At 33.0% G+C, this 57671-nt stretch carries 63 protein-coding genes, 1 tRNA gene and 1 pseudogene (1 of these 65 running past the window's edge); 26 read left to right on the forward strand and 39 right to left on the reverse strand.

Features of this window, described 5'->3' with window-relative positions:
* Positions 1 to 239: 239 nt before the first annotated feature.
* From H3T96_RS12160 to yegQ, 5 genes are all read left to right on the forward strand, one after another.
* A complete protein-coding gene (locus tag H3T96_RS12160; RefSeq protein ID WP_144093037.1) occupies positions 240 to 1235 on the forward strand; it encodes a putative type VI secretion system effector in 996 nt (331 codons plus the stop codon).
* 271 nt (positions 1236 to 1506) lie between these two features.
* Positions 1507 to 2361 carry a putative type VI secretion system effector gene (locus H3T96_RS12165; protein ID WP_144093035.1) on the forward strand — a complete coding sequence of 285 codons (855 nt, stop codon included), beginning with the start codon at positions 1507 to 1509 and terminating at the stop codon, positions 2359 to 2361.
* 167 nt (positions 2362 to 2528) lie between these two features.
* A complete protein-coding gene (locus H3T96_RS12170; RefSeq protein ID WP_144093033.1) occupies positions 2529 to 3443 on the forward strand; it encodes a putative type VI secretion system effector in 915 nt (304 codons plus the stop codon).
* A 1243-nt stretch (positions 3444 to 4686) separates the two neighbouring features.
* On the forward strand, positions 4687 to 4884 hold the full coding sequence (locus tag H3T96_RS12175; RefSeq protein ID WP_144093031.1) for a thermostable hemolysin delta-VPH: 198 nt from the start codon (positions 4687 to 4689) through the stop codon (positions 4882 to 4884).
* A 346-nt stretch (positions 4885 to 5230) separates the two neighbouring features.
* Positions 5231 to 6574, forward strand: a complete 1344-nt coding sequence (gene yegQ, locus H3T96_RS12180; RefSeq protein ID WP_065736992.1) for a tRNA 5-hydroxyuridine modification protein YegQ — start codon at positions 5231 to 5233, stop codon at positions 6572 to 6574.
* Between the two features lie 54 nt (positions 6575 to 6628).
* Here the strand turns inward: yegQ and proA are convergent, their stop codons facing one another.
* From proA to gpt, 7 genes are all read right to left on the reverse strand, one after another.
* Positions 6629 to 7882 carry a glutamate-5-semialdehyde dehydrogenase gene (gene proA, locus H3T96_RS12185; protein WP_144093029.1) on the reverse strand — a complete coding sequence of 418 codons (1254 nt, stop codon included), beginning with the start codon at positions 7880 to 7882 and terminating at the stop codon, positions 6629 to 6631.
* Positions 7883 to 8122: 240 nt separating this feature from the next.
* Positions 8123 to 8551 carry a hypothetical protein gene (locus H3T96_RS12190; RefSeq protein ID WP_144093027.1) on the reverse strand — a complete coding sequence of 143 codons (429 nt, stop codon included), beginning with the start codon at positions 8549 to 8551 and terminating at the stop codon, positions 8123 to 8125.
* A 219-nt stretch (positions 8552 to 8770) separates the two neighbouring features.
* Entirely contained in the window at positions 8771 to 9193 is a 423-nt protein-coding gene (locus H3T96_RS12195) for a hypothetical protein (protein ID WP_039127450.1), read from the reverse strand.
* A 35-nt stretch (positions 9194 to 9228) separates the two neighbouring features.
* A complete protein-coding gene (locus H3T96_RS12200; protein ID WP_039127453.1) occupies positions 9229 to 9519 on the reverse strand; it encodes a hypothetical protein in 291 nt (96 codons plus the stop codon).
* A gap of 21 nt (positions 9520 to 9540) precedes the next feature.
* Positions 9541 to 10650 carry a glutamate 5-kinase gene (gene proB, locus H3T96_RS12205; RefSeq protein WP_216355746.1) on the reverse strand — a complete coding sequence of 370 codons (1110 nt, stop codon included), beginning with the start codon at positions 10648 to 10650 and terminating at the stop codon, positions 9541 to 9543.
* Positions 10651 to 10676: 26 nt separating this feature from the next.
* Positions 10677 to 11933, reverse strand: coding sequence for an esterase FrsA (gene frsA / locus H3T96_RS12210; protein ID WP_144093025.1), 1257 nt, complete (start codon positions 11931 to 11933; stop codon positions 10677 to 10679).
* 17 nt (positions 11934 to 11950) lie between these two features.
* Positions 11951 to 12484, reverse strand: a complete 534-nt coding sequence (gene gpt, locus H3T96_RS12215) for a xanthine phosphoribosyltransferase (RefSeq protein WP_081301606.1) — start codon at positions 12482 to 12484, stop codon at positions 11951 to 11953.
* Between the two features lie 150 nt (positions 12485 to 12634).
* Here gpt and H3T96_RS12220 point away from each other — a divergent pair, with 150 nt between their 5' ends.
* From H3T96_RS12220 to serC, 6 genes and pseudogenes are all read left to right on the forward strand, one after another.
* On the forward strand, positions 12635 to 14098 hold the full coding sequence (locus H3T96_RS12220) for an aminoacyl-histidine dipeptidase (RefSeq protein ID WP_144093023.1): 1464 nt from the start codon (positions 12635 to 12637) through the stop codon (positions 14096 to 14098).
* A gap of 215 nt (positions 14099 to 14313) precedes the next feature.
* On the forward strand, positions 14314 to 15324 hold the full coding sequence (gene argC, locus H3T96_RS12225) for an N-acetyl-gamma-glutamyl-phosphate reductase (RefSeq protein ID WP_144093021.1): 1011 nt from the start codon (positions 14314 to 14316) through the stop codon (positions 15322 to 15324).
* 94 nt (positions 15325 to 15418) lie between these two features.
* A complete protein-coding gene (gene argB, locus H3T96_RS12230; protein ID WP_086326520.1) occupies positions 15419 to 16198 on the forward strand; it encodes an acetylglutamate kinase in 780 nt (259 codons plus the stop codon).
* 107 nt (positions 16199 to 16305) lie between these two features.
* Positions 16306 to 17523 (forward strand): annotated as a pseudogene (locus tag H3T96_RS12235) (argininosuccinate synthase); the annotation flags it as partial.
* 269 nt (positions 17524 to 17792) lie between these two features.
* Positions 17793 to 19166, forward strand: a complete 1374-nt coding sequence (gene argH, locus H3T96_RS12240; protein WP_144093017.1) for an argininosuccinate lyase — start codon at positions 17793 to 17795, stop codon at positions 19164 to 19166.
* Between the two features lie 166 nt (positions 19167 to 19332).
* The gene (serC, locus tag H3T96_RS12245) at positions 19333 to 20418 is read left to right on the forward strand and encodes a 3-phosphoserine/phosphohydroxythreonine transaminase (RefSeq protein ID WP_144093015.1); all 1086 of its coding nucleotides are present in this window, start codon (positions 19333 to 19335) and stop codon (positions 20416 to 20418) included.
* Between the two features lie 57 nt (positions 20419 to 20475).
* On the opposite strand, the gene H3T96_RS12250 is transcribed toward serC, so the two are convergent.
* Complete coding sequence (locus tag H3T96_RS12250) at positions 20476 to 20835, reverse strand: DUF4156 domain-containing protein (protein WP_144093013.1); 360 nt, start codon at positions 20833 to 20835, stop codon at positions 20476 to 20478.
* 211 nt (positions 20836 to 21046) lie between these two features.
* Between H3T96_RS12250 and H3T96_RS12255 the strand changes: the two genes are divergently transcribed.
* Positions 21047 to 21123, forward strand: a tRNA-Ile gene (locus H3T96_RS12255).
* 235 nt (positions 21124 to 21358) lie between these two features.
* On the opposite strand, the gene H3T96_RS12260 is transcribed toward H3T96_RS12255, so the two are convergent.
* The 27 genes from H3T96_RS12260 to H3T96_RS12390 form a co-directional block, all read right to left on the reverse strand.
* Positions 21359 to 21577, reverse strand: a complete 219-nt coding sequence (locus tag H3T96_RS12260) for an ogr/Delta-like zinc finger family protein (RefSeq protein WP_080692454.1) — start codon at positions 21575 to 21577, stop codon at positions 21359 to 21361.
* Between the two features lie 242 nt (positions 21578 to 21819).
* Entirely contained in the window at positions 21820 to 22956 is a 1137-nt protein-coding gene (locus H3T96_RS12265) for a contractile injection system protein, VgrG/Pvc8 family (protein ID WP_144093011.1), read from the reverse strand.
* A gap of 7 nt (positions 22957 to 22963) precedes the next feature.
* Positions 22964 to 23392: a phage tail protein gene (locus H3T96_RS12270; RefSeq protein WP_144093009.1), complete on the reverse strand. Its 429-nt coding sequence runs from the start codon at positions 23390 to 23392 to the stop codon at positions 22964 to 22966.
* 1 nt (position 23393) lies between these two features.
* Positions 23394 to 25727, reverse strand: a complete 2334-nt coding sequence (locus tag H3T96_RS12275) for a phage tail tape measure protein (RefSeq protein ID WP_144093007.1) — start codon at positions 25725 to 25727, stop codon at positions 23394 to 23396.
* 143 nt (positions 25728 to 25870) lie between these two features.
* Entirely contained in the window at positions 25871 to 25993 is a 123-nt protein-coding gene (locus H3T96_RS12280; RefSeq protein WP_086326492.1) for a GpE family phage tail protein, read from the reverse strand.
* Positions 25994 to 26001: 8 nt separating this feature from the next.
* A complete protein-coding gene (locus H3T96_RS12285; protein WP_144093005.1) occupies positions 26002 to 26301 on the reverse strand; it encodes a phage tail assembly protein in 300 nt (99 codons plus the stop codon).
* A gap of 65 nt (positions 26302 to 26366) precedes the next feature.
* Positions 26367 to 26879 carry a phage major tail tube protein gene (locus H3T96_RS12290; protein ID WP_144093003.1) on the reverse strand — a complete coding sequence of 171 codons (513 nt, stop codon included), beginning with the start codon at positions 26877 to 26879 and terminating at the stop codon, positions 26367 to 26369.
* 13 nt (positions 26880 to 26892) lie between these two features.
* The gene (locus H3T96_RS12295; RefSeq protein ID WP_144093001.1) at positions 26893 to 28068 is read right to left on the reverse strand and encodes a phage tail sheath protein; all 1176 of its coding nucleotides are present in this window, start codon (positions 28066 to 28068) and stop codon (positions 26893 to 26895) included.
* A gap of 210 nt (positions 28069 to 28278) precedes the next feature.
* On the reverse strand, positions 28279 to 28887 hold the full coding sequence (locus H3T96_RS12300) for a tail fiber assembly protein (RefSeq protein WP_144092999.1): 609 nt from the start codon (positions 28885 to 28887) through the stop codon (positions 28279 to 28281).
* Between the two features lie 14 nt (positions 28888 to 28901).
* Positions 28902 to 30458 carry a phage tail protein gene (locus tag H3T96_RS12305; protein WP_144092998.1) on the reverse strand — a complete coding sequence of 519 codons (1557 nt, stop codon included), beginning with the start codon at positions 30456 to 30458 and terminating at the stop codon, positions 28902 to 28904.
* Positions 30455 to 31060, reverse strand: coding sequence for a phage tail protein I (locus tag H3T96_RS12310; RefSeq protein ID WP_144092996.1), 606 nt, complete (start codon positions 31058 to 31060; stop codon positions 30455 to 30457). The genes H3T96_RS12305 and H3T96_RS12310 overlap by 4 nt, the downstream gene beginning before the upstream one ends.
* Positions 31050 to 31961, reverse strand: coding sequence for a baseplate J/gp47 family protein (locus H3T96_RS12315; protein WP_144092994.1), 912 nt, complete (start codon positions 31959 to 31961; stop codon positions 31050 to 31052). The genes H3T96_RS12310 and H3T96_RS12315 overlap by 11 nt, the downstream gene beginning before the upstream one ends.
* Entirely contained in the window at positions 31949 to 32302 is a 354-nt protein-coding gene (locus H3T96_RS12320) for a GPW/gp25 family protein (protein WP_086359666.1), read from the reverse strand. Before H3T96_RS12320 ends, H3T96_RS12315 begins: the two co-directional genes overlap by 13 nt.
* A complete protein-coding gene (locus tag H3T96_RS12325; RefSeq protein ID WP_144092992.1) occupies positions 32299 to 32937 on the reverse strand; it encodes a phage baseplate assembly protein V in 639 nt (212 codons plus the stop codon). Before H3T96_RS12325 ends, H3T96_RS12320 begins: the two co-directional genes overlap by 4 nt.
* A 316-nt stretch (positions 32938 to 33253) precedes the next feature.
* On the reverse strand, positions 33254 to 33685 hold the full coding sequence (locus tag H3T96_RS12330) for a phage tail protein (RefSeq protein WP_144092990.1): 432 nt from the start codon (positions 33683 to 33685) through the stop codon (positions 33254 to 33256).
* 200 nt (positions 33686 to 33885) lie between these two features.
* Positions 33886 to 34173: a phage holin family protein gene (locus H3T96_RS12335; protein ID WP_144092988.1), complete on the reverse strand. Its 288-nt coding sequence runs from the start codon at positions 34171 to 34173 to the stop codon at positions 33886 to 33888.
* Positions 34170 to 34547 carry a putative holin gene (locus H3T96_RS12340; protein ID WP_144092986.1) on the reverse strand — a complete coding sequence of 126 codons (378 nt, stop codon included), beginning with the start codon at positions 34545 to 34547 and terminating at the stop codon, positions 34170 to 34172. The genes H3T96_RS12335 and H3T96_RS12340 overlap by 4 nt, the downstream gene beginning before the upstream one ends.
* 4 nt (positions 34548 to 34551) lie before the next feature.
* On the reverse strand, positions 34552 to 34755 hold the full coding sequence (locus tag H3T96_RS12345; RefSeq protein WP_144092984.1) for a tail protein X: 204 nt from the start codon (positions 34753 to 34755) through the stop codon (positions 34552 to 34554).
* A gap of 391 nt (positions 34756 to 35146) precedes the next feature.
* The gene (locus tag H3T96_RS12350; protein WP_186279283.1) at positions 35147 to 35494 is read right to left on the reverse strand and encodes a hypothetical protein; all 348 of its coding nucleotides are present in this window, start codon (positions 35492 to 35494) and stop codon (positions 35147 to 35149) included.
* The gene (locus H3T96_RS12355) at positions 35491 to 35931 is read right to left on the reverse strand and encodes a D-Ala-D-Ala carboxypeptidase family metallohydrolase (RefSeq protein ID WP_144092981.1); all 441 of its coding nucleotides are present in this window, start codon (positions 35929 to 35931) and stop codon (positions 35491 to 35493) included. The genes H3T96_RS12350 and H3T96_RS12355 overlap by 4 nt, the downstream gene beginning before the upstream one ends.
* A 714-nt stretch (positions 35932 to 36645) precedes the next feature.
* On the reverse strand, positions 36646 to 36825 hold the full coding sequence (locus H3T96_RS12360; RefSeq protein WP_144092979.1) for a hypothetical protein: 180 nt from the start codon (positions 36823 to 36825) through the stop codon (positions 36646 to 36648).
* A 185-nt stretch (positions 36826 to 37010) separates the two neighbouring features.
* Positions 37011 to 39164: a replication endonuclease gene (locus tag H3T96_RS12365; RefSeq protein ID WP_198248663.1), complete on the reverse strand. Its 2154-nt coding sequence runs from the start codon at positions 39162 to 39164 to the stop codon at positions 37011 to 37013.
* Between the two features lie 16 nt (positions 39165 to 39180).
* Positions 39181 to 39387 (reverse strand): TraR/DksA family transcriptional regulator, encoded by a 207-nt coding sequence (locus H3T96_RS12370; protein WP_086327301.1) that lies wholly within the window; start codon positions 39385 to 39387, stop codon positions 39181 to 39183.
* Complete coding sequence (locus H3T96_RS12375) at positions 39387 to 39602, reverse strand: DUF2732 family protein (protein WP_172398368.1); 216 nt, start codon at positions 39600 to 39602, stop codon at positions 39387 to 39389. The genes H3T96_RS12370 and H3T96_RS12375 overlap by 1 nt, the downstream gene beginning before the upstream one ends.
* Before the next feature lie 25 nt (positions 39603 to 39627).
* Positions 39628 to 39930: a hypothetical protein gene (locus H3T96_RS12380; protein ID WP_086327299.1), complete on the reverse strand. Its 303-nt coding sequence runs from the start codon at positions 39928 to 39930 to the stop codon at positions 39628 to 39630.
* 84 nt (positions 39931 to 40014) lie between these two features.
* Positions 40015 to 40164 (reverse strand): hypothetical protein, encoded by a 150-nt coding sequence (locus tag H3T96_RS12385; RefSeq protein WP_172398367.1) that lies wholly within the window; start codon positions 40162 to 40164, stop codon positions 40015 to 40017.
* 1 nt (position 40165) lies between these two features.
* Positions 40166 to 40405, reverse strand: coding sequence for a MerR family transcriptional regulator (locus tag H3T96_RS12390; RefSeq protein WP_025315541.1), 240 nt, complete (start codon positions 40403 to 40405; stop codon positions 40166 to 40168).
* 142 nt (positions 40406 to 40547) lie between these two features.
* Between H3T96_RS12390 and H3T96_RS12395 the strand changes: the two genes are divergently transcribed.
* The 9 genes from H3T96_RS12395 (at position 40548) to H3T96_RS12435 (ending at position 48983) form a co-directional block, all read left to right on the forward strand.
* A complete protein-coding gene (locus H3T96_RS12395) occupies positions 40548 to 40904 on the forward strand; it encodes a helix-turn-helix domain-containing protein (protein WP_086327590.1) in 357 nt (118 codons plus the stop codon).
* A gap of 24 nt (positions 40905 to 40928) precedes the next feature.
* A complete protein-coding gene (locus H3T96_RS12400) occupies positions 40929 to 41930 on the forward strand; it encodes a tyrosine-type recombinase/integrase (RefSeq protein ID WP_144092975.1) in 1002 nt (333 codons plus the stop codon).
* 1316 nt (positions 41931 to 43246) lie between these two features.
* The gene (locus tag H3T96_RS12405; protein WP_144092973.1) at positions 43247 to 44068 is read left to right on the forward strand and encodes a hypothetical protein; all 822 of its coding nucleotides are present in this window, start codon (positions 43247 to 43249) and stop codon (positions 44066 to 44068) included.
* 682 nt (positions 44069 to 44750) lie between these two features.
* Positions 44751 to 45269 carry a hypothetical protein gene (locus H3T96_RS12410; RefSeq protein WP_039129112.1) on the forward strand — a complete coding sequence of 173 codons (519 nt, stop codon included), beginning with the start codon at positions 44751 to 44753 and terminating at the stop codon, positions 45267 to 45269.
* A 28-nt stretch (positions 45270 to 45297) separates the two neighbouring features.
* Complete coding sequence (locus tag H3T96_RS12415) at positions 45298 to 45621, forward strand: hypothetical protein (RefSeq protein ID WP_144092971.1); 324 nt, start codon at positions 45298 to 45300, stop codon at positions 45619 to 45621.
* A gap of 1149 nt (positions 45622 to 46770) precedes the next feature.
* A complete protein-coding gene (locus tag H3T96_RS12420) occupies positions 46771 to 47292 on the forward strand; it encodes an SMI1/KNR4 family protein (protein WP_144092969.1) in 522 nt (173 codons plus the stop codon).
* A gap of 60 nt (positions 47293 to 47352) precedes the next feature.
* Positions 47353 to 47652 carry an HAD family hydrolase gene (locus H3T96_RS12425; protein ID WP_370545736.1) on the forward strand — a complete coding sequence of 100 codons (300 nt, stop codon included), beginning with the start codon at positions 47353 to 47355 and terminating at the stop codon, positions 47650 to 47652.
* A 174-nt stretch (positions 47653 to 47826) separates the two neighbouring features.
* Positions 47827 to 48033 (forward strand): hypothetical protein, encoded by a 207-nt coding sequence (locus H3T96_RS12430; protein WP_025315619.1) that lies wholly within the window; start codon positions 47827 to 47829, stop codon positions 48031 to 48033.
* Positions 48034 to 48557: 524 nt separating this feature from the next.
* Positions 48558 to 48983 carry a hypothetical protein gene (locus H3T96_RS12435; protein WP_144092965.1) on the forward strand — a complete coding sequence of 142 codons (426 nt, stop codon included), beginning with the start codon at positions 48558 to 48560 and terminating at the stop codon, positions 48981 to 48983.
* 390 nt (positions 48984 to 49373) lie between these two features.
* Here H3T96_RS12435 and cmoB read toward each other — a convergent pair whose 3' ends face one another.
* Positions 49374 to 50342, reverse strand: coding sequence for a tRNA 5-methoxyuridine(34)/uridine 5-oxyacetic acid(34) synthase CmoB (gene cmoB / locus H3T96_RS12440; RefSeq protein WP_144092963.1), 969 nt, complete (start codon positions 50340 to 50342; stop codon positions 49374 to 49376).
* 33 nt (positions 50343 to 50375) lie between these two features.
* Positions 50376 to 51107, reverse strand: coding sequence for a carboxy-S-adenosyl-L-methionine synthase CmoA (gene cmoA / locus H3T96_RS12445; protein ID WP_198248664.1), 732 nt, complete (start codon positions 51105 to 51107; stop codon positions 50376 to 50378).
* Between the two features lie 71 nt (positions 51108 to 51178).
* Between cmoA and H3T96_RS12450 the strand changes: the two genes are divergently transcribed.
* Together H3T96_RS12450 and rnd are read left to right on the forward strand one after the other, a co-directional pair.
* Positions 51179 to 52348, forward strand: coding sequence for a metallophosphoesterase (locus H3T96_RS12450; RefSeq protein WP_144092959.1), 1170 nt, complete (start codon positions 51179 to 51181; stop codon positions 52346 to 52348).
* Between the two features lie 11 nt (positions 52349 to 52359).
* Positions 52360 to 53442 (forward strand): ribonuclease D, encoded by a 1083-nt coding sequence (gene rnd / locus H3T96_RS12455; RefSeq protein WP_144092957.1) that lies wholly within the window; start codon positions 52360 to 52362, stop codon positions 53440 to 53442.
* A 27-nt stretch (positions 53443 to 53469) separates the two neighbouring features.
* On the opposite strand, the gene H3T96_RS12460 is transcribed toward rnd, so the two are convergent.
* Positions 53470 to 54162: a 5'-methylthioadenosine/adenosylhomocysteine nucleosidase gene (locus H3T96_RS12460; protein ID WP_144092955.1), complete on the reverse strand. Its 693-nt coding sequence runs from the start codon at positions 54160 to 54162 to the stop codon at positions 53470 to 53472.
* 101 nt (positions 54163 to 54263) lie between these two features.
* Between H3T96_RS12460 and H3T96_RS12465 the strand changes: the two genes are divergently transcribed.
* Both H3T96_RS12465 and H3T96_RS12470 read left to right on the forward strand, forming a co-directional pair.
* Entirely contained in the window at positions 54264 to 55034 is a 771-nt protein-coding gene (locus H3T96_RS12465; protein ID WP_144092953.1) for an SDR family oxidoreductase, read from the forward strand.
* Between the two features lie 27 nt (positions 55035 to 55061).
* Positions 55062 to 55931: a co-chaperone YbbN gene (locus H3T96_RS12470; protein ID WP_144092951.1), complete on the forward strand. Its 870-nt coding sequence runs from the start codon at positions 55062 to 55064 to the stop codon at positions 55929 to 55931.
* A 253-nt stretch (positions 55932 to 56184) separates the two neighbouring features.
* Here the strand turns inward: H3T96_RS12470 and map are convergent, their stop codons facing one another.
* Positions 56185 to 56973, reverse strand: a complete 789-nt coding sequence (map, locus tag H3T96_RS12475) for a type I methionyl aminopeptidase (RefSeq protein WP_065737055.1) — start codon at positions 56971 to 56973, stop codon at positions 56185 to 56187.
* A 216-nt stretch (positions 56974 to 57189) separates the two neighbouring features.
* Here map and rlmC point away from each other — a divergent pair, with 216 nt between their 5' ends.
* Positions 57190 to 57671 carry the beginning of a 23S rRNA (uracil(747)-C(5))-methyltransferase RlmC gene (rlmC, locus tag H3T96_RS12480; protein WP_144092949.1) on the forward strand. It continues 661 nt past the right edge of the window, so 482 of the gene's 1143 nt are visible here — the first part of the coding sequence; its start codon is at positions 57190 to 57192; its stop codon lies beyond the right edge, outside the window.

The following is a 57671-nucleotide window of genomic DNA, read 5'->3' on the forward strand; positions in this document are numbered from 1 at the left end:
GTTGGCCAAAGGTGATTAGGCAAGCAGGTAAAAAAGGCAAACCCATACCCAAAGAAACAACCTTATCAGACTATCCACCTGACGTGCAAAAAGGCATTTTAGAGAGCCGATTAGAGTGGTGCGTTTTGGATGAAAAAAACGGAAAATAGGTTGATTACGGAAACTGATCCTAAATGAATACTGATTATCGAATATGAAAGCGAAAAAATAAGTAATAATAAAAATTAAAAAGGTCTATTATGCCCTACGCAAAATATGATGGAACAGATATTCTTTATAATAATAAAGAAGAGTTATTAAAAAAAACGGGGGTCAGTATTACTGATCCCATTTTACCAGCTAAAAATTTAGTAAAAATAACGGGTACACTTTCGGAGTTTAAAGGAATATTTTGTTATGCACCTGTGGGTGATGATGCTTATATGAGCAAAGAAGAGCGGAAAAAACGGAGTGCTAAAATACGAAGTGGAGCGGCGCTAGCAACATTAGCTGGAAATAACAGTGCTGGTTTAGCAGCATTAGGGCATGATGATAGTATACATGTAAGTAATTATTTTCCAGCACAATATTTTACAGCTAAACTAAATAATACAATTAAATTAAAAGGTTGGCTGGGTTATTATAAATTTAATGAAGGTGATTTGGTTGAAGTTGTAGCCGAAAAGCATACTGACCATTATGAAGTGTATGCTATGCTTAAACCGAGTGAGCAAATTATTTCTATTATTCCTCCTTGTTATGCCGGACGTAAACACGCTTTAAAACGCGATCATATCCCAATATTGTTAATTTATTTATTATTTGTAGCAGGCTTAGTGTATCTATTTAGTGATTTTACTTTGGATAATCTAATTTCAGCTTATACTGGAAGTGCTGTACTTGTTATACCAACAATTCTAATTTTATATTATAAAATGATAAATACCAATATTAAATTGGTAGAACAAATTTTTTCGGTATTGGGTTGGCAAGATGTTACTAACATTGATTTAATTGATATAAGTAAGAAGCAGGTGAAAAAATTAATTGCGCAAGGTAAATATTCATTAGAGTGGAATAATAATGTTGATCGTTTTATAAGACCTCATAAAAGAGGATATGGTTTTGGGTTTTTCTATTATGATCCAGAAATTTTTTGTAAAAAAAATAATAAGAATTTATTAACTAAACCAGATAATATTACAGAGATTGATACCGAACTGGATGATAATCTTGATGATAAAGGCAAAGAATAACTATTATAGAAAATATTACCTTAAAAATTAGTATGTTGATGATAATTTAGCGCTTTTAGGTAAAGTCAGTTTTAACAGTTTGCCTTTACTTGGGCAATTGATATTCGGCAATATTGTAACGATATATTTTTTTGAAGATATTCTTAACGGCATGATAAATCATCAATTAGGGAACATATCCCATAATAAAACCTGATGAATATAACAATGTAAATGGTTATTCAATTGGAGATATTTTTTCTGGAAAAATGAACTAAAACGGGATTTAATTATGAGTGAGTATTTTCAAATTATCAAAGGTAAAATATCAGACCTAAAAGTGATTGATGCAAGTTTAGCCGTCTTTGGACGTGGAGCTTTAAATGGTCTACCCGTTATCAGTCACGCGTTAATGGGCGATAATCTTGCCGCAGCCAGCCAAGTAGCAACATCAAACCGCTATGAAGATGAAAGTGATTTTCTTAATAGTGTTCAGTACTTTACTTGTAAAATAGGTAACCTAGAAGTTCGAGGCATTTTTTGTCGAGCATTTTTTCGTAATGGTGATCAGGTAGAAGTTGTGGTTGAACCATGTCACGAAGACGGTTATTTAGCTTATGCGCTACGTCGTCCGATTGATCATCGACTTTGGCTTTACCCTTGGGCAATGAAAGGTTCAAAGGCTAATAGTCGAGCGGTATTAAAAAGTGAGTTAATTTTTATACTACCAGTTTATTTTTGTATTTTAGCTGAAGTTATTTTTGTATCTAAACAGTTAAGCGCTTTTATCGCTGGATTTTGTATTTCAACTGCATTATGTACCTTATTCTTTTTAATTACTTACTTTTGGTATAAAAAATTACTAGGAGGTGGCTCAAAAGAGGCCGATAAAATATTTGCTACACTAGGCTATCCCGACCCGAAAACGGTAGACATGGAAAAGGAAATATTAGAAGTTTTTATAAATAACAAATCCACATCCGATCCAGATTTTTATTTTGATACGACAACCGAAGAATATCTGCGAGAAGACCCGGATGGTGTTAAATGGGTCACCTTTTACCGTGAAGCGCCACCAATACCAGACTATATTACGGTGATTGATACCGAACTGGATGATAATCTTGATGATAAAGGCAAAGAATAGCTATCCATTTTCTGTGCAAAAAGGCATTTTAGAGAGCCGATTAGAGTGAGGTGTTTTGGATGAAAAAACCGAAAAATACGTTGATTCTGGTAACTGATCCTAAATGAATACTGATTATTAAATGCGAAAGCAAAAAAAGTAATAGTAAAAAAATAAGAAGGTTTATTATGCCCTACGCAAAATACGATGGAACAGATATTATTTATAATGATAAAGAAGAGTTATTAAAAAAAACAGGTATCAATATTACAGATCCCATTTTACCACCTAAAAAATTAATAAAATTAACGGGTACACTTTCAGAGTTTAAAGGGATCTTCTGTAATGCACCATTATTTGATGGCGCTTATATGAGTGAAGAAGAGAGAAAAAAACAGAAAGCTAAAGTAAGAAGTGGAGCAGCACTTGCCACTTTATCTGGTAATAGAACTGCAGGGTTAGCGGCATTAGGACATGGTGATAGCATTCATCGTAGTAATTATTTTCAGGCGCAATATATAACTGCCAAATTAAATAATGACGTTATATTAAAAGGTTGGTTGGGATTTTATAAATTTAATGATGGCGATCATGTTGAAGTAATAGCCGAAAAACATGCTGATCACTATGAAGTGTATGCTATGCTTAAACCCAGTGAACAAATTATCTCTATTATTCCTCCTTGTTATGCCGGACGTAAACACGCTTTAAAACGCTACCATATACCACTACTGCTGACATACATACTATTTACTATGGGGTTGGTGTATTTTTTTGGTGATTTTACTTTAGATAATTTAATTTCTGCTTATTTTGGTGTAGGGGTGCTATATTTACCTGCAATTTTAATTTTATACAAAAATTCAATAAACACACACGTAAAATTAGCCGAGCAAATTTTTAGCACACTAAATTGGCAAAATATTCGGAACATTGATTTAATTTCAATCAGTAAAATGCAAGTAAGAAAATTGATTGATGAGGATAAATATTCGCTTGACTATAAAGATAACACCAATTTATATATTAGACCGCAGAAATCAGGAGCGGGTTGGTATTTCTTCTATTATGACCCAGAAATGTTGTGTAAAAAAAATAGTTAGGATTTATTAGCTAAATAAACAATTTGTTTATAATCCTTGTATTTTTAATTCTATTATCTGTTAACACAGCAGGTTATTTTATATTGGAATGTTTATGCTGGTAGCCACGTTGGCCAAAGATGATTAGGCAAGCAAGCAAAAAAAGCAAACCTATACTCAAAGAGACGACCTTATCAGACTATCCCCTTGACGTGCAAAAAGGCATTTTAGAGAGCCGATTAGAGTGGTGCGTTTTGGATGAAAAAAACAGGAAAATACGTTGATTCTGGTAACTGATCCTAAATAAATACTGATTATTTAATCCAAAAGAAAATATGGATATTTTAAAAATCTTCAAAGATAAACTTTATGATTTTATTGATCAATGATAGCTTTTATTTATAGCGTTTTGATTATTATGAAACGTTATAGACTCCTGAATATTTTTTACAAAAATACTTGAAATTTTAGTTTAGTGTAGTTGTTAATATGCTAAATTTTGTCAAAATATTAACAAAATTCTACAAACAGAATTCATTGAGTGTTTTAATTCAACGAGCATAGATTTTATAAAATGTAAGATCTATATAGATTGCTTCTTGTTAATAGGTTAATGACTCTTATCGCACTTAATTTACAAACAAAAATGCAAATTTTGCTGATTACTATTTAATTAAATTGTGTGACTGCGATAATAGGTCATTTGTGGTGAGTTCAAAGATCTTATAGTGAATAAAATTATTTGATTATTTCATGCTTATTTAATGTAAGAAGAAAATGGAAAGTTATATTATCAATTAACTATTATATTGATAATCATCTAATTATTATGAACATCTCAATCTAGCCTTATGTAAACAACGATAAAACAGATTTTAAAATAAGATTTATTATTTAATTCATAATAAACATGATTTAATCAATATAAACTCTCTATGAGTGCGAACTTATAAGTTATATATTATAAATTATACAATTTTTTTAATAATCGATTTGAGTTTTAGAATGGACTTTATTATAGGTATTTATAAGTCTACAAACACCATGATGAAAAATTCTTCTATCAATGAAAGCTGGCTAGAGATTGATCTGTGTAATAAAGTTATTTTTTTTAATATGTTACCATTTTTATCCACAAGTTTATTCAAGGGTTTTGGGGATAATAATTGCTGAGTTTTTATAAGTGAGAACGAAAAATTCCGAGTATTGAGCTATTTATAAATACGTTTTATTTAATTGTTAAACTTTTCTATTAAGGCCTATTATGAGTTATTTTAATTATCATGCGAAAGCAAAAAGGTTAATTAAAGATGGTCATTTGGTTGGGTATGAGTTTGTAGATAATTGGAATGGTATAAGACCAGCATTAGTCCTTTATTTTGATGAGGCAAAGCCTATGCCGATCCGAGAATATCGTTGGCAAGAATATTTGCCATTACTAAATGGGGGTAAAGAAGAGTGATAATTGTAAAATTGTACAATGTTAATTAAGTAAACAATACAGTCAAGAATTTCAATTTATCTTGTTTTTATCATAACAATTAAATTCGTTTCTCAATGATTTTCGAGTGATTAGATTATATAAATTGGCAATTAAAAAAATTTTATAATCACGCATTACTTCAAACCGATAATAATTTAAATATATTATGTGACATTAACTTCTAATTATGCGATTAAGCTTTGTGTGACTCACCGTTGATACAATAAATTTGCCAATTGCTAGGCTTAAGCGTAAAATGCCAACCTATTTTTGCTTAACCTATTACAATACTGTAATACTGACTTGAAATCAGAGGCATTTTTTAATGACACTTTTATATGCAAAACCAGAGTTACTTTCTCCTGCTGGTTCCCTTAAAAATATGCGCTATGCGTTTGCTTATGGTGCGGATGCAGTTTATGCTGGACAACCTCGATATAGCTTACGTGTTCGTAATAACGAATTTAATCATGAAAATTTAGCTATTGGCATTAACGAAGCCCATGCGCAAGGTAAAAAGTTTTATGTTGTTGTTAATATTGCGCCACATAATTCTAAATTAAAGACCTTTATTCGAGATTTAGAGCCTATTGTCAACATGAAACCAGACGCCTTTATCATGTCCGATCCTGGTTTAATTATGTTAGTTCGTGAACATTTTCCAGAAATGGAAATTCACTTATCTGTTCAATCGAATGCCGTTAACTGGGCTACTGTAAAATTTTGGCACAAAATCGGATTAACTCGAGTGGTCTTGTCGCGTGAATTGTCATTGGATGAAATTGCTGAAATTCGAGAAAAAGTACCAGAAATGGAGCTAGAAGTCTTTATTCACGGTGCGCTTTGCATGGCATATTCTGGACGTTGTTTACTTTCAGGTTATATCAATAAACGTGATTCAAACCAAGGTACGTGTACTAATGCTTGCCGTTGGGAATATAAAATTGCGGAAGGCAAAGAAGACGAAGTAGGGCAAATTGTACACAAGTGTGAACCGATTCCCGTTCAGCAAGTGGAGCCAACTTTAGGCATAGGTTCCACTACGGATAAAGTGTTCATGTTGGAAGAATCAGGACGTCCGGGCGAATATATGCAGGCTTTTGAAGATGAACACGGCACTTATATAATGAACTCCAAAGATTTAAGAGCAGTTGAATTGGTCGGCGATTTAACTAAAATTGGGGTACATTCATTAAAAATAGAAGGTCGTACTAAATCTTTTTATTATTGTGCTCGAACTGCTCAAGTTTATCGTCAAGCAATCGATGCAGCAAGTGAGGGTAAGCCTTTTGATCCTCGTTTGTTAACTGAGCTTGAATCTTTAGCCCACCGTGGTTATACCGAAGGATTTTTACGTCGTCACAAACATGAAGATATGCAAAATTATGTGCATAGCCATTCAGTATCAGACAGACAGCAGTTTGTTGGGGAGTTTAGTGGAGCGCGTTTAAATGGTTTGGCTGAAATTATTGTTAAAAACAAGTTTTCAGTAGGTGACAGTGTAGAGATGATGACACCTAAAGGTAATACGACTTTTATTATTGAACGTATGGAAAATAAGAAAGGACAACCTGTGCCAGCTGGACTCGGGGATGGGCATATTGTTTATATTCCAATTCCTGAAGAGATTGATTTGAATTATGCCTTATTGATGAGGAACTTCGATTAGTCTAGAAATTAATTAAAACTGTTCGGCTTCACCGAACAGTTACTTTAATTGTTATTATTGACGAATCAAATCATCACCATAACCAATCCATTTATATGTTGTTAACGCTTCAAGTCCCATCGGTCCACGTGCGTGTAGTTTTTGAGTGCTAACAGCGACTTCAGCACCTAAACCAAATTGTCCACCATCGGTAAAGCGAGTAGATGCATTGACATAGACAGCCGCTGCATCGACTAAATTGACAAACTTTTCAGCATTGGTTAAATCACGTGTTAATATTGCTTCTGAATGACCACTGCCGTATTCGCGAATATGTTCAACCGCCAATTCAAGTGAATCAACAATAACTATATTTAAATCTTTGGATAGCCACTCTTGACGTAATTCTTCATCTTCAACAGGAAACACGTTGGCAACACCTGTTTCTAAAATTTTGAATGCCTCTGCATCGGCATGTAATATAACCTGATGATCCGCCATAATTTGACTCAGTTTAGGTAAAAATGTTCTAGCGATTTTTGTATGTACAAGCAATGTTTCTAGAGTATTACATGTACTTGGTCTTTGAGTTTTAGCATTTAAAATTATAGGGTACACTTTATCAAAATCGGCACTTTCATCGACAAAAGTATGGCAAACACCAATTCCACCTGTAATAACTGGTATGGTTGAATGTTCACGACAAAGTTTGTGCAACGAGGCACCCCCGCGAGGAATAATCATATCAACATATTTATCAAGTTTAAGTAGTTCATTGATGTATTTTCGATCGGGATTATCAATAAATTGTATTGCTGTTTTAGGCAAACCCACTTGCTCCAGTGCTTGTTGAATAATGGCTACGGTTGCACGATTGGTATGGATGGTTTCTTTACCTCCTCTTAATATAGCTGCATTACCCGTTTTAAGGCAAAGTGCAGCAATATCAATCGTCACATTAGGACGAGCTTCATATATTACGCCTATCACACCTAATGGTACTCTGTGACGCTGTAACTTTAAAGTGTTTTCTAAAGTGGCTCCATCCATAATTTGTCCAACAGGATCGATTAATGAAATCACTTTTCGCACATCATTGGCAATTGATAATAATCGTTCAGGTGTTAATAATAAACGATCTAAAATCGCTTCATTTAATCCTTGTTCTTTGGCTGCTTGGATATCTTTTTCATTAGCAGCAAGAATTGTTGTGCTGTATTTTTCCAATAAATCAGCGATAACCGCTAAAACTTTATTTTTAGTTGTAGTAGGGCATTGCGCTAATTGATAAGAAGCAAATTTTGCCTCTTTTCCCATTTGAACTATCATTTTAGACCTTTATTAATTTGATTCACGAATATCTTAGAATAAATTGGACTTTCCTAAAAAGATTTCTTAATTGAATATTACAACATGTATTAAAGTAAATATCATTACTTTAATACAACGATATCCTATTTTTAGCTATAGTGATGACTTCATATTAAAAAAATATATCTGTGAAAATACTTTTTAATTATCAGACAAAACTAAAAGATGAATGCTTATGATTTTGCTTTTGCTTTAGTATTAATTGGTTAATGTTTCTTTATCTTTTAGACAAGTATGTAAATTATTTAAAAGTTCAGTTTTAGTATTATCATCCAAACGATTAAAAGGAATTTTCAAATTTTCTTCAGTCTTACTCGTTTCGTTGTAATAAGCAATAGATATATATTTTTTTTCATATTGTATGGATTTTATATTTTTAAAAAATACTTTGTTCTCCTCTTTCATTGGAGTTGGTCGCAAAGTTATAAAATCTTCACCAATAGTAATATAAACCGACATATATTGAAAAACAAACATTAATAGAGAGCATGTAATCATGATAATCATTGACACACTTTTAACGGGTAATGCTAACAGGAGAATGATTCCAATGACTCCTATCACTATTGTTGGTAATAAAAAACGGCGAGCATAATATTCTTTTACTGTTTGATTTTGTGATTCCATTATTTATCCTTATGTTAATAATTGATTATTTTATAATAATATTTTCTAAATTTACGGCGAGATCTGTATTCATAGCCGATAATTTTGCTTCTTTCTTGTGAATGATGTCTCGCAATTTGTACTAGAAAAGCATCACTCTTCTAATGTGGAGTTATCAATTTATTAAAAAGTTAAGAGCAAAGATGCCTTAATCTTTGCTCTAAATCATCATTTTTTATCTTATTGTTCCTTATCTTTTAATACAGTATGTAAAGTAGTTAGAAGTTTTTCTTTTGCCTCATCTTCCATGACTGATAAAGGTATTTTTACAGTTTCCTCTTTATTACTAATTTTGTTTTTGTAATTAATAATTACTTTATTTTTTTGATAATCAATTGATGAGATTTCTTCAAAAAGCATACTCACTGAACCTTTTAAAGGTGCAGTAGGTCTATAAGTAATATAATCATCTCCAATTGAGATATAAATCATATTAAATTGCCAAATAGCACGAAAAAGTAAGATTAAAGGTACTGCTAGACTTACATTTTTACCTATAGGAAGTATTAACAGCATGAAAAATACTATGATACATACTATCATCAAAAAAATTACGTTACGTCGGGCTTGAAATTGTTCTATATTTTGATTTTGAGATTCCATTTATTATCCTTAACAAAGTAATATCCATGATATTTCTATGAATTGCGTCTTTCTTCTAATGTTGCTTCATTAGCAAGACTAATTATTTTTTTAGCACCAAAAACCCCAATTAACCCCAAAGGAACAAATAATATGCTGCCAATAATAATTAAAGTACCTGCTAATTTTTTATTTTTTCCTGCAAATAATATTCCTACCGTACTTATTAAAGCAAATATGAATGCAATTGGTAACATGGTTCCATAAAGTTTATCTTGGAGTGAATTCATGTAAATGATTAATACACCAAACCAGTTGGCTATTACACCGCCTATAGCTAGTCCCATTTTTTATTTCCTTATTGTTTGTTATTTAATAATCATATCATTTCGATGTACGGCGACAGAGCCGTACTCATAGCCAATAATTTGGCTAATTTCTTGTGAGTGATGTCCGGCAATTTGTTTTAATGCATCACTATTATAACGGCTTACCCCACGAGCTATACTTTTACCTGTTTTATCACAAATATCTATGACCTCGCCACGAGAAAAATTTTGTTCAACCTGTAAAATACCTTTGGGTAAAAGTGAACTGCCATTATTTAAAATGGCATTTACTGCGCCATCATCTAATAAAACTTTGCCCGCTTTGGGCGCACCGAATAACCAATGTTTACGATGCTCTAAGGGGGTCTTAGGCGGGATAAAGCGTGTGCCAACTGATTGGTTATTTACAGTATCAATAATAACATTCGGTTTATTACCTGCTGCAATAATAACTTCAATCCCGGCACTTCCTGCTACTTCGGCCGCTTGTACTTTAGTACCCATTCCACCAGTACCAAGCCCAGAAACACTGTCTCCAGCTATACTACGTAAATTATCGTCAATATTGTCGATTTCATGAATTAATTTAGCATTTTTATTTGATCTTGGATCGGCGGTATATAAACCCGCAATATCTGTTAATAAAATTAATTTGTCGGCTTCAGCTAAAATAGCTGCTAGGGCGGATAAATTATCATTATCACCAACTTTAATTTCAGCGGTTGCTACTGCGTCGTTTTCGTTAATAATAGGAATAATGTGATTGTCCAACATGGCTTTTAAAGCATCTTGCGCATTTAAAAACCTTTCGCGATCTTCAAGATCGGCACGTGTTAACAACATTTGGCCAATATAAATTTTGTAGATTGAAAAGAGTTGTTCCCAAAGTTGTATTAGTTTACTTTGACCAACCGATGCAAGTAGTTGTTTTGATGCAACAGTATTGGGAAGAGTAGGGTAGTTAAGATATTCTCGACCAGCGGCAATCGCTCCAGATGTAACAATAATAATTTTATGTCCATCTTGATGTAAACTAGCACATTGCCTAATTAGTTCGACCATTTGTGCACGATCTAACTGTTTTGTGCCACCGGTCAATACACTGGTACCTAATTTAACAACGACAGTTTGTTGTTTTTTAATGGTCATAACATACTCTTATTTTAAATCAGATCTTACAAAACCGACTCCATCCATTTTACGGACTGAGTTAACGCATCATGCAAGCTTTTTTGTAATGGTGTTTTAGGTATGGTTACTAATTTACTTTGTTTAATTGAACGAATCAATTTTGCTTCATTTAAATTACTTAATACATCTTCTTCAAAAATAATATTCATGACTGGTACAGGGCAAGCATGAGTTAATAATCCTTGATTCTTAAGTGAAAAATAATTTAATTCTGCTGCTAATTGCAAATTAGATATAGAAGGTAAACCAAGGCGACTAGCCAACATGTCTTTGTAGCTATTTGGTAGGTTTTTTTGCAAATCTTTATCTACAAATATTTGATGAACAAAGGGCGTAAAATTGAATAAACCTTTAACCTTATTAGGCATCAAATAAGCTAACCGTGTTGCAAGATGAGATCCGAATCGAAATCCTGCTAAAATAACGCGACTATTATCAACCCATGGAACGGATGACAGTTGTTCCAATATTGCTTGATGAATCTGGCTACTATTTTGAGTTAAAGCAAAATTACGGCTGTATCCCACCGTTGGTAGATCAACTGTTAACATAGCGAATCCGCGAGGAGCTAAATATTCTTTAAAATAACGATAATAATCAATTTGTAAATTGCCCAATGCATTACATATTAATACAACAGGGCAAGTGTTGTCCGTTTTTGGTAAGTGCAAAAACGTTTTAACACTACGACTCTCGACTTTAAATTCCAGCTCTTTGACTATAAAGGGGGAATAATTGAGTGCTTTCATATAAGCTTGATAAGCACAAGTTTGTGCATACATAGCGAGTTCATCATTTTTGAAATGTGGATAACTAGCAATGCTTGAATATTCACTCGCGATAAGAAAATAATTGTGTAAATTAATTTTATCTTCTTCACTCAGGTTTTCTTGATCAATTGAATCAGCTTTGGCTTGCCACAATGCAGCTTGATTTAAAAATTCATAAACCCAATTACCTGATTGATAACCAATAACAGTATCTAACCATTTTTCATTAGTATGACGTTTTGTTGAAGCGGCAATTTTGGATAAAAGTTCTTCAATCTCTAACTTAGGTAATCCTCGCCAAATCCATAAAAAAGGGTTAATGATCCGATACCATCTTGAGTCAATTTCACCATCCAAGGGACTTATACTACTACCGTTGCTACTGTCTATACGATTAATAAGCGCTGATGTTTCAGGATAATCGTATTGTGGTTTAAATATCTGAGCAGATAAATTTTCGGTAGTAGTCATAATTGTGTTTAATATCCTTATTGATTATCGCTAATAGGTTTAACAAACATTACCCCTGTATCCCAAGGTTGCTCAATCCAAGTGTCTTGCGCAATGTCAACAATATAATCATCAACAAGCGGTTTACCTGCTGGTTTAGCAAAAATGGTAACAAATCGAGCTTTTGGATACATTTCACGAATAGTATGTGCGGTGTTGCCTGTGTCGACTAAATCATCAACAACAATAAAGCCTTCACCATCACCATTTGCTTGTTTTAAGATTAACTTTTCACGTTGATGATCATGATCATAACTTGAAATACAAACTGTATCTACGTAACGAATACTTAATTCACGAGCTAGGATAGCAGCGGGAACTAGACCTCCACGGCTAACAGCAATGATACCTTTCCATTGGTTTGCAGGTAACAAACGTTTGGATAGTTGGCGCCCGTAAGATTGTAACATTTCCCAAGTGACATTAAATTTTTCTTTTTCAGCGATAAGTTCTGCTTTATGCTGTTTTTGGGCTTTGATTTCTTCTTCTGTTAAAGTTTGTTCTATTGACATGAGTAACCTGCAATTTTAATCGAATATACAAATATAATAAATTAATATTAATGGACTAAAAATAGATGTAAAATTGCACCTTATTATAAAGCGATTACACGAAAAAAACTACTCATTAATTTATTACTGACACAATATTGAGGTTAAATTATGCTTTCTACTTTAAAGCCAAAATCTATTTGGCAGATTTTTAACGATATTTGTAAAATTCCACATCCATCTCATCATGAACAAATGATTACTAAATACATCGTCGATTTTGCAAATACCCATCACATTCATTGTGAACTTGATAAAGTTGGTAATATCTTATTAACGAAACCAGCCAGTAAAGGCATGGAGAATTGTCCATCTATTGCCCTACAAGCACATATGGATATGGTGCCACAAAAAAATGAAGGAACCGTTCACGATTTTACTACCGATCCAATTCAACCTTATGTTGATGGTGAATGGGTAAAAGCTAAAGGTACAACTTTAGGTGCGGATAATGGTATAGGATTAGCTTCAGCATTAGCGGTTTTAATTGATCCAACTATTGAACACGGTCCTATTGAAGTTTTAGTTACTACGTCAGAAGAAACAGGTATGCATGGCGCCTTTGGTCTTCAACCTAATTGGTTAAAAAGTCATTATCTAATCAATACCGATTCAGAGGATGAAGGGGAAATATTTACAGGTTGTGCGGGTGGTGTTGATTTTACTTCCACTTTTGCAGTTGCATACGCAGTCATTCCAGAAATGCATGATTGTTATATAAGTATTTCGCTTAAAGGTCTAAAAGGGGGACATTCTGGTTGCGATATTCATTTAGGTCGTGGTAATGCAATTAAATTAATGGCCCGTTTTTTAGCTGAATATGCGCAAGATGTTTCGTTTAGATTAGCTGATATAAAAGGTGGTTCGTTGCGTAATGCCATCCCTAGAGAAGCTTTTGTTGAAATGACATTAAATAAACAAGATTTACCTCAACTGGAATCTATTATTAAGCAATATCAAACAATTTTAAATGATGAATTAGGGCATGTTGAACCTTCTATACAGATAAGTTTAGCTGAAGTAACTTCTGATAAAGTTAAACGTGTATTAACTATTGAACATCAAAATAAAATAATTAACTATTTACATGCTGCGCCTAATGGGGTTGTTCGTATGAGCGATCAGTTGCATGGTGTTGTCGAAACGTCTCTTAACTTAGGTATTGTTAATATTATAGAGAATCAATTAAATACGCATTATCTAATTCGTTCACAAGTTGATAGCGCAAAAGATGCAGTTGTTTCAACTCTGATATCGCTTAGTCAATTAACCAACGCCAATTACGAAATCAGTGGAGGATATTCAGGTTGGGAGCCAAACTTGAATTCATGTCTTTTACAATTAGCTAAAGATAAATATTACGAAATATTCTCACAAAAAGCTAAGATTATGGTGATTCATGCAGGACTTGAATGTGGATTGTTTAAGCAAGCTTATCCAAATATGGATATGATATCAATCGGTCCAACAATTGTATCACCTCATTCTCCAGATGAAAGAGTGAATATTCAAAGTGTTATTCGATATTGGGAATTACTTATAGCGATATTAAAATCCGCGACTCAATTGAAATAAACTATTCATTTTATATGCCTGCTAATATTTAAGAGCAGGCATAGTTAACTTAGTTTTTTATTTTAATTTTTTACTTTGTATTTGTATTAGTATAAACAGCGTTTATTGAAAATAAATTCATAAAAAGTGAATAAAAATTCATTTTTTGCTTGTGTTAACTTTATAAATAACCTACTATATATAACATTGTTGCACTTAAATAAATTAGGATAGACATGTTAAAGGCAATTATTATTGGAGCGAGTGGTTATGCAGGTGCAAAATTAGCTTATTATTTAAGTAAGCATCCACATATTGAATTAATCGCTTTAACGGTATCGGAAAACAGTCAAGACGGCGGTAAACTTATTTCTGATAATAATCTACATCCTCAATTAAAAGGAGTAATTGACCTACCACTCATTGCCACATCTGATTATTCTTGTTATATCAATGATATTGATATTGTCTTTTTAGCTACAGAGCATTCTGTTAGTCATGAAATTGCCCCTTACTTTTTAGAAAAAGGTTGCAAAGTTTTTGATTTATCTGGTGCTTATCGTGTTAATTCTCCAGATTTTTATACCGATTATTACGGTTTTACCCATCGGCATCAAAAATGGCTAAATAAAGCTGTTTATGGTTTAGCTGAATGGAATGATGATAAGATAAAACAAGCGCAATTGATTGCTGTTCCCGGTTGTTACCCTACAGCTGCACAATTACCACTTAAACCTCTAATTGAAGAAGATTTATTAGATAATACTCAATGGCCAGTCATTAATGCGGTCAGTGGTGTAAGTGGTGCGGGTCGAAAATCAACGCATAATAATAGTTTTTGTGAGGTAAGTTTGCATGCATATGGGCTGTTTACTCATCGCCATCAACCCGAAATTGCAAAACATTTAGGGCAGCAGGTTATCTTTACACCACATTTAGGTTGTTTTAAACAGGGTATTCATGCAACCATTACTTGTCGCGTTAAAGAAGGGGTAACTTCTCAAGATATCCTTAATGCATTAAATAAATACTACAAAGATAAACCACTAGTTCGAGTTTATGAAAAAGATTGGCCTGCTTTAAAAGCAGTGGTAGGTCTGCCTTATTGTGATATTGGTTTTGCCTTAAAAGATCGTCATCTGATTCTGATTTCGGTTGAGGATAATTTATTAAAAGGTGCTGCCGCTCAGGCTGTGCAATGTATGAATATTCGTTTTGGTTATGAGCAAACCACTTCACTATTATAATAGACAAATGATTTTTAATTATTATTTTGAAGTCTAAGTAAATAAATCTGATTTTGGATAATTAACCAAAATTAAAACTACATAGGAAGCAGAAATGAAACCATTAATTATTAAACTTGGCGGTGTATTACTTGATAACAAAGATGCTTTAAGTAATCTATTTGTTATTATTCATGAATATAAAAAGAATTTCCGTCGACCATTAATTATTGTTCATGGAGGTGGTAGCCTTGTTGATTCATTAATGGATCGTTTATCCATGCCAGTAGTTCGTCGTAATGGTTTACGTGTTACACCAGCAGATCAAATTGATGTAATTGTTGGTAGTCTTGCTGGTAGTGCGAATACCCGATTATTGTCAGAAGCCAAGAAACTACAAATATCGGTTGTTGGACTCTGTTTAGCTGATGGTAATAGTGTTGAAGTGAAACAGATTTCCGAAGACTTAGGTTATGTAGGTGAAGCAAGAGCCGGCGATCCAACTCTAATCAATTTATTGATAAATTCAGGTTATTTGCCTATTGTCAGTTCAATTGGTATCACTGAAGATGGACAAATGATGAATGTTAATGCGGATCATGCTGCAGTAGCTTTAGCCAAAACTATAAATGCGGATTTGGTTTTGCTTTCTGATGTGGTGGGCGTTCTGGATGAAAACAAACAGCTCATTCAATCTTTAACGCGAGCGCAAGCCGATCAGCTTATTGCAAATGGCGTAATTACCGATGGTATGGTTGTCAAAGTTAATTCAGCCTTTGAAGCCGCAAAAGCATTAGGGCGGTCTATTGATATTGCAAGCTGGAAACAAGCAGATAAATTAATTGAATTATTCAATGGAAAATCAAATATAACTGGCACAAGAATTATTGCTTAAATAAAATACAAACAGTATATTAGACAAGTTACCAATATTTAAAATATTGAAAACATATAAATATTAGCTCATTTACTTATCGTAAGTTAATTTAGAAAGGGTATAGCATGAAAAAGAGTAAAACAAAAAAGGTTGTATTGGCTTATTCAGGTGGTTTGGATACGTCAGCGATTATTCCTTGGTTAAAAGAGAATTATGGCGGATGTGAAGTTTATGCTTTTGTGGCTAATGTTGGTCAAGATCCGAAAGAATTAAAAGATGTCGAAAAAAAGGCTAAAGCATCGGGTGCGGTAGCTTGTAAAGTTGTCGATTTACGAGAAGAATTTGTTAAAGATTATGTTTATCCAGTATTAAAAACAGGTGCTTTATATGAAGGCACTTATTATTTAGGGACCTCAATGGCTCGACCAATTATTGCTAAAGCTCAAGTGGAATATGCTTTAGAAGTTGGAGCAGATACACTTTGTCATGGAGCAACAGGTAAAGGTAATGACCAAGTTCGTTTTGAAACAACCTATACGGCGCTTGCTCCACAACTTAAAGTAATCGCTCCTTGGCGTGAATGGGATTTACGTTCGCGCGAAGCTCTAATTGATTATTTAAAAGTTCGTAAAATTCCTACCACAGCAACCGTTGAAAAAATTTACAGCCGTGATGAAAATGCATGGCATATTTCTACAGAAGGTGGCGTTCTTGAAAGCACATGGAATCAATCTAATGCTGATTGTTGGGCTTGGACTGTCTCACCAGAAGATGCACCAAATAAACCAGAACTTGTCACCATTGGTATTGAAAAAGGTGAAGTTGTTTCAGTTAATGGAAAAAAATTATCTCCATATAATTGCGTAGCAACATTAAATAAAATTGGTGCAAAACATGGTGTAGGTCGTGTCGATATCATTGAAAATCGTTTAGTAGGTATCAAGTCTCGAGGTTGTTATGAAACTCCGGGTGGAACCATCATGATGACCGCTTTAAGAGGTTTAGAGCAATTAATTTTAGATCGTGACAGTTTCAAATGGCGTGAACAATTAGGTTTAGAAATGGCTTATGTTGTTTATGATGGTCGCTGGTTTGCTCCATATCGTCGTTCAATCCAAGCGGCTGCAGATGTTCTAGCCGAAGATATGACGGGTGAAGTTGTGGTAAAACTTTATAAAGGCAGTGCAACTGCTGTACAAAAGAAATCTCCAAATAGCTTATACAATGAAGAGTTTGCTACATTTGGTGAAGATGAAGTTTATGATCATAGCCATGCCGGTGGATTTATTCGTCTATTCTCATTATCGTCACGCATTCGTGCTTTAAATGAAGAAAAGCAAAAACAACCAGCCAAAAAGGCTAAAAAAACTGCAACCAAAGCAGAAGATAAGGAAAAAGCGACAGCTAAAGCCAAAACTAAATCCAAAGCGAAAAAGTAATTTCTGATTTGCAGTTAAATTAAATAAAGTAACCGATATATACAGGCAATGTCCTGTATATATTGCTTTTACTGTTGATTAAATTTAAATTTATTATAAAAATATAACCAGTTAACAACGATAAATAAAAATCGTAGTACAAATAATTAAAGAAAGATAGTATTGAGGTAATTATGGCATTATGGGGTGGGCGTTTTAGCCAAGCGGCAGATCAACGATTTAAACAATTTAATGATTCATTGCGTTTTGATTATCGTCTTGCAGAGCAAGATATCATTGGATCAATTGCTTGGTCTAAGGCATTGGTTACTGTTAATGTCTTATCTTATGATGAACAGAAAAAATTAGAAAAAGCTTTAAATGAATTACTTAATTCGGTTCAACAAGACCCGCAGCAAATTTTACAAAGTGATGCGGAAGATATTCATAGTTGGGTGGAGCAAAAATTAATTGAAAAAATTGGTGATTTAGGTAAAAAACTACATACAGGTCGAAGCCGAAATGATCAATCAACCACCGATCTTAAATTATGGTGCAAGGTTGAAATATCACAATTAATTAATGCGATAAATCGTTTGCGCCAAGCGCTAGTAACAACGGCAGAACTACATCAAGATGCTGTGATGCCTGGTTACACTCATTTACAACGCGCTCAACCGATTACTTTTGCACACTGGTGCTTAGCCTATTTTGAAATGTTAACCCGAGATATTAGCCGATTACAAGATACATTAAAACGCTTAGATGTCAGCCCTTTAGGCTCTGGAGCATTAGCAGGCACAGCTTATCCAATGGATCGAGATGAATTGGCTCACTGGCTCGGTTTTGCAAAAGCAACTAATAATAGTTTAGATTCCGTATCCGATCGTGATCATATTCTAGAATTACTTAACAATGCTTCCATTGGTATGGTTCATTTATCGCGTTTTGCTGAAGACCTTATTATTTTCAATAGTGGCGAAGCAAATTTTGTTGAATTATCCGATAGAGTAACTTCTGGTTCATCACTTATGCCTCAAAAGAAAAATCCTGATGCATTAGAACTCATTCGCGGTAAAGTAGGGCGAGTGGCTGGAGCATTGGCTGGCGCTATGATGACACTTAAAGGTCTGCCTTTGGCTTACAACAAAGATCTTCAAGAAGATAAAGAACATTTATTTGATGCTATCGACACATGGCAAGAATGTTTAGATATGTCAGCTTTAGTTTTAGAAGATATCAAAATCAATTATAAAAATTGCCAAGAAGCAGCAAAACAAGGTTACTCAAATGCAACTGAACTTGCTGATTATTTAGTCTCAAAAGGTATCCCTTTCCGAGAAGCTCATCATATTGTTGGTGAAGCTGTCGTTGGTGCAATCGCAAAACAAAAAGCATTAGAAGAACTCTCATTAGAAGAATTAAAGGTGTTTAGTCCAGTTATAGATGAAGATGTTTACGAAGTACTATCGTTAGAATCTTGTTTAGCCAAACGTTCAGCTAAAGGTGGTGTATCGCCACGACAAGTTAAAATTGCTATTGAAAACGCTAAAAAGCAGTTACCCTAATCATCCGAATTATTTTTTTAATTATCTGATATCTTGCCGACAACCCGTCGGCATTTTTATGCAAATCTAGCGATTAAACAAATATTTTTACAAATAATATGATTGTATATCTTTTAAGAGAGTGTAAAAATAGAGCTCTTTTTTAAATGGATTGAAGTGAACTGTAATGAGTAAAAGTTATAACTTTAGTGCTGGCCCAGCCAAATTACCTGTTGATGTATTAAAACAAGTACAAAATGAACTGTTAAATTGGCATAATACTGATGCTTCTGTTATGGAATTAAGCCATAGAGGCAAAGATTTTGATGCATGTGCTATTGAAGCAACAGACGATCTGCGTGAGATATTAAACGTACCGAAAAATTATAAAATTTTGTTTTGCCAAGGTGGTGCTCGAGCACAATTTGCCGCTGTACCATTAAATATTTTAGGTAATAAAACTACTGCCGATTATATAAATAGCGGATATTGGAGCCAATGTGCTGCTAAAGAAGCCAGCAAATATTGTCAAATAAAGGAACAAAATGTTGTTGTAAAAGAAAACGGTCTAACCTCGGTTAAACCTATGTCCGAATGGAAATTAAGCGATGATTCGGCTTATGTACACTATTGTCCAAATGAAACTATTGACGGTATTGAAATTTTTGAAGAGCCTAGTTTTGGTGATAAAACAGTTGTTGCCGATTTTTCATCTTGTATATTATCGCAACCCATTGATGTAAGTAAATATGGCATAATCTATGCGGGCGCACAAAAAAATATTGGTCCATCAGGTATTACAATTGTTATTGTACGTGAGGATCTTATTGGTTATGCTCATAAAATCCTACCATCGGTATTAGATTATAAAACTTTGCAAGATCATGATTCAATGTTTAACACCCCTCCAACATTTGCTTGGTATATGTCTGGATTAGTCTTTAAATGGATTAAAAGTCTTGGGGGATTGAATGCAATGCAAAAGCGTAATCAAGCTAAAGCGCAATTACTTTATCAATTTATTGATCAATCTGATTTTTATCGCAATACTGTTGCTACAGCTAATAGGTCGATAATGAATGTTACTTTCTTATCACCAAATGAAGAACTCGACAAAAAATTTGTTAGCGAAGCAACTAAGGCGAACATCATTGGTATTAAAGGTCATCGAATTGCTGGCGGTATGCGGGCATCAATCTACAATGCAATGGATATTGATGGAGTAAATTACTTAATTGATTTTATGCAGCAATTTGAAAAACAGAATGGCTAAACCAAGTTTAAATTAAAAAAAGGGAGAATAAATCTCCCTTTTTATTAAATAATAATGTTATTTACAATTATAAACTTCACCGACCATGACTACATCTGTTGGTGCAATATCAGAAATATATTGTTGTGAGGCATCTTGCGCATTATAAATCATATTTCCACCCATCGCCGCGGCATTATTTCTAAGTTCCGAAGCTGCATCACGAATAAGCTCACTGTGAGTTTTTAAACCAGAAAAGAAAGTACTACGACGACCTTCTGCTTTACCTAAATATTGACAGTTAGCAGCAGGCTTAGTATCAATAAACTGAACTTGACTACCGCCAACCGTAGGTTGATAGTTAGAACCACTACAGGCATTTAAAAACAATGATGTTGAAATGGCTGCACTAATAAGTAATAATTTTTTTATAGACATAATATCCCCTCAACCAATAACGCACGAAAATAAACTAAATTATTGTATCAGGATAATTAAACAAATAATATCAGATCTTATAACAGACCAAAATCCAATAAAATAAAGTTTAATAAATAAGCAAATCAACTTTTTTATTAATTTAACTATAGCAAATTCCATTTAACTCTATTATAATCGCAACCCTACTAAGTCAGTAGCACATCTAAATGGCCCCTTAGCTCAGTTGGTCAGAGCAGTCGACTCATAATCGATTGGTCACTGGTTCAAGTCCAGTAGGGGCCACCATCAAAGATATTTAAATTCAATTAGTTGTCTCCTTTTATAATATTTAGTTAATCCTGTGATTTTTAGCTATGGCGATAAAATGGCGGTTGATATTTTTCGAATTTAATTTTTTTATCTTGCAAAAAAGTAGAAAGCAGAAAGTAGAAAGTAGAAAGTAGAAAGTAGAAAGTAAGCTGTAAATAGTTGTGCTAGAAATAGGGAACCAGATTGATTTATGATTCAACCTGGTAATGTTTTAGGCCTTTTTGGCGTGCCGACTGTATGGCGATATTGGAATGTTAACTTTTGGATCTGGAATTGCACTCGGTACAATAGTTTCAGATATGGATTGCATTGCAGTGAAAGTATGTCCGCAAAATATATTGGAACATTGGTAATACTGCTTACGGGTTAAGTTACTAATTTCTTCGCTCGATCTTATAAATGTTTTATTTCGGCAATGTGGACATTTCATGTGACAAACCTCTTTCATTAAGTTTAAATTAATTTTACATTAATTCAAACTTAAGTCTAGTGTTTTTTTATTTTACTTTTTATTTAATTTTACATTGCTTTTGATTAAATGGCCGTAAAGTTTAGATGAACTATAGCTTGATTAGCTATCATTTTTAATGAGTTTTTTGATTAAGTTGATGACTCTTTGTGATGAGCCATCATTTACATAGGTTTAAAATTATTCACCCAATCTTGTTAAGGTTATTTTACTCTGCCTTTAGGCTTTTTGGTTGGGAGTATATTTTCGTAACTTTGTTCTTGGGGTTTTATTTCCAATTCAACTTCAGTTGTAAATCCTGATTGTTTACTTAATGAATGTGTACATTTAGCAATGGTCCATTGGGTTGAGTTTATTTCTGGTTTGAAACCAGTAACTTCAACAGGCATTTCAGTAAATAAATCCGGACGACCTAAGGCAAGTTTAAGTTTAAAAAATGCTGTACCACGTTGAATTTTTTTCATTTCACTTTTAGCAGCTTCTATAGCGCTTTCTTTATTTGCAAAGATATTTCTTAAAACTTTGATTTTATCTTTAGAACCTTCATAATAAACAGAACTCTTATCTAATTGTTCTTTATAGATAATTTTTTGTGGTTCTTTAGTTGGGTTTTTGTAATTATACCAGAATGTTTGCACACCAGCATATTGATTACGATTACTAATTGTATAAGAGTGTGAGTTTCCTGATTCTCTTTTAATTTTCGCAGGAGGAATAGTCTTGCCATTTACGGTTATTCCTAGCCCTTTATTGAAGACGATCAAGATATCATTTTTAACGGTGATCCCACCACCATACTCATCAATTAACCGTGTAAGAAAAGAACTGTCTGATTCTCGGGTCTGGTCAATATGTGGAATATATTTTGAACCTATTTCTTTATCATAGCGATAAGTTAAATTATTGCGTTTAGCAATAGTAGCGATTAAATTACCTAAAGTAATACTATCATAAGATTCTTCACGATTAACACTTATTATTTCTCCCGATAGATTGGCACTAGTACCTTGAATAGTGATGATATCAGGTGTTCCAGAATGCGTGACTTGAGTAATGGTAAAAACATTTTTTATATTTGCTTCAAAGATTACCTCTTTTTGATTGTCCATCGTAGTTCTTTTGTTATCAGCACTCCATCCAAGCGTAATTTCTAATTTAACCCCTTTTTTGGGTAAATTAACTTTTTGATCGGAATCATCAATAACTAAAGTTATTGTATCTGCTTGAAATCCATTATTATCGACAAATGTCATTGATATTAGACGATTATCAAACTTTTTAGTAATGTCTTGTTTATTATTATCATCTAATAATAAAATTTTAAAGAAAGGGCTTGCCATGTTGTACCTATATAATAATATCAATAATATCTTTGATGGCGCCTTCACCAAAGAAGTCTGGAATATCAACTTTAGTTAGGTTTATTGTGAAATCGATTTTTCTTGGAGAACCGTGACGATCTAGTTCGGTGTAAGTTTTTTCTACACTATTTAAAACAAAGAAACCAAGTGGTACCCCATCCCCTTCAATTAGTGGCATTGGTACTGATAAATAAGCCATATGTTCTAGAACTTCAAGGCTGACTCTACCATGAGTTATTTCACTATATACTGAACCCGATAGGTTTATTGTTTCGTTATTAGGTCCTGTAAACTGTAATGCTGAGCGTTTGTTAACTCTATTATTACTAGCCCAGCTCCAACTTTTGTTTACTTTCATACTTTTGTAGGGTAATGTTTTTAAGCTGAAAACAAAAAATCCGTAACACATCATCATTTTAGTAGATATCCCTTAAGCTGCTTTTAATTTGAAATAGTTGTTGTTGCTCTCGACGATCGAGTTCTTGAGTGATAGCTCTAACTAACTCTTGTTCATTCATGCCAGGAGCTGCATTGATGGTGATATAGTATTGTGATGTTCCTCCTTGAATATTACTAATCCCCGAATTGGCAATAGGATCTGTTCTATTATTCATGGTATTTAATGGCATGTGTGGCGCATTTGTTGTGACTTTGTTAGCAAACTTACTCATTGAGTCTAGCGCAACGTCTTGTGTTCCATCGATCCCAAGTTGATAGCCTTCAATAGTGTTAATACCAAACTCTTTAAAGACTTTTGATGGTGAATTAATTCCTAGTTTTGATTTGAACCAACTACATATATTACTAGCAACATCTGATATGCTATCTTTTAACCCGTTCCATGCATTTTTGATACCGTTTGTTAGGCCGTCTATAATATCGCCGCCAATTTTTAAAAACTTATTGAATAATCCATTTTCACCAGTAAAAATTTGTCCTATTTTGTCAGGTAGTTCTTTTATTTTGTCAGGTAATGACATAATAAGATCCCAAACATTACTCACTACTTCAAAGAGTGTTTCAAATAGTTTGATTGGTGCCATAATGATGCTACCAACAATTGAACCAAAAGATACTCCTGCCGATTTACAACTTTCAAACTCTTCATTAGTTAATTTGATTGGCGTTAATAATTGACTAAACCAATTAATCACTCCGCCTATTGCATCACCTATAGCGCTAAATACCGGACCTAAGAATGAAAAAGTATCAATGATTGGCTTTATTTCATTAGTCAATCCTTCCCAAAAACCACTGAAAAAGGCACTCATTGGTTCCCAATATTTTCTTATTACAAGAGCAGCAGCGGCAATTGCCATAACGACAACCCCAATAGGATTGAGTAAAAATGCTCGACCAACTGTCGAGATAACAGTGCCTAAACCTTTAAATGCACTCGTTAAAGTTTTAATCGGAATTTCTCCTAATGCGCCTAATGCTGTGCTTGCCATAGAGGTGATTGAAATTATTTCCATAAAGGTCGCGACAAAAGTAGGGTGGTTATTTACCCATTGCTGAGTATTTGCCATGAGATCTGTTAACCATGGCATTGCTCCAACTATTACTCCTTGCATGGAACCGCCCATCGAACTTAAGAGGTTATTAAATGTGGCTTTTAATAATTGAAATTGTGACGCAAAACTTTTACTGTCAATATCTGCTTTTATTTGTAAAGAACCCATTGCATTTGGATCATTAATTACTGATTGTTGTTGAGTAAGTAAAGGCAAATTATTGGTAAGTTTGTCCGTATTTTGGGCTTGTTCACTACCAAATAACTTACTAAGAATTTCTGTTTGTTGGGTAGTATTCTGTTGTTTAATAGTTGTCAGTACTTTTTGTATTGTGTCAATGGCATCAATTGACATGTCTTGTTCTATTTTACTGGCATCGAATCCAATTGACTGTAATGTTTGTTGGAATTGCTCTGATTGCGTTGTGGCTTTTGATAAACTATTGACAATAGCATTGGTGGCAGCAATCGCACCATCTGGTTTTATATTCAGGTTTAAGAACGTTGAATTTAATGCCATAACTTGTTTGAAATCGAGTTTATCAGCAATATCATCCATACCTTTTAACGAACTAATGATATTAGCTGCATTAACATCGGTGTTGTCACTTAGATAATTAATTGTGTCGGCTAAGTTTTCAATATTTTCTATCGGAATATTAAATAGTTTGGCAATTTCACTCATATCTGTTGCTAATTCTTTAGCTGGTAAACCAAACGCGTTGGCTGACATTGCCGTGATTTTGGTAAAGTTTAGCAGTTTTTTTTGTTGTTCACTTATTGGATCGCTTTGTTTGGTTATACCTAATTTGGCATTAGATTCTACTTGTTCAGCAATATCTAATGCTCCTCTAGCTGTCGGTATTTGTTGACTTAGTGATTGAATTTGCTCTTTCATACTGCCAAATAATTCAGTCGGTTTGCCTTCTAGGTCATAAAGCCCTTTAAATTGCCTTGCAATTTTATTCATGGCTTGATCAAGTTCAATAAAGGACTCAACTTGATACAATATTGGTTTGCCAAGATTTGTGCCAATTTCTTTTAGCTTTTTACTTGGCGAGCTTTTTTTTTCTTTGTCATCTGAATTTTTGTCAGTAGTTTCCGTATTAGCCTGTGTATTAACTTTTTTTGACTGACTAGTTTCAGAAGACTTTGTATTTGATCTAGGCTTATTCGTATTGTTAGCTCCAGATATTTTATTTTTTTGATTTGGTTTTTTCTTGGATTTTTTGGACATAATTAATTAACTCTGTTTCTCTGATTTTGATTAATGATGTTTATGTTGAGTGCATTAATTGTGTATTGATTCGTTTTTTTAAATTATTCAAAAAATCAATGCTGTCAAACGGTACCTTTTATTTTTGATAATTTTCTTAATGATTATTCAGAATTATTGGTACCGTTTCTGACGCGAGCATGCTCTCGCCATTCCATAAGTTCAGATAAGTTTAATTCATCCATGGCAGATGGTTGCCAGTGAAAGATTAGCGCAATATCTGCCATTGCCTCCTCTACTCGGTTGGGGATTCCTTGTTGGCATCGTTCGAGTTCTGGGACAAAAAATTGATTACCTCTTTAGTGATCTCTGATAAGTCAATTAAATCTAAATTAAATACTTCATGTTCAGCAATTGATGGAGTGGTAATGCGTGGTAGTACTTTTGCTAAAGAGTCGATATCTAAATCAATAAATTCGATTAATTTAACGCCACGTAAATCACCGGTTAAAGGTTTGCGGACAGTAATTTCGTTTATGGTTGTTTTACCTGATTTTAGTCCAGTTTTTAACGTAATTTTTTTGCTGTTAGTCATTTGTTTTCTCTCTTAAGAAGCCCTCGCGGGCTTTTTAATTTAAATGATTAGTTTTAAATTAATGGTTATAGTCCAATGGCACTGCGTACTTTGGATAGACGATCTTCACCGTTTACTTTGTCGATCATGTTGATAAGGTCGATTTCAGTAATTTCTTCGTTGTTGATGATCTCTTTATAGTATGTACATTGTGTAGTGATTTTAGTCGAGTTGCTTTCACCTTGTTTTAGTTCACCACGATCTTGTTCTTTGTGGCGCCCATTAACGATGATTTCGACTTTAACAAAATCTTCACTATCATCTTTTTGGTAAGCACCAGCAAAACGTAATGTAACACCATTGAGTAAGCCTCCATGCTGTTTAAGCACTTCGTGAGCTAACCCACCGATTGTCCATTCAACATTTAATGCGTCATCTTCATATCCCATGTCGATTGGCACGCTACCAGGCATACCTGCACCACGATAGTTTTCAAATTTTCTGGTTAATTTGGGTGGTGTGAATGATTCGACTTCACCAGCAAAAGATGTCCCGTTGACATAGACATTGAAGTATTTGAGTTTTTTAGGTAGAGCCATTTAATTGTTCTCCTTAGTTAGTGGCGACAGAATTAGCCAGCTCAACCAAATATTTATCGGTAATGCGTTGGCGTAACATAAGATTTTCAAGTGGTGGGACTGGTGTATAATCATAATCAATATATAATTTGCCAGCTTTTAGAATGTCTGCAGTATTAGTTTCAGGATCAAACCATGCTTTACCATCAATAATGTAGCCGTTAGATTTTAGTTCACGGAATTTATTATTAATTGATTCAACTAAGTCTTTAATTAAAGAGGCATGCATTGGTGCGTCAACTAATTGGAATTGTGCTTCAGCAATAGTGTCAGCTAATACTTGTGCTGTACGAGTGTAGTTTTCAAACGCAAATAATGTATCAGCAGAACAAGTACGAGATCCCCAGAAGCGATAGCCTTGATTGCAAATTAGGGTAGTTACATCGTGTTCGTTTAAGTAATTTGAGTCAGAGCTTTCTTCTTGCAAATCCCAAAAGACATCGTTAGAAATACCTGTGACACCATTGACAGGAACATTTGATAATGTTTTATGCCAACCAACTTTTTGGTCAATTTGGGCACGTAGTCCTAAAGCTCTAGCCGTTGCAGCTAAAGTGACATTTTGTTTTTGTGTGGTGTCAAAGCCGACAAAATCTGGCCAAATTACCATAGCTTCACGAGCACCTAATTTATCACGATAAAGTACGGCTTGTTCTTTAGTTTTAGCACCATAAGCTGAAACATAACAAAAGGCACGTAATTTTTGTGCTAATGAGATTAGTGCGGTAGCAACTGGTAATGAGTCATAACCAGGCACACCTAATATACGTGGTTTTACTTTTAACTGAGTTTGTGCTGAAAGCAGTGCTTTCATACCGGTATATTTGCCATCTTCAGTCGTGGTACCAATGATATTTGCTTCAGTTTCTTCAATAGTTGCACCTTTTTCAACACGAACTGCAACAATAACAGGCGAACATTGATCTGCAATTGCTTCTAGTGTTGGTTTTAGTGTTCCTGTTGAGCCAGCTTTACCAATAGCGGTATTGACATTGGTAATCAAAACTGGGGTGTTAAGTGGAAAATGCGTCGCATCGGCATCATCGCCAGTACAAACAATACCAACAACAGCAGTTGATACTGTTCTGATAGAGCGTGAACCTTCATTGATTTCGATGACTCGGACGCCGTGATGATAGTCGTTAGCCATAAGTTCTCCGTTGTGGTTTACATATCGTAAAGTTAATGTACTTATTAATATTTACATATTTGATACAAATGAGTTAGTGATTGTATTTGTAGTGGAAATTGTTACAATTTATAGAGAAAATGTTTATCGGATAGTATGAATATAACGGACAAAAAACTGTCATTTACTACGCTAAATTGAAAAAGTAAATGACAGTAATTGATATTAAAATTAGATAGTTGGATCATTAGGCCAATCAATATTTGGTGCTTGTTCAACATCAATGCGATTGACTAGCACGCGATATTTTTTCCATTCGGCGAGTAATTGCATTTCTTGCTCACTGGCAATTTGTGAATCAACGGCATCTTGTAAATAACTGATTTGCGTAGTTGCTTCAGCGAGAAGTTGATTTTTCTTGGTTAAAGCTTGATTGATTTCATATTGAAGCTGTTTATTTTTATCAAATTGCCATTTTTCCCCATCCCAGCTATCAAATTCACTTGCTGGTTTTAAATCAGTATAACCATCAGGAATTTCACCTAACTTTTGATGGGTGGTTTCTGCACCTGTTTCAATTGAATAAATCTTAGTGCCACGTAAATCTGTAGGATAGGTCCATTGCTGACCATCGTGAATGATTGCTTGATTGTCTTTAACACTTTTTGGCGATTCTAAATAAGCATTAGCCGGTAAGCCAACACCAATTGGTAAATATTGATAGGTTGCTTGTAAAAATTCACCTTTAGCGTCAACATTATAAATAATTGCCCAGCCTGCTGATTGAGTTAAACCATTATTGTCCAATACTGCTGATTCTGGTTTTAATTGATATTTCATTATTTTTCTCCTATTTATTCTGCTTTAACGATATACATAAATGCGATATTTCTTGGGCGAGTTTCTCTACCACCAGCTAATTCTGTTGTGAATAAATAGTTTCCCTCTAATCTTTTACTATTGCCTGATCCCCATGGATTGCCGACACCATCTTCATGATAATATCCAATTTCTGTTGAATGGTTATGACTTTGTATCATACAATCTTGATAACTAAGTATTACTCGATTAGGATCTGCGCCACGCGCGTTATCCCAACCTCGAATAAATTCACCTCTTAAATCGGGTAATTTTCCAGATGGATACACTGCAGCCAATTTAGGAAATTGATTTTTATCGAAAGCCGAACCATTGCACTCCAGCCAGCCAGAAGGTAGATTGTTACTAGGCCATGGTTGAGGAATTCCAACGGGGATATAGTTGTTAATGTTGGATGTTGTGATAGTTTCATACCATTGTTGTTTACCATCTATTGTTGCGCAGCGGTTAAATATTTTAGGTGTTTTTGATGCAACAACGAATAATTGTTCAACGTAAAAGTTTTTATGTGAACTGCCGTAAACAGCTAATGTGGCTGAATCATTTCTGGACAAATCTGGAAAATCAGATGTTTGAGTTGCATACCAACCGCTTGGTAACCGATCATTTGGATTACTAGTTGGAGCGCCAGTTAATGAGCCGATTCCGTAATCTCCAGTTTTTAGCACTGACTTACCATTAATTACGACATCATCAATAGATTGAAAACTCCACGAGTTTTTTGTCGAGTTATATACTAATTTGCTCTTCCATTGTTTTTTATTTGCATCATAAAATACATGTGCGTAATCATCGCCGCTCGTTCTCGATACCATCACATTTTCACTGTCACTATATCTATGTTTTATTCCGAGTTCTGACAAAATTAATTGACCGCTCATTGTGTCGCCGGATTTTTTTAACGCCCCGTTTGCTAAATCATAGGCTTTTTTAACAGCTAATGGTGTTGCGGCTTGGTTTTCAATATTAGAATTAATTGCCGAATTTAATTGTACAAAACCTTTAGATTTAGTGGTGGCATTTGGGTGATTGATTGATTTTTCATGAATCGTCATCTTTGCGGTAATTAAATCATCAACGTATTCTCGGGTAGCTAATACCACTGCCGGATCGATTTTTAATTGAATAGATTGGGTATTGTCTACAATAATAACCATTCTAATCACTTGTGTTCGGCCACTGCCTTCAGCTAATTTAGGTTTATAGGTAGCAGGGCAGTTACCTACGGCGATTAGATTACCTTTATCATCAAACAAACCAATTTCATGAATAAACCAGCCGCCATCAGACTCGGGTATAACTTGCTCTGCAATAATTTGATTGGGGTTTTCTTTATCGACAAATAGTGTGTTGATAGCTGCACGTCTAACTTCGTGCACTAATTTGGTTTGGCTTTCATCCGGTTTTGGTATTTTACCGTTGCCATCTCCAACTGCCATTTGAGTTATTTTAAGTGGTACGCCCAGTGCGGTAGCATTGGCTAACAATGCCGCCCCTCGTTTAGTTAAGATTGTATAGTAGATTTGATTCATGGTATTATGCTCATTGTATCGATTAAATGAATAGTTGCACCAAAATGGCTTTCAGATTGCGTTATTACTTTTTCAGCGATATAAGGATAGATAGCTAATGTATTACCATCATAACCACTGACACCGATGGTTAGGGAGCCTTTAGAGACTAATTGAATCGCCAAATTTGATAATTGACGAGATACGGGTTTCACATCATCAATTATACGACTAAGTTCGTTATAATATTCTTCGGTTATGCCAGTATCTGATACGCCAATTTCCAGTGTAAAAGAACCTGGAGTTTGATTGTTTTGCCACCATTCACTAATTTTGATTAAAAAACCAAATGGCTCGACAGCACGGCGAATTGCTTCTTTAGTACCTTTGAGTTTATGAATTTCAAATGCTTCAGCAATGACTTTTCGTTTGATCTGCTCAGACCATTCTTCATCCCAACGATCTACACTATATTGCCATGCTAAATAAGGCAGTAATTCATATGGACAAGTTTGTGGATCCCAAAGTGAACGTAGTGGAATTGGTGGCTCACAAGCAATCGCTTGTGAAAGATTTTTTTCAAGTTTGGTAGCAGTAGGGGGGAGTAGCGTTTTATTCGCCATAACCTGCTACCTCAATCTGATAGTTTGAACAATAGCTAGCTTGCTCACGGCTGATGATAATATCTTGTACAGGCTCTTGAAGTTCAACACGCTGTACACCAACAACATGTAATGCTGAAATAATTGCACTGCGACTGATTCTTCGTCCAATTCGATGTTTTTCGCTAATATAAGCTTGTAAATTATTCATGGCCGTTTTTTTAATCGGCTCTGATTCTGGTCCTGGATATAAGTAAAGTTTAGCTTTGATTTGATAGTTAATTAGTTCTACCGATTTAACGGTTACCCTATCAGCAATAGGACGGCGATCGTCTTGATTAACTGCTTTTTTAACGATTTCAATCAGTTCATCTGAGGCAACACCATTATTATCGCGTGATAATATTGCTAATGTAACACAAGCTGGTGATGGACTTTCAGCTGCGGCATCTAATACTCGTCCATCAGCACTTCGAGCAAAAAATTCATAAGCAGCTCGAGGGCCAGCGACTGATAAGCCTTCAAATGCAGATTGAATTCGCACTCTAAAATCACTATCAGCTTCTTTGATCTTTTTAATAGCTGGAACGACACTATTATCTTCAGCTTGAATGGTTAAACGATGAACATTAAAATTTGCTCCTAAATTATCTAAATCCTGATCTTTAGCGTGAGCAATCATAAGAGCTTGTGATGCTTCGTTTATTCGTTGCCGTAAAAGCAGTTCGTAATAGCTGCTTTCTTGTAATAACTTTACAATCGGCTCACTTTCAAATTGTAATGTTTTAGCAACTTCTTCCTGATCTTGAGCGCTATAAAGTGAAAGAAATTTAGCTTTGCGACGATTAAAAATCTCCTCAAAATCTAACGATTCAATCACATTTGGGGAGGGTAATTTTGAAAGATCAGTTAATGTGGCCATGTTGCTACCTCGATTTCGCTAGTAAATGTTTGGTTTGGTTTGTCTATTCGGGAACCAGTTATTTGTAAGGTTAATTTTTCTTTATCAGGAAATACATCGACAGCATCAAGTTTTATTCTCGGTTCCCATTGAGCAAGTGCCAATACCGTTGCCGAAATCACTCGTAATTTTGTTGCTTCTGTATTTGGATTATCTAAAAGTAAAAACAGTAAAGAACCATAACTACGACGCTCAATTCTGGAACCAATCGGTGTCGTAAGAATGTCTTTAATCGATTGGTTGATATGATCCATATCGTTAATCGTTCGCCCTGTTTTGCTGTTCATACCTATGTAACTCATTGCGGTTTTCCTGTTGAATCACCACCAGCTTTAACGCCAACGTGGGTGTGAGAATCTAATACAATTCCATTCGATGAAAATTGACCTTGTTTATGAATGACGTGACCAGTTAATGTGCCTGTATTTCCTTTAGCTCCACCACCACTAGCACTAAATGATTTGAATGTTACATGATCACTGCACTCCACTAATGGAGTATCAAGTTGAATTTTGCTACCTGCTTTAGCGGTTATTTGTTCACTGGCCTCAATCACAGCGGTTTTGATACCTTTGATAGTTAGTTGACTAGTTTCAGGTTCATATTCAAATGATGCACCATCAGGAAATGTCACAATATAACCATCATCAGATTTAGCTGGAGCAGGATTTGTATCACAATATATACTAGGTAATACGCAACCTAACGAAAGATTACCATTGGGGCTTAAAATAAATACTTGTTCACCTACCGATGGGCGCCACCATGTGCGACTTTTTCCCGCACGATGACTAAACCAAGGTAACCATGTTGTAATTAATTCACCAGTACGGACTTTAACCCGATCGCCATTGGTTTGATAAATAACACCAGGGCGAATCAGGTTTTCAATTTTTCGTAGAATGTCGACTAAGTCGGCAGGATGATAATTTTTCATAACGACTATGATGAAATTTTATCAAATAAAAATAAAGCAAGCTTGGTTGTAGTGATAGGGGTTACAAATTTTCAGTGAGTTAACTAAGATTTATGGTTTATTTGAAATGATTTAATCAGTAACTTCTTGACTAATCATTTTTTGTTTTAAATAAAATAATAAAACACAATGTTAAATGAATATTAAAAAAGAGCCTTTAACATCAAAAAAGTCGGAGATAGGGGTTTTTAAAGCCCCTAAAAGCATCTATTTGTCATCAAATTTGAAATGTCTATACTAATGTCAGCATTTTATTTGCTACACAAAGTAACTATTATTAATAGCCATACTTTTCTAATGATTCTTGCAAAATTATTCGATCAGTTAATGAGTTAAATTCCAATTTATCTTGCTTTTGTAATGGTTTAATCCGTTCTGACAATGCTAATTCAATTGTTAAATCACACTGATTGCTAGAGATATTTGAAACATTAAACTTAATTGCTCGTTGACGTGATTGTGTGCTAATCAAGGCATCTGGCTGATTAGCTTGCATCCAGCTGACTATACTGGCGATTAAATCTTCAAAAGGGTAGCAATAGCCAGTTAAATATATAGTTAATGTAAAATGGTATTTAAATCCTGAATTATCCACAGAGAAAGGCTCAACAATACCCTCTTTGATGGTAAATTGATTTTTAGTTGTTGAATTATCGTTCAGCAGATTTTTCTCAAACAGATATTTTTTTAAATGATTAATTTTTTTCATACCGATCCTTCTAATAGTTATGAATAATCTTGTTTACTTTAAAACCGTTAATTTTTAATTAGTGGAAGATAGCTGAGGTTGAAATAAAATAACTGTCAATCCTCAATCCTCAATCCTAAATCCTAAATCCAGTCGCATCTGTCCAAATATTCAATTGCTTAAACGTCTATTTTTTAATTTATTGCAATTATTTTATTGCGTCATTGTGAATTAGTGTTGTTAGCCGATTTTACTGAACGACAGAAAATGTTAATGTTGCCTTTGCTTTTTAACAAACAGAGTAATAATGTTATATTCATCACTACTTGGGCTAGGTAAGCACGATGGGGTAGATTGAAAAATGAAAATAAGCTGATAGCAGCACTTGAAATTATCATCAACCAAGCTAACCAACTGTATTTAACTTTGTAGCGACAATTATTGCGATCGAAAGTAAATAATCGCACTGCAATCATTAAACAAAAAATACCATTAAGTGTCGTTATCATGATTTTTTGCCCCTAAAGTTATTGAAAAGGTCAGTTGGATCATCGAATTTTTTAATTAACCATAGTAATAATTTAACGCTAATAGCTGATGCAACTAATGCACCTAAGCCAGGTGGCATTTTAGTCTGAATGTTTATTGGAAAAAATGGAATGAGTAAATACAGTGTCATTTCAGCTAAGAGCAAACCCATAGCAAATGAAATAAAAAATAAGATGATACGACGCAAACGAGAAATACATTGTTCACTAATTACTAATAAAATCGAACCACAAAGAGCACCTAAAATAATACCATTTTCAATGTTAGGATAAATCATCGATAATGAAAAAGCACTGATAATTGCAGTAAAAGTTATACTGGTGGGCTCTGTCATTAAATTAGTCCCATAAATTAATAGAATTAGAGTTTTTTTCAGGTATTGATTCTGGTACGTTTACTTCTATACCCATAGGCAATATCGCTGGTAATTCACATAGCTTAGGGTTGTTTTGATAAATTATTTCTACAATACCTGTTGTTTTACCAAAAACACGATAAGCTAATGCATCAATAGTTTCATTTTGCATGGTATAAACTATCATTCTTCAATTACTCCATAGTTAATTTAGATTTTTTTAACAGCGACATTGATGGTGTTTCAATAAATAGGGCTCGGCGGAAAACAAGGGGGATTGCTCCATTAAAACCATTGCACCGCCGAGGTGTGAGGGTCACTCGTTATAAATAATTATTTAATAATATGGTCGTTGCTAAATCATTTTTAAGCAATTAATCAAAATTGTAATAAATTGACATACAATACGATAAAGTATTGTTGATCAGTTAATAAAAAATTAGTTACTGTCAGTTTCATTAATCTCACGAATAGCCTGTTTATCAGCATTACATTTTTCAATAATATGCAATAAATGTTCGTTGTATGTAAGGCTATCACCAAAAGTCATTGGATTAGGAGGTAAATTCGGTTGACAACTAATGAGTAAATTCGCGGGTATTGGTTGATTGACGAAGATTTTTCGCTCGGTTGTACAAGCTACCAGAAATAGGCATAGGCACCAGCTGGTTAGCACAATAATTCTCTTTGAGTTGACCATTTATTTGTTCCTGATTTTGTAACGATTGTTGTTCTAAATACTGCTTGCTTTTTTCATAGTCAACGATAATCTGATTATTTTTTATAATTGTTTGTTGCAATTGGACTACTTTTTGTGCCAATTGGCTGGCTTCATTGTTTGCTAATCGTTTAGCATGCAGTAAATCGCTAATAATAAAAAACAATATTATAAATGCAAAAGCAATAGTGACGTTGGTTTTGTTCATACTAATCCTTGTAAATAAATAGTTTTGCCGTTTTGTTTTACTGCTGTAAGAACACATCTGCGTTGGTTGCCGTGACTAAATTCAATATGAACCCATTGATTATATTCTTGGATGATTTTGTCAAATTCGACACCATTAGCGATTAAATGTTGGCAAATTTGTTTTGGATTGCCATAGGCACAATTGAAATCAACGGCTAAACCTTTAGTATGAGCACTGGTTTGCGACCCACCCACTTGGTTATTCAAAGCAGGGCAGCGGTATCCAGATGAGATAATGATTGGATAAGCTAAAGCTTTTCTAACTAATTCTAATTTGTTAGCTGTCAGATAAATATTTGCCATTAAGTCATCTGGGACACGATTATCTATTTTTAGTCGAGTTGCTGTTGTTGAACGAGTAAATTCTTCTAATGTGAAGTGCTCGGTTAATTTCATGACTCTTCATTTCCTTTGATATATTTAACTAAGTTTTATTTCGCGTTTAAATTAAGCTGGCTCCGTATCAACAATCTTGGTCATAGCTATACCGCAGATAAGTTCAAATTGCCAATTAAAACAATTAAACGCTAAAATGATTAATGCTCCAGCAAAAGCCGAAAATATACATTTAAGCAATTAATGTTGTAATGCGAAATTTGTTATCATTTTTTACTATCCTTTTTTAATAAGCATATTCCAATCCTGTTATCAGTTATCAAGAATCAAAGGATAATTTAAGTAACTTATCACACTGTTTAATTATACAGTTTTTTACTCTTCCCTCCTAATTTATAAGAGTTTTTAATTAAAAATAATTCCAATAAAGTTGTTATTAATCAAATAATTAATAATTATTGTAGACAGGATTTTGTAGTAAGTGTTTAGACAATTAAAATTCCTTATTTTGACTAAAATAAATTAGTATTTGGATGGTTGCCGATGTTAATTAAAAAACTAATTATTAAGATTTAATTCATATAAATAGTCATTGCTAATATGAATTATATTAATAATTATCCGCAACTATCGAATAAACTTGCGGTATCTGAGTATTAAAAATAAAGTTTTCTCAAATTGTAGTTTTTTATTATTAGTTTGTATGGTATGGGAGGATAGTTGATGATGGTTGTTAAGTGGCCTAAACTATTTTCAACTATCCTAAAGTGATTATTAATTATTTGGGTTATTAAGATGTTTAGTCGTCATTTGTTTTTTTAATGGCTCAAGTAAATCACGAAACCAAAACATTATTATGTCTTTATCATTTTCCTGTAAATGAATATGTTCAGTAATGATTCGTGAAAGTAATTCGACGCGCTCTATTGTTTTTATTTTTTCCAACTCATTCATTTCTAGTTACCCTTAAATGCTGTATCTACATACAGTATATAATAATTATCTTTTCGATCAAGTCATTTTTTAAAAACTTAGAATAAAGTAGTCAATAATATTTAGCATATTGATAATTATCTATTTTATTGTCTAAATGTTACACGATTCACTAAGTAAAAAATATTAATCATGTATTTTTTGCTTTAGTTAAAAATGTCATTGATATGGTTTTTAGGTGGTCTTTTTTTTGACTCAATATAATGATTGTTTACTAGTAAATGAAGTCCATTTAGGGCGTCAGTTAGTTTTAGACGCTGATGCGCATTTAACCTGATACTTCGCCTTAAATAGAGGTGATTCACATTTAAATCATTATCTGGTAAACCGATAATTTTCAGTTGTTGTTTAATGGCTTGTCGTTGTTGTTCAAAATTAACTGTGTGAGTACAGTTATTGACAGAACTCCAAGGCGTGCGTTCCGCCCGCAATAAAAATGTATCATTAGTTTTTACGCCACTACTACTATTTTTGGGAACTAGCTTCCATTTAATTAATCGGGTGCAAATAAAAGATGCAAAACCATGAATCGGTGCATAGACCCCTTTAATTTTTTTGATAATTTCTTCATATTGATTAACTTTATCCTCATAAGCAAGCCGGACTTTAATATCCTTGCGTTTGACCAATGGTCCACCTTGATGAGTAGTATAAGCTGCCCAATCACCAATATCGGCCGATGCTAATACTGGATCGATAATATTATTGTCTACTTTTTTATTTTTTAAACGGCGCAGTTCTCGCCATACACTGACAGGTGCCCCCCCTAATTGTTGAAATTGGCGAATCTTCCAGCGGCTGGCCCAAGCAGTAATCGCTTTAGATGATAGCTTTAAGTTTTCGCCTGTTTGCGTATCAATTTCGTTTTCTAGTGCATATCCATCAATATTTTTGGCAATATATTTGGCGATGTAGCCAGTTGCAGATCCTTTTTGTTTATCAATATTTTTAAATTCAAAACGATTGATGGCAGCACCTTTTTCATCCCCATCTTCATCCATCGCATATATCCACATACTATAAAAAGCTTTTTGGATATCTTCTGGACGCATAAAGATTAAAATATGCCAGTGAGGTGTACCGTCATGATGAGGTTCGGCAACCCGAAAACCAAAAAATTGAATATTTTCACGATTTAATTTAGCCCGAATTCGTGACCAAATTTTGCATAAGTAGGCTTGTGTTTCTCGTGGAGTGTTGCCTTGCCAGTTTTCAACAAAGCCACCTTTGGCATGCGCACTGTGATATTTAGCTGGAGCAGTCAAGGTTATAAAAGCACCTTGATAACCTAGTTGATCTGCTAAATCTTCAAAGCCCCGCATGCGTGTCATAAGCTCCACACGCCTTATTGCTGGGTTAGCTATTGATTTATAAACTTGTAAATCTAATGATATTTGTTCACCCGTTTCTGGATTTTCTATCGCCATCTTTTCCAGATATTTTTGATTGCGACGTTTTTGCTCTTGCCATTCCATTTGACAGCTACGACTAGCATAAGGGGATGCCTTTTTTTGTACTTGACCTACGGCAATTGCGAAATGCTCATGTTCAAAATCACGGCGAGTTTTTAATTTACGTTGCCACCATTCATGATTGGTTATTTTAGCTAATGCTTTAATACAATTATCATTGGTTAATTTGTGATTTTTAAAATCATTAAAATAGGGGGGTATAATGTTAATACCACTTAATTCTTTTAAGACTGTTCGATAAAGTTTTTGCTCTAAACTATTGCTTTCAATATGATTAGCTGTCAAACAAAAGGACTGATCTGCAAGACAGGTTTGGATGTGTTTATTCAGATAATTGACTATGTCAACACTTAATTTTGCTAACTTTTTTGTACTCAATGTGGCTAATCGGGCAAATTCCTCGGCAAAATTAATCGATAAGACACTGGGTTTGTCTACTTGATAACGTGCTTTGACTTGCGATAATCTTTCCTGAATATTGCCACCTAAAGTTTGTCGTAAAAAACTATTGGCTTTTTTTCTTCCTTCAACTTGAAAAAGATTAATATATTTATCAGCAAAATAACCAGCTAAAAAATCAGGTAAATCACTAAAGAATTGAGCACGGAATGGGTGGTCTTCTTGATCAACTTGCCACAATTTAATTTCATTATAGCTGATAGATTGTGGCATTTTTTTTTCATAATTAAGTTGAGCTATTGGCGTTCTTGCTAATTTTTTATTAGGTAAATATTGCCCGATATTTTCATAGTAATCACGCATAGCTAATAATAAAGAATGTTTATTTTTAGCAGGAATAAAAGGTAAAGAGAAAGATTGACTGGTCATAAATTCTCGGTAGCAGTTATCGTTTGGCACGCAGTTCTTTTAGATTTTGACAATCGATACAAAGTTGACAACCTTTTAACAATTGTCTACGTTTTTCAGGGATTGGCTCGCCACATTCGATACAATCTATTGCTGATTCGCCGGTAAAGGTTTGGCGATTAGCAAGTAGATTATCAAGTTCAAGCTGAGCCAAATCATTTGCTTGGTCTATAATATCTTTCATTAGGCATTAGTCTCATAGCTTTGATGGCGAAGTTTTTCTGCTTCTTGATAAAGCAATTCATTTACTTCGCTAGCGGTTAAATTCTGATCTAAGATATGACCGCTTATTTGCATTAAGCGATTTATATAAAGGTCACAAAGTCGTTGTTCTGTTTCTTGTTTAATTTTTCCCGATATATTCTGTAGTTTAGATTGAGTAATAGTGCTTGAGTTCATATATTTTTCCTCATCTTGATATTCATTATTGTTTGGTAAAATCTTGTGCTTCACAGTGTGCAAAGACATCCACTATGGCTTGTAAACGGCGAAGTCCTATTTCTAAATTATCTACTTCATTATCATTGAGCTGATCAAAGTTTAAATTGTGTTCTGAATACGACAATCTTGTGTTTAATGATGTTATGCCTGCGGCTGCTAATAACAGTCTTTTTTGTCCTGGCTTTAACCGATTAAAATTGCTGCGAACTAAGCTGCGATGTCCATGAATTAATTGATATAGATGTCTTATATGTTCAAGTTGACGAGATTGTTCAATATCATTCATCGCTCTTCCTTATATAAATATAGTTTGAATCAAAAAAGAGCCATGTCTTTCGAAAAAGGCAAAGGCTTTATCAAATGGTTCGAGTTAGTTTTGGCGATGCTTAACTTGCTTTAATTTAATGGTTTTACCATTACTTTTTTCAATCCAACCATTTGGATTATGTTTATTGGTTTGAATAAAAATAACTAACGGTTGGGTAGTCGATTTTTGACTTAAATAGATAGCCTGGCTCATATTATTGCTCCATCAAATTTAGTTCAGGATTGAATGCTTTCGCCCCTTCAAGCGTAAGGGCGGTCATATTAATTAACGTTGTTGAGCGGTCATGCTTGCCTGTGATTCTTTTTTTTCGCGTTGGGAGCAATCCTTCATGTACATATTTTTTAACAGTACGAGGATTCATGCCCGAAACTCGAGCAAATTCATCAACAGTGACGTAAGGAGCAGAAATAGTGATTGAAATTGTTGTCATCATAGTGCATTATTCCTAACATAAATATGCTTATATGTAATTATGTGTATTTATATGTAAAATTAAACTAAATATAATTTATCATTAAGCAAAGCTTAATGTCAATCATATTTTTATTTATAAATTAACTTAGGCTTAATTCAAGATGAGTATTAATTTTAATTCTGGTGGTGCCAAAGTATTGGATAGAATCATTGAGGCTTATGGGTTTAAATCCAAAGTCGAATATAGCAATTATTTAGGAACATCAGCAGCAAGTTTATCAATCCGCTATCGACGAGATCTCTTTCCTTCCGATCTTGTTGTCAAATGTATGGATGAAACAGGTGCATCATTACAATGGTTAGCGACTGGTGAAGGACAATTTAAACCAGCTGAACAATCTAAAGAAGCGGTTATTTCCGATGAAACTTTAGTTAAACTTGAGCGGTTGGCTAGCCTAAAAGATAAGGGAGCCATTACTGAACAAGAGTTTAGTGAATTAAAAGGACAATTGATTTAGATTAGCAAAGGATTAATTGTACTTATGTCAGTAAGAAAACAACCTAATGGAAAATGGTTATTTGAAAAATATCTCTCTGGTGGTCGTCGAATCCGTAAAAACTTCGCCACCAAAGGAGAAGCATTAGCATATGAAAATTATCTTGAAGAACAAGCAAATCAAAAACCATGGATTAATGAAAAAATTGATAAGCGTCGATTATCTGAATTAATCCAAAGCTGGTATTCGCTGCATGGTCAAACCTTAAAAGATGGTCAAACTCGATTAAAAGCAATGCTTTTTGCCAGTGATTGTATGGACAATCCATTAGCAACAAATTTCACTGCTAAACAATTTACTACTTATCGCCAAAAACGGATTGATGGTGAGATATATCGAACTGATCGCATTAAAACGGTTGCTCCTAGAACAATGAATCTTGAATTAACCTACTTTAAAGCGATGTTTAACGAGTTAATTCGGTTAGGGGAGTGGCAACATAACAATCCACTTGAACGAATACGCCCATTTAAAACAGATGAGCAAGAAATGGCTTATCTTACTAAAGAGCAAATTCACGAACTCCTATTATCTTGTGAGCAAAGTACTGCCATTGATTTAAGTATTATTGTTAAAATTTGCCTAGCAACAGGGGCAAGGTGGAGCGAAGCTGAAAGCCTAAAAGGTACTCAAGTAAAAGATGGTAAAATCACCTACATTAACACCAAAGGCAAACGTAATCGAACCATTCCAATTAGTGACAAACTCTTTAACGAAATTCCCAAAAAGAATGGTAGCTTATTTACCCCCTGTTATTCGGCGTTCCGCTCAGCAATCGATCGTGCAGGAATAGAATTACCAGATCGACAACTAACCCACGTATTACGCCACACTTTTGCCAGCCATTTTATGATGAATGGTGGTAATATTTTAGTTTTACAAAAAATACTCGGCCACACCGATATCAAAATGACCATGCGCTACGCACACTTTGCTCCTGATCACTTTGAAGATGCGGTAAGGTTGAATCCGTTAGAACATGATTAATTAAAGATAGATTGAGTCATTATTATTTCAATAATAATAAACCAAATTAAATAAAAAATGGCGGTAAATTGGCGATCGAAAATGATTTTATAGTGCTTAATATGTTTTTATATGCATAATTAACTAATTGATTAATAACTAAGTTATTGATTTAAAACCTCTATCCAAAAAACTCATAATCGATTGGTCACTGGTTCAAGTCCTATTCGTTTTTTTTGCTTTTTAGTACGATTTTTATTTATATTGTCAGCAATTAAAAATTGGAATGTCTAATATCATAAAAAATCAGAAAAGTATTTTTAAAAAAATAGGTACAATAAATATGAAATTTATTAACTGACATAATTTGTCATTTATGTTGAAGAAACATTCAAGAAGCGATCTCTTTAAGCGAATATAACAATAATCGTTAAATACTCTGAAAGAGTTATCCCCCATAAAACTCGATCAATTTACCATCAATTAAATCTTTTTTTATTATTATCAACTATGATAAGGCTAGTCTATATCCATCCTAATTTTAAAAAACGCAATGATAGACACCTTTATTTTAATGTAAATTAAAACAGTTTTGCTTAAAATATATCGGAACGGATTAATCGGAATAATTTAGTCAGTAAATTACAAAAAAATGTTATTAACTGAAAATAAATATAATAACAGCATTAAATTTAAACAACTTGTTAAAGTTTAATAAATAAAAGCTATATTATTCTCAATAAAAATATATTTTAATTTGGTTATTTTCTATAGGTATATTAATAGGTTAGCATCAAGTAGATAAGGGATAACAAATAGTTTTTTTAAAATAATCTCAACAATAGTCAATAAGCTTTCCAAATCAGGATTCTGTTGAAAATAGTTATATTGAAGTCATTAGGTTTTACAAACATTATTTTCGAAATTCTATATCATTATGTCTCGGCTAGACAATTATTAATCAACGGAACTTTGCCGTTTTATATGGGAAAGTTTTTGGTTTAATAAATTACCATTGTTGTAGCTTGGTGTCTGTGTTTAACACGGGTTAAAGGTGTGATAAGTTTATTGCTAATTGTACTTGAAGTTGAAATTTATCTACTAAATGATGGTAATCTTCAAACATACTTAAATGTTGTGCATTACATACAGATAAATATTTAATATAACATGATAGATTCCATATTTATCAGAAACTAGAACGACAAACACTAGTATTTAATAAGGATGTATTTAAAGGCATGTTTAATATTGAGTATAATCAACAAATGATGAATTTTATATTATTGAGTATTGAGAATTAATTAAACAAGATATGGATGATAGAGGGATTTTAAATGGCAAAATATAGTCTATTAAAAGGGACAGTTAGTCAATTACATGTATTAGACGATCCCAAAGAATTACGTTCGGATAATATTGGTTGGCTAGCTTTATTTGGGTTTATGATTATTGGGGCTTTTGAATTAATTGCTACTATTATTGGTTCATTAACCGCAGATAGTATTACTCTAAAAGGTAAAACTTTTTATTGTTATGTAGGTAAAAAAGAGGTATTAGGGAATATAGAGCATGTTAGTTTTAAAGAAGGGGATTATGTTGAAATGGTAGTTAAGCAAATTGACTCGAACCAATATCAATCCTACGCAGTGCGAATGCCTCAATACCATGCATTATATTTTCCTCGTTCAATCGGTGTACCAACGCTATTAAAATTAAAATTTAGTTCTATTCTTTCAGGTGTGTTGTGTTTATTAGGTTATTTAATAGTATCAATAATTATGTTATTTTTTGTAATTGACGAAGGTTTTTTTTCAATATTTATCGATTTTACAATTTCGGTTTTTATTTCATTTTTATTCCTTTCAATTATAATTTTTATATCAATGGATGGTCGATATTCATTTATTAGTAATAGAATTTTTGCTACTTTAGGTTATTCGAAACCTTGGTTGCATAATTGTGCAGAAGAACATGATCGTTTTAAAAAACTCAATCGCTCAGGCGATCCTGAACTCTATGATGATCCGCAAACTCCAGAATTTGAAAGAATAAAAAAACTAGATCCTAATGCCTGCTATTATTGCCGTACCCCTAACATACCTGATTGGGTAGAAGTAATTGATGAGCGAGAGTATACGCCTAATTTAAAAGACTAAAAAGAATTATCAGTTCAAGATTAGAATAATGGCTAAATATAGTTTATTAAAAGTTACTGTTAGCCAACTATATGTATCTAATGATCCTATAGAGTTACGTTTGGATAATATGGAGATATTAGATTTAATTGAAAGATGATTGTTGTAACTTTTGAAGTAATTGGTGGTATGATTGGTTCGTTAACTTCAGGTAGTTATTTTAAAAGGAAAGATTTCTTTCATTTTATTTCGGTTTATTTTTTAGAGTAGTAGTAATTTAAGCTGCCAATCGAACCAATGAAATCACCCTATTATTACTACTTCAAAAGGCATATTTTTTAATATCAAAATTTTAGTTCTGATATCTCAATTACAGTATTGCCAATAGAAACATTAGAATAATTTTTAAACCTAAATTATGATGTGATTTGCCAATAGTTTTTGAAAAAGTAATCTTGCATGAATATTATAGCCTTATTGATAACGTAGATTATTATTATAAACATTCTTTCTAACTTATTTTTAAAAATAACATTGTCAGTATAGTATTGAGTAAATTTACTTTTGTAACCTATGTTATTTATAAGAATATCTAATTTACTATTTTGATTATTCTAATAATGAATATCTCTACTTTTATATTGATAAAGTTCTTTGTTAATATTATCGTATAAGAGTAAGGCATATTTATTAGGAAATGATCATGATAGAACCACTATCCAATATTATTTTAAAGGCGTTACCTCGCAATAAAAAGGGCGTAATAGGTGCGCAGGTTGAAGTCGATGGTGTTTGTTTTCATGACAAACTGGAAGTTTGTGATTTAAAAGCAGCTTATCTTTATAATAATCGTTATCTTTTATTGTTTGTCATCGATATTGATATGGGACTTTATGACGAAGAGTTGTATATATATTTGCTTGATTCTCAAAGTAAAAAAATAGTTGATCATGTTATTATTGGTGGCCAGCATGGTTGGTTAACACCCAGTATTTTCAAAGTTGGCGATATTAAAATCCTAAATGACAATTCCATAAGTTTTAAATTTATGTTCCCAAATGGTAGCGATGGTTGGATAATTAAACTGTTTAGCAAGCCGATTAAAAGTTTACCTTGGGCTTTAAAATATTCCCCTTTGGTGACATGTCCAGTTTCGTTTAAGCGCTATTTTCAAATCTATCCCAATACATTAGTTAAAGAAAATAGAAAACAAGACAAATAGGATTATTCATAAATATTAAGGAGTAAAAATGCCTTTAATATCTATACAAGATGCCTTAATTAATATTGAAAACATGGCAAATGATTGGTTTTATCTGCCTACTGATTCAAAATCTCGGATACTTGATACAATAGGATTCTTTTGTGAAGATGAGGATATTGACAATAATTACCAGATTAATTTACCTAAGCAAGCTATTGAAGCAAATTGGATACCAACATTAGAAAAAGGCGATATTGAAAGTATTATTGATGTAGCTAACGATCAATTAGATAATCTAACATCAGATGATTTATTTAATTCTTTTGTTTTCTTTTTTGAAAATGATGTTTTTTTACAATATGATGATTAAATTCATCGAATTTTCAATAAATTATTCCTATTGCAAATCGCACTTAAATCCATTACTAAATAAAAATAGATGTTTGCATTTAATGATTCTATAGTCATTTGATTAATAATATCAACAATCAGAACATATTAGCCTAAAGTTTTCAACTTTAAATAAAATCTCCAATTATTTCAGTTTAATGTTAAATCATATTATATTATATGATTTGGTGAGCAAGTACCCAAGAGAGCGGTGTATGAATATAACTAGAATAATTTTAAGGATATATCACTGTGAGAATATATATCTAAATACGATAAGATTTAAACTAATCAATTATCCAAAATGATAGTTATAGTTAATATTAGATCTAAAGTTATTTTGTTATTTTATACTTAAACGTAGGTGTGACCTCAAACTTCTTGGCAAAGTTAGTTATTGGTTTTACGTTATTGTCTAATTAATAATGGAAAATCAAAAAATATTATTTAAAGAATCATCGAATGTTGAAATTGAGATGACTTAAAAAATTGCTAACATTTAAAATAATGACTTTTGTGAAATGGTTAAAATATTAAATAGGTTAAAATTCTTTAATTGTCACATACTATGTCATTTTATTGCAAATAAAAACAAAGAAAAATACATATATATCCAATTTTTATCTTCGATTGTGATAGCTTTCTTGATTATAGAAATGCCAAATCCGATATTGGAAAATCAGTAATTAACTGTTATAAGAAAAATAATACTTTTTATTTAAATGTTCCTTTGTGAACAAAATCCCAATTTTTATGTAAATTCTCAAATTTATGGAACTGCTTTATATTTATTTTCTTGAAAAAATCAAAAACGGACAACATTCACCAAATTTGTCCAAGTTTTCTGTTACAATCAATTCAGTTACAATCAGTTCTGTTAATCACATTGAACGGTGAAAACATTCTCCATCTGATCATTATTATGAAATAAGATCTAATAGACACTCACAATAATATTTTTTAATTATCATCATTAACACTGAAAATGGATTTAGTTATTTATCTGATTTATAATATTTTTTAGGAATGCAAAATAATGCATAATTGAACTATTAATATCAGAATTGAATATGTCATGGGGTGATTACCATAGGAAGTCAAATAGTTAATATTAAAAAGGACACACGAAATGGCATTGATACTTGAGAATAGTCAACAAAAATTAACCTACCAAGATATTATTGAATTCAATCGATTATTTGATGAGAAAATTCCTTCATATTTTCTCGATTTTTTTTATGAATTTAATGGCGGAGATTTTCCTAAAGTGAATGATCATAATTGTGAATATTTGAGTGGTTTTTATAGCATTAAATATGGCCATTCGACTATGACACGAATGTATAATGAATTATTGATTGAAAATCCACAATTGCAATTCATGTTACCTTTTGCTTACGATCACAACCTTGATAGTTATTTAATTTCACTAAAAGAGGACGATTATGGGACTATTTATCGATGGTCAAATGAAGAGCAGGGGATAGCTCATGTTTCTAACTCATTTGATGATTTTATTCAATCATTTGGTCAATTCATTGATGCAGTTGAGATGAAAAAGATGAGTAATAATATAAAAAATCGTTTAGTAAAAACTTTTATCATGGTCGGAGCAATTTTTATTGTTTGGTATCTTTTTTCGAAAAGATAAACAATTAAAACTTATTTAAATTACATAAGATTTTTTATAAATTATCAATGTATTTCAGTAATTGTAGAACGTGACGATGTCACTAAAGGTAAACCTTATCCAGATCCTTATCTTTTGGCAATCAAGCGATTAAATATTCCAGCCAATCATACAATTGTATTTGAAGATTCCTCAAGTGGCGTAAAATCTGCTGTAGCAGCAGGTACATATTGTGTTGGCATTGGGGGAGAGAACTTATTAAGTGTTGGTGCACAATTCACAATTACTGATTTTTCGGCTGTAAAAATTGTAACTCATCCTAATGGACAAATTATGATTAGCTTTGATGACCAGCATCAATTAACTTATATAAATCCATGATAAGCTGCTCAAATTAATTTTTTTGTAAATTAACTATTTTAATAATGCTTAAATAATGAAAATGGTCAAAATTAAACCGTTTCTTAGCTTGATTTATTGCTAGATCAGCGTTTATATATAAAAGTGATAAGTATTGTACTTATCATTCATATTAATTTACTGGAGGAGCTTAGAATGGTACAAAAATTTGCTGCATACGGTAGTGATGCTTCAGCTGGCACTTTTAAATGTGCTGATTGTGGCTATGTATATTCAAACCAGAGTAAAAAATCGTTACCTCCTTGCCCAGATCATAATAAAAAACCTCATAGTAAAAATGGCTGGTATATTATGTCAGGTCAGGGTGATTCTGTTAAAGATCCTCATCCAAATAAGAAATAATCTTTTAGTTATATCTTAAGGTAACCATTGTGTTACCTTTTTTATGTCCTTTATTCAATCAATATAATCACACTTTAATATTTATTATTACACCAATGATCTCTTTGGCATTTAATGCTTTTTCGTTTTATTAGTATTTATTACCACTTTAATAGATAAAATGATTAACAAATATGGTTAAACACATCAAAACAGAGATGACCAAGTATTTATAAATGTGACAATGTCACGTAATAGATAAATTAAAATTTATCTTTTATTTAATTTCATTCTATTTATGAGGTTCAATGCAAAAATGATTGATTAGCAATATTGACTAAAACGACTAATATAAATTTGTTAGATACTCTTTTTTTCTAAAATTTTGTGTATGATAATTAACAAATTTCATTTATATAAATAATAATTATTAAAAATAATTAAAAAAGATAAAATATTACTCTTATTATCTATTGATATAGGTATATCAAAACAAACTTCATCTTACTAAAAAGAGTGATAAAGCAGAATTAAAGGATAAAATAATGAGAAATTTGGTTAAATTAATGGCATTGCTTTCTGGAATTATGGTGTTTTCTCCCGTTTATAGCGACGATGATATACTTTCGGTTGATAAAGTAAGTTCAGCGATTGTCGAGAGCGCAAAAAGTTCCCTATTAGGTAAAAAGGGCAAATTTCCTTTCAAAACAGCAGATGGCACCGAAATTACTAATATTAGCTATAATAGCAATAATATTTTATTTGAATTTAAAATCCCATCCGATAGCCAAACCATACTTGCCCAATACCTTACCGAAGATCTGCGGATAAGATTTAATCAAGAATTTTGCCATAACGATAATTTGATTAATGTACTAAATCATTATGATATTCGTTTTCTATTTCATTTTGAATATACTGATCATCGAATTGTACCCGCAATACTTTCAATGAATGAAATTTGTCCATAAAATAAACTAATTTCAAATAATTAACTGTAAATATTGTTTGAAGATTAACTTATATAGATGATAACGAAAAGTATTGGTTAATGATCAATAAATGGATTTTATATTGAAACGTATAGTTTACCTCAAACTTTTTTACAGTTTTCATTATTTTTTAAAGTAGACTGGATAAAAATGGTGAATATTATTGATTGTTAACCCTAATTTGCGCATTATAAATCATTCTATAAAAGTAATAAAAAAAATAAAAATCAGAAAGTTTTAAAGAGTACTTTTACTATTAATTTTAGTTTTTTATCAGGGCTAAAAGTTAACGATATTTGATTTAATCAGTTAACCGCTCATCCTTAGAAAATGGGCTTTTCAACAGAATGAGAGGTTGGCTGCTTAATCTTATTTCTTAGCTATAAATACTGCCCGCATTGGTGCAGAGTAGCCTTCAATGGTTTTACTTGAATCGTTTGGATCTAAGAAATCAGCTAATGAATCTGATGTCATCCATTCGGTTTTACGTTGTTCGTCCAAACTCGTTACTGATTTATCAACCATCTTAACATCAGAAAATCCGCATTTATGTAACCAATTAATCATCGTTGGAACCGATGGAATAAAATAGACATTTCGCATTTGCGCATAGCGTTCGCCTGGCATTAGAGCTTGATGTAGATCACCATCAATAACTAACGTCTCAAGTACTAGTTGCCCACCATCAACCAATTGATCTTTTAATTGAAATAGATGATCCAAAGGAGAACGTCTGTGATATAACACGCCCATAGAAAATACGGTATCAAACGCATTGAGTTTAGGCAGTTCTTCTATGCCAAGTGGTAATAAATGAGCACGTTGATCGTTACCCAACAATTTGCGAATCGCTTCGAATTGACAAAGGTAAAGCGCCATAGGATCAATACCAACCGCTAGCTTAGCGCCTGCTCCAACCATTCGCCATAAATGATAACCACTATTACATCCCACATCCAAAACTGTTTGTCCTGCAAGATTATTAATATGAGGAATCAATCGTTCCCATTTCCAATCTGAACGCCACTCAGTATCGATATTAATACCATAAAGATGAAAAGGGCCTTTACGCCAAGGCATCATATTTTTAAGCAATTGAGTAATACGTTGTTGGTCACCGATTGAAATCGGTTGTTCACTTTCTACCGTTACACTATTTAATAGATCAATTTGATAAGGTTTAATCGTAGGTAGATGTTTAATACTGTTGAGCCATTGATTAAAGCGGTTATCAATATTGCTTTTTTGCCAATTGGCAAGTTGTGCAGGTAATACTTCAAGCCATTTGCTCAGTTTATTTTTTGCGATAATCTGGTAAAAATCACCAAAATCAATCATTCTTTTTTCCTTTTAATAAAGTAAATTAATGCGTTATTTAATGGCAATGATTGAGCCAAAATTAAAACATTGAAACCAAGTATCAATATGTTTAAAACCCGCATCAGATAGACGTTTTTTATGGGTTTCAATGGTATCAGTAAGCATGACGTTTTCTAGCATGTTTCGTTTTTGACTAATTTCAAGTTCGCTATAACCATTTGCACGTTTAAAGTCATGATGCATATTAAACAGCAGTTCATCAACGGTTGAATCATTAAAACTAAATTTTTCAGATAGAACCAAGATCCCATTAGGTTTTAATGCCTGATAAATTTTATTTAAAACTTGTTGGCGGTTTTCTGGTGTTAAAAATTGTAAAGTAAAATTCAGTACCACCATTGAGGCGTTTTGCATATCAATATTGCAAATATCGTCACAAATCACTTCGACTGGGGTATTGGCTTTATAAGATTCAATATGTCTTTTACAACGTTCGACCATTGGCTGTGAATTATCAACAGCAATAATACGGCAGTTTTTTTCATTGACATTCCGACGAATGGATAGAGTAGCTGCTCCTAATGAACAACCTAAATCATAAATTGTTGAATTGGGTTGTACAAATCTTTCTGCGAGCATACCAATCATGGAAATAATATTTGAATAACCCGGTACGGAACGTTGAACCATATCAGGAAATACTTCAGCAACTTTTTCATCGAATGTCCAATCGCCTAATTTATCAATCGGGGTTGAAAATAATTGATCTTTTTTAATATTCATAAAACATATTGGTGCTATTAAAATAAATTCTGCTATCATAACATTTTTTGACTTGTATTGTTTGGATAATTATGACTATTACAGCTTTCATCGCCATTTCTATAGCTATTATCATTAGTGGCTTAATGGCTGTCTATTTGGGAAAACGATGGCAGTTTTGGTTTAACTTTTCTTTAACAAGTTATTACCAAATTGTTTATTGGACAGTTGTTATTTTGGCTGGGTTATCAATTGTCTTATCAAGGTTATCTGAAAACATTTCAACTTATTGGCTACCACTAATCTTAAATACTGTTTGTGCCATAATGATTTGCAGTGTTTTTATGTCATTAATTTTTGATATAGGGCGTTGGATCAGTAAAAAAAGATTAAAACCTCAATTAGCAACTAAAGTTGTGTATATTCTTGGTGTTTTTTCATTATTTTATTACGGTCATGAAATGGCGATAGAGCCTAGCGTAGTTAACTATCAAGTTAAAATTGATAAAAGGGCAAAGGTCAATAAACTGCGTATTGTGCAATTGAGTGATATTCATATTAATGACATGACTTCTTCTGATAGAATTCAAGACATGGTTGATAAAGTAAATCAACTCAATGCAGATTTTATTGTAATTACTGGCGATACTTTGGATAGACGGTTACAACCTTTTACTGAAAAAGGTTTTGATAAACAATTTCAGCAATTTAAGTCAAAATATGGAACCTATATTATTTTTGGTAATCATGAATATTTGAATATTAAAGAAGAAAATAATCATGAACAAGATATTATCAATGCTTTTAAACACGCTGATATGAAAGTTTTAAAGGATGATGTCGTTTATCTTGATAACGTAGGTATTACTTTCATCGGTCGGGATGATTTTTCTTCATCGAATTATGATATTAAACGAGCATCATTGTCAGATTTAATCATGTTTTCTAATACCGACGAACCGATTATCTTGTTAGATCATCAACCACATGATCTCAATGAACCTGCAAATTTAGGTGTCGATTTAATGATTTCTGGGCATACCCATGCTGGGCAAGTATTTCCCATTAACCTTATTGAAAAATTAATCTATAAAAATAATTATGGAATATATAAAAATACAAAACAGCATTTTACCAGTATTGTAAGTAGTGGATTTGGTTTTTGGGGACCTCCAATTCGCTTAATGACATGTTCTGAAATAGTCGTCATTGACGTAACATTTGATGAAAAACCCACTGAGTTCTTTAATTTTTCTATGTAGGAATTTAAACTTTGTCTTATCAATATATAGTTAATAATGAGCAATTAATTGATTATTGTTCAAAAATCGGAAACAGTACTGCTTTGGCTTTGGACACTGAATTTGTTCGTACACGAACGTTCTATCCTCATTTAGGACTTTTACAAGTTTTTAATGGTGAGCACGCAGCGCTCATTGATCCGATTAATATTACTGATTGGCATGCTTTTTTAAGCATTTTAAGTAATCCTAACATTGAAAAGTATTTTCATTCCTGTAGCGAAGATCTTGAAGTTTTTTTTCATAAGTTCGGCTCTATTCCAACACCTATCATTGATAGCCAAATCTTGGCTTCATTTTTGGATAATCCACTAAGTAGTGGTTATGCAAACTTAGTTAATAAATATTTACAGGTGGAACTCGATAAAAGTGAAACGAGAACTGACTGGCTAAAGAGACCATTGACGAATAAACAATGTGAATATGCGATTAATGATGTATTGTATTTGTATCCTTTAGTCAATATTTTAAAAGCACAATTAACCTCAAAAGGATATTTAGAAGCAGCCTATCAAGAGAGCCAAATGGTTGTCGCCCGTAAATGTGAAACAATAGATCCAAATGATGCTTATTTGAATATCAAAAACAGTTGGCAATTAAAAGGGCGAAGTTTAGGACAATTATATAAATTAGCCAGTTGGCGTTATAATTTAGCGAAAGAACAAGATTTAGCATTGAATTTTGTTGTACATGAAAAGACATTATGGAATATTGCCCGATACTCGCCAACTTCATTAGCACAATTGGGTAATTTAGGCTTGAAAGGGAAAGAAATTCGTTTATATGGACAGAAAATATTAAATATTTTGTCAGAACCTATTCCGGAATTATCGCCGATTTGTAGGGTGACGAGTTACCCTAATTACAAAAAAATTAGTGATGAATTAAAACTTATCGCCCAAGATATATGTTCTCATACTGGATTGAATCAAGATTTATTACTTTCACGGCGATTAATTAATCAATATGTAAAATGGCAAGCAGATAAAAATGGAAGCCAACCAGAACTGTTATCTGGTTGGAGAGAGCCTTTATTTAGACCATATGGCTTATAACTTTTATAAATATTGGTAATGGGCGTTTTAAGCAAGCTCACTTAACATTGATTCAACAATCAATGATGATTGAGCTGCAGCTACTTTCAAAAAAGATTGGAAATCAACAGCAGATTCACTATCCCCATTATCCGAAATTGCACGAACTACCACAAATGGCGTCTTATATAACCAACAAACATGACCGATTGCCGCAGCCTCCATTTCAACCGCAATTGCGTCAGGGAAAGTTTGCCTTATTCTTTCTAAATTAGATTTACCATTTATAAAAGCATCACCACTACCAATTGATCCTTCAACTGCATTAACACCATGTTTTTTAATGCAAGTTTTGGCTAATAACTTATACTTTGAATCGGCTTCAAAAGCAACAGGACAACCGGACATTTGTCCAGGCTTATAACCAAAAGCGGTTAAGTCAACATCATGGTAAAATACCTCTTTTGACACAATAATATCGCCAATATTGAGTTCAGAAGAGAGTCCTCCTGCTGATCCCGTATTGATTACAGCATCAACTTTATAATTATTTAATAATAAAGTAGTACCAGATGCCGCAGCTACTTTACCAATACCAGATTGCAGTAAAACAATTTCACAATTTGCGATTTGGCCAAGATGAAAGTCGAATTCTAAATGGCGTTCTACATGGTAATGGGTTATTTTGCTTTTAAGTATAGCAACTTCTTCTTCCATTGCGGCAATAATGGCAATTTTCATTTGATCCTCTTGGTTTACAATAAGTAACTTGAATTTAGTTGTGCTATCATAATTGCTATAAACAAACTTGACAATATTTGAATATAACGGAGCAAACAAAGTTGCAAACGATTTTTATTACGGGTTGTTCTAGTGGGATTGGCTTAATTTCAGCGATTGCCCTTAAAAAACGTGGATATCGTGTCATTACCTCATGCCGTAAAGAAGCTGATCAAAAAAAACTCATGGAGCAAGGATTTGAATGTGTTCTGCTTGATTTAGATAATCCTGAGTCAGTTACTCATGCGGCACAAGAGGTATTGGCATTAACAGAAAGTAAATTATATGCATTATTCAATAACGCTGGTTTTGGTGTTTATGGGCGATTAAATACGATAAATCGTGAGCAGTTAGAATCACAATTTTCTACCAATTTTTTTGGTGTGCATCAGTTGACTCAGCTACTATTGCCGGCCATGTTATCACAAAATGCAGGTCGAATTATTCAAACAAGTTCAATTGTTGGTATTATAGCTACACCAGGTCGAGGCGCATACAGTGCAAGTAAATATGCTTTAGAAGCTTGGTCTGATGTATTACGATTAGAATTGAGTAACACAGGTATTAAAGTTTGTCTAATTGAGCCGGGGCCATTAAAAACTTATTTCTCTAATAATGTTAATCAAACAGAAAAAGAAAATATTGTTAAAAATCCGCCGATTGCAAAACGTTTTACTCTTCCTCCTGAAGCTGTTTTGCCCTATTTGTTTCATGCGTTAGAACATCCGAAACCCAAAATACGTTACAGGGTAACAAAAGTAACTAAAATTGCAGCCATTGCTAAACGTTTGCTTCCAGATAGATTAATGGATAAAATTTTAAAGAACAAATAATAACTCATCATATTACTAGGACATATTATGCAAAACCAATTCATTTTTGATGTTAATGAGCAAAATATTCAAGAGGTTATAGAAATCTCTTCTAAATATCCAGTGTTGTTTTATTTTTGGTCTCCTAGAAGCCCAAATTATGAAGCAATGACACAAACATTAACTAATTTAGCAAATGAATATCCTGGGCAGTTTGTATTAGCCAGTGTAAATTGTGATGAGCAGCAGATGTTAGCTGCACAATTTGGTTTACGCGCTATCCCAACTGTTTATTTATTTCAAAATGGACAACCTATTGATGGTTTTCAAGGTCAACAACCAGAAGAAATGATTAGAGCGTTTTTAGAGAAAGTTCTACCAAATGAAGATGAACTTAAATGGATTGAAGCACAAAATTTGTTTAATGAAGCCAAATATGAACAGGCTTTACCATTATTAAGACAAGCATGGAAAACATTAACCGATCATTTAGGTAAACCAAGAACAGATATCGCCTTAATGTTAGTTAAAGCTCAAATAGAACAAAAACAGCTTAGTGAAGCTAAAGAGGTATTAGCAACAATTCCTCTGCAAGATCAAGACTCTGATTTTCATGGATTGCAAGCTGAAATTGAATTGCTTGAGCAAGCAGCCAATTCGCCTGAACTTCAACAATTACAAGCTGAACTTGCCAAACAACCTGATAATGTAGAACTTATGATTCAATTATCATCACAATTAATGCAAGTAGGGCGACATGAAGAAGCACTAGAATTGTTATTTAAACCATTAACCCATGATCTAAATGCTGGGGATGGACAGGTGAAAAAAACATTACTAGATCTGCTTGCTGCTCTTGGAACAAGTAATCCTTTAGCAAGTGCTTATCGCCGTAAACTTTATACACTTTTATATTAATTTTTATGAAACCAAAGTATAAACGATTTTGGCTACGCATGTTAATGTGGTTACTTTCTATATTGAGCCTTGATTGTTATTCTCATCAACTATGGCAACCTTATATTAAAATTTTGAAAGAAAAAATATATAAAAGTAAAGTTGATGAATTAAACAAGAAATTAGAGGAAAAAAACTCGAATCTAAGAGTATTGGATAAATTTTGAGAAATGAGGAGATTCAACAATAATAAAATTGTTGAATCTTTCTCTATTTAATGTTCAATAATTCGTGGAAAGTCTTCATTGCTACGCAATGTTAAAATTTCAACACCATTATCCGTCACTAAAAGGGTGTGTTCATATTGAGCAGAAAGACCATGATCTTTAGTTTTCACTGTCCAGCCGTCTTTCATTGTGCGTGTTCGCCAATCACCAGTATTCACCATTGGTTCAATGGTAAATGTCATTCCTGATTTCAAAATCACACCACCATCATCAGCATCGTAATGCAGTACTTGCGGTTCGTCGTGATACACTTCGCCGATACCATGACCACAATATTCACGGACTGATGAAAAACCAAATTTATCAACATATTTTTGGATTGTCTTACCAATTTCTTTTAAACGAATACCAGGTTTGATAATTTTTATTGCTTCATATAAGCTTTGTTGGGTAACTTGGCAAAGTTTTTCTCCAGCAACAGTGGGTTTACCCGCTATGTACATTCGGGACGTATCACCATGATAACCATCTTTAATAACAGTTACATCAATATTTAAAATATCGCCATCTTTTAATTTTTTATCAAAACTTGGAATACCATGACAAACGACATCATTGATTGAAATACAAGTAGTATGTTGATAACCACTATAACCAATATTGGCAGGTATAGCTTTTTGAACATTAACAATATAATCGTAACAGATTTTATCAAGCTCACCAGTACTAATACCTGGTTTTACATAGGGTTCAATCATTTCTAATACTTCAGCAGCAAGTTTTCCTGCTACACGCATTTTTTCAATTTCAGCGGGGGTTTTTAATTTAATAGACATTAGAGTGTTCCTGTAATTTTCATGGCAATATCCTATCATATACCATTGTTTCGTCAAATCATCGCGATTAATAAATTAGTTGTGTGAATTAAATACCTAATTTTTTTGTAAAGAAGTTTCAGGTTAAGGGTACGTTTTAGTATAAAATTGAAAACTAATATTTATTAGCATGGTTTAAGTATATAATTATTGATTATAAATAAAGGTTATATAGTGATGCAATGTAGTTATTATCAACAAAATAAATGTTCATCTTGTCAGTGGATTGACTATTCTTATCCAACTCAACTTGAAATTAAACAAAATGAAATTTTAGAACAATTAATTCCTTTTAAACCATTAGATGTTAAATCTCCATTTGCGAGTCGCGAGGCAGCTTTCCGTAATAAAGCTAAAATGGCTGTGCTTGGAACCGTTGAAAAACCAGTATTAGGTATTCAAAATGCTGATGAAACTGTTGATTTGTGTGATTGTCCTCTTTATACCCACAGTATGCAAAGCATCCTTAAAATAGTTCGTAGTTACATTCGGAAACAGGGTTTAGTTCCTTATAATATCAATAAGCGAAAAGGCGAATTGAAATTTGTAATTATCAACGAGAGCGTCAGTGCAGGCGAACATAAATATATGTTAAGGTTTGTTGTAAAATCAGATAAATTCGTTAAAAAAATCAGAGATACCTATAAACAGTTGCAAGA

Origin of the sequence: Gilliamella sp. W8136 (assembly GCF_016101285.1) — a bacterium.
GTDB lineage: Bacteria > Pseudomonadota > Gammaproteobacteria > Enterobacterales > Orbaceae > Gilliamella > Gilliamella apicola_N.

What these genes read in the sequence shown, in the direction of transcription:
- H3T96_RS12340 (WP_144092986.1), bottom strand. Translation starts at nt 34,547, where the DNA reads ATGACAGAGCCCACCAGTATAACTTTTACTGCAATTATCAGTGCTTTT.
- H3T96_RS12450 (WP_144092959.1), top strand. Translation starts at nt 51,179, where the DNA reads ATGACTATTACAGCTTTCATCGCCATTTCTATAGCTATTATCATTAGT.
- H3T96_RS12310 (WP_144092996.1), bottom strand. Translation starts at nt 31,060, where the DNA reads ATGGCGAATAAAACGCTACTCCCCCCTACTGCTACCAAACTTGAAAAA.
- H3T96_RS12315 (WP_144092994.1), bottom strand. Translation starts at nt 31,961, where the DNA reads ATGGCCACATTAACTGATCTTTCAAAATTACCCTCCCCAAATGTGATT.
- map (WP_065737055.1), bottom strand. Translation starts at nt 56,973, where the DNA reads ATGTCTATTAAATTAAAAACCCCCGCTGAAATTGAAAAAATGCGTGTA.
- H3T96_RS12260 (WP_080692454.1), bottom strand. Translation starts at nt 21,577, where the DNA reads ATGAAATGTCCACATTGCCGAAATAAAACATTTATAAGATCGAGCGAA.
- H3T96_RS12290 (WP_144093003.1), bottom strand. Translation starts at nt 26,879, where the DNA reads ATGGCTCTACCTAAAAAACTCAAATACTTCAATGTCTATGTCAACGGG.
- H3T96_RS12175 (WP_144093031.1), top strand. Translation starts at nt 4,687, where the DNA reads ATGAGTTATTTTAATTATCATGCGAAAGCAAAAAGGTTAATTAAAGAT.
- H3T96_RS12390 (WP_025315541.1), bottom strand. Translation starts at nt 40,405, where the DNA reads ATGATGACAACAATTTCAATCACTATTTCTGCTCCTTACGTCACTGTT.
- H3T96_RS12420 (WP_144092969.1), top strand. Translation starts at nt 46,771, where the DNA reads ATGGCATTGATACTTGAGAATAGTCAACAAAAATTAACCTACCAAGAT.
- H3T96_RS12220 (WP_144093023.1), top strand. Translation starts at nt 12,635, where the DNA reads ATGCTTTCTACTTTAAAGCCAAAATCTATTTGGCAGATTTTTAACGAT.
- cmoB (WP_144092963.1), bottom strand. Translation starts at nt 50,342, where the DNA reads ATGATTGATTTTGGTGATTTTTACCAGATTATCGCAAAAAATAAACTG.
- H3T96_RS12165 (WP_144093035.1), top strand. Translation starts at nt 1,507, where the DNA reads ATGAGTGAGTATTTTCAAATTATCAAAGGTAAAATATCAGACCTAAAA.
- H3T96_RS12395 (WP_086327590.1), top strand. Translation starts at nt 40,548, where the DNA reads ATGAGTATTAATTTTAATTCTGGTGGTGCCAAAGTATTGGATAGAATC.
- H3T96_RS12320 (WP_086359666.1), bottom strand. Translation starts at nt 32,302, where the DNA reads ATGAGTTACATAGGTATGAACAGCAAAACAGGGCGAACGATTAACGAT.
- H3T96_RS12170 (WP_144093033.1), top strand. Translation starts at nt 2,529, where the DNA reads ATGCCCTACGCAAAATACGATGGAACAGATATTATTTATAATGATAAA.
- H3T96_RS12330 (WP_144092990.1), bottom strand. Translation starts at nt 33,685, where the DNA reads ATGAAAAAAATTAATCATTTAAAAAAATATCTGTTTGAGAAAAATCTG.
- H3T96_RS12430 (WP_025315619.1), top strand. Translation starts at nt 47,827, where the DNA reads ATGGTACAAAAATTTGCTGCATACGGTAGTGATGCTTCAGCTGGCACT.
- H3T96_RS12190 (WP_144093027.1), bottom strand. Translation starts at nt 8,551, where the DNA reads ATGGAATCACAAAATCAAACAGTAAAAGAATATTATGCTCGCCGTTTT.
- gpt (WP_081301606.1), bottom strand. Translation starts at nt 12,484, where the DNA reads ATGTCAATAGAACAAACTTTAACAGAAGAAGAAATCAAAGCCCAAAAA.
- argB (WP_086326520.1), top strand. Translation starts at nt 15,419, where the DNA reads ATGAAACCATTAATTATTAAACTTGGCGGTGTATTACTTGATAACAAA.
- H3T96_RS12195 (WP_039127450.1), bottom strand. Translation starts at nt 9,193, where the DNA reads ATGGAATCTCAAAATCAAAATATAGAACAATTTCAAGCCCGACGTAAC.
- H3T96_RS12435 (WP_144092965.1), top strand. Translation starts at nt 48,558, where the DNA reads ATGAGAAATTTGGTTAAATTAATGGCATTGCTTTCTGGAATTATGGTG.
- H3T96_RS12270 (WP_144093009.1), bottom strand. Translation starts at nt 23,392, where the DNA reads ATGATGATGTGTTACGGATTTTTTGTTTTCAGCTTAAAAACATTACCC.
- H3T96_RS12250 (WP_144093013.1), bottom strand. Translation starts at nt 20,835, where the DNA reads ATGTCTATAAAAAAATTATTACTTATTAGTGCAGCCATTTCAACATCA.
- H3T96_RS12470 (WP_144092951.1), top strand. Translation starts at nt 55,062, where the DNA reads ATGCAAAACCAATTCATTTTTGATGTTAATGAGCAAAATATTCAAGAG.
- H3T96_RS12375 (WP_172398368.1), bottom strand. Translation starts at nt 39,602, where the DNA reads ATGAACTCAAGCACTATTACTCAATCTAAACTACAGAATATATCGGGA.
- H3T96_RS12400 (WP_144092975.1), top strand. Translation starts at nt 40,929, where the DNA reads ATGTCAGTAAGAAAACAACCTAATGGAAAATGGTTATTTGAAAAATAT.
- H3T96_RS12160 (WP_144093037.1), top strand. Translation starts at nt 240, where the DNA reads ATGCCCTACGCAAAATATGATGGAACAGATATTCTTTATAATAATAAA.
- H3T96_RS12335 (WP_144092988.1), bottom strand. Translation starts at nt 34,173, where the DNA reads ATGATAACGACACTTAATGGTATTTTTTGTTTAATGATTGCAGTGCGA.
- H3T96_RS12325 (WP_144092992.1), bottom strand. Translation starts at nt 32,937, where the DNA reads ATGAAAAATTATCATCCTGCCGACTTAGTCGACATTCTACGAAAAATT.
- yegQ (WP_065736992.1), top strand. Translation starts at nt 5,231, where the DNA reads ATGACACTTTTATATGCAAAACCAGAGTTACTTTCTCCTGCTGGTTCC.
- proA (WP_144093029.1), bottom strand. Translation starts at nt 7,882, where the DNA reads ATGATAGTTCAAATGGGAAAAGAGGCAAAATTTGCTTCTTATCAATTA.
- H3T96_RS12350 (WP_186279283.1), bottom strand. Translation starts at nt 35,494, where the DNA reads ATGAACAAAACCAACGTCACTATTGCTTTTGCATTTATAATATTGTTT.
- H3T96_RS12460 (WP_144092955.1), bottom strand. Translation starts at nt 54,162, where the DNA reads ATGAAAATTGCCATTATTGCCGCAATGGAAGAAGAAGTTGCTATACTT.
- H3T96_RS12370 (WP_086327301.1), bottom strand. Translation starts at nt 39,387, where the DNA reads ATGAAAGATATTATAGACCAAGCAAATGATTTGGCTCAGCTTGAACTT.
- H3T96_RS12360 (WP_144092979.1), bottom strand. Translation starts at nt 36,825, where the DNA reads ATGAATGAGTTGGAAAAAATAAAAACAATAGAGCGCGTCGAATTACTT.
- cmoA (WP_198248664.1), bottom strand. Translation starts at nt 51,107, where the DNA reads ATGAATATTAAAAAAGATCAATTATTTTCAACCCCGATTGATAAATTA.
- H3T96_RS12285 (WP_144093005.1), bottom strand. Translation starts at nt 26,301, where the DNA reads ATGACTAACAGCAAAAAAATTACGTTAAAAACTGGACTAAAATCAGGT.
- H3T96_RS12415 (WP_144092971.1), top strand. Translation starts at nt 45,298, where the DNA reads ATGCCTTTAATATCTATACAAGATGCCTTAATTAATATTGAAAACATG.
- H3T96_RS12305 (WP_144092998.1), bottom strand. Translation starts at nt 30,458, where the DNA reads ATGAATCAAATCTACTATACAATCTTAACTAAACGAGGGGCGGCATTG.
- H3T96_RS12300 (WP_144092999.1), bottom strand. Translation starts at nt 28,887, where the DNA reads ATGAAATATCAATTAAAACCAGAATCAGCAGTATTGGACAATAATGGT.
- argH (WP_144093017.1), top strand. Translation starts at nt 17,793, where the DNA reads ATGGCATTATGGGGTGGGCGTTTTAGCCAAGCGGCAGATCAACGATTT.
- H3T96_RS12385 (WP_172398367.1), bottom strand. Translation starts at nt 40,164, where the DNA reads ATGAGCCAGGCTATCTATTTAAGTCAAAAATCGACTACCCAACCGTTA.
- H3T96_RS12200 (WP_039127453.1), bottom strand. Translation starts at nt 9,519, where the DNA reads ATGGGACTAGCTATAGGCGGTGTAATAGCCAACTGGTTTGGTGTATTA.
- H3T96_RS12265 (WP_144093011.1), bottom strand. Translation starts at nt 22,956, where the DNA reads ATGGCAAGCCCTTTCTTTAAAATTTTATTATTAGATGATAATAATAAA.
- H3T96_RS12380 (WP_086327299.1), bottom strand. Translation starts at nt 39,930, where the DNA reads ATGAATGATATTGAACAATCTCGTCAACTTGAACATATAAGACATCTA.
- frsA (WP_144093025.1), bottom strand. Translation starts at nt 11,933, where the DNA reads ATGACTACTACCGAAAATTTATCTGCTCAGATATTTAAACCACAATAC.
- H3T96_RS12410 (WP_039129112.1), top strand. Translation starts at nt 44,751, where the DNA reads ATGATAGAACCACTATCCAATATTATTTTAAAGGCGTTACCTCGCAAT.
- H3T96_RS12280 (WP_086326492.1), bottom strand. Translation starts at nt 25,993, where the DNA reads ATGGCAGATATTGCGCTAATCTTTCACTGGCAACCATCTGCCATGGAT.
- H3T96_RS12275 (WP_144093007.1), bottom strand. Translation starts at nt 25,727, where the DNA reads ATGTCCAAAAAATCCAAGAAAAAACCAAATCAAAAAAATAAAATATCT.
- H3T96_RS12295 (WP_144093001.1), bottom strand. Translation starts at nt 28,068, where the DNA reads ATGGCTAACGACTATCATCACGGCGTCCGAGTCATCGAAATCAATGAA.
- serC (WP_144093015.1), top strand. Translation starts at nt 19,333, where the DNA reads ATGAGTAAAAGTTATAACTTTAGTGCTGGCCCAGCCAAATTACCTGTT.
- H3T96_RS12365 (WP_198248663.1), bottom strand. Translation starts at nt 39,164, where the DNA reads ATGACCAGTCAATCTTTCTCTTTACCTTTTATTCCTGCTAAAAATAAA.
- H3T96_RS12355 (WP_144092981.1), bottom strand. Translation starts at nt 35,931, where the DNA reads ATGAAATTAACCGAGCACTTCACATTAGAAGAATTTACTCGTTCAACA.
- argC (WP_144093021.1), top strand. Translation starts at nt 14,314, where the DNA reads ATGTTAAAGGCAATTATTATTGGAGCGAGTGGTTATGCAGGTGCAAAA.
- H3T96_RS12345 (WP_144092984.1), bottom strand. Translation starts at nt 34,755, where the DNA reads ATGATAGTTTATACCATGCAAAATGAAACTATTGATGCATTAGCTTAT.
- proB (WP_216355746.1), bottom strand. Translation starts at nt 10,650, where the DNA reads ATGACCATTAAAAAACAACAAACTGTCGTTGTTAAATTAGGTACCAGT.
- H3T96_RS12405 (WP_144092973.1), top strand. Translation starts at nt 43,247, where the DNA reads ATGGCAAAATATAGTCTATTAAAAGGGACAGTTAGTCAATTACATGTA.